Source organism: Psychrobacter sp. GTC18467 (assembly GCF_055397455.1).
Map to the genome: position 1 here is coordinate 1,552,275 of NZ_AP038920.1, position 57,671 is coordinate 1,609,945.

Sequence of the window (57,671 nt, forward strand, 5' to 3'; positions counted from 1 at the left end):
CGGTTCATCCAAGCCACCATCATCACGCGACCGGAGTCACGATCTTGGGCAATCGCCGGAATTAACCCATCTTTATTAAAGCTTACGCTATCAAGCCAAGAGTTGCTCATGGTTTATCATCTTTTCATTAAAAACAGCAGCAAAAAATAAGTAATCTAGAGGAATGCCATATTATAACTCAAATGGCTCAGGATTGAGCGCCTCTTTTATTGCAGCGCTTAGCGTGGTGGTGGTGTTTAAGCGATAATCGAAATTGACAAAATGCTTTCGCGCCTTTGCAACCAACGAGCCGTCAAACATTCGGGTCACTTTAATCGCAAAAGTTCCGCCGTTGTCGGTCAGCGTTTCAACGCCGATTTCAAACAGTAGTTCTTCACGAGCTCGAACGCGGCTTGATACCTCAAGGGTTAATTGGTCAATCATTAAGCCTTGAAAGTCAGAATTGACCTCTTTAATACCTTTTGAAAATAAAAATCGTGCCCGAGCCTCCGCAAGCTGCGCCGTCAGTGCCTCAAAGGTCAAAAATTGACTGGCATCAATCTCCGTATTGCGAACGCGCATGACCGTCTCAAAGACAAATACCCCATCATCGAAATTGAACGTTTGCTCTGCCATGCCCTCTCCTTTATCATTGAACCCTTGCTGGTGAATCAATAAATCCGCTTGTTATAGCCATTAAATGCATTATTTATGCCATTATTATGGTTGCGATAATCAAGTTTTATCGGCTAAAAAATACCGTTAGTCGTCATTATTCCCGATTATAGCTGAACTTATGATGATTTTTAGCAAAATATATAAAAATTAAATGGCGCTGCTGGCAAGAAAACTAAGCTTGGCAAAGCTTTTGTATTTCTGCTAGAATATTGCCTCCCACCTCAAGGTAAATCTATCAGTGATCCACCAAAGAGGTTCTTAACCAAGACCAAGAGGCAATCGTTCATGAAAGTGAAGATGAAAACCAAACGCGGTGCTGCCAAGCGTTTTAAAAAAACGGCAAACGGCTTTAAGCGTAAGCAAGCATTCAAAAGCCATATTTTGACCAAAAAATCAGCAAAACGTATCCGTCAATTGCGCGGATTGGTGTTGGTGAACAAATCTGACGAAGCTGCCGTTCGTCGTATGTGCCCTTACATCTAATTAATAGTCATTAATTACGATTTTATTGCCCTTTGACCTAAGCTAATATGCTGTCGGTCGCAATCATTTTTTGGAGTAAATTATGGCCCGTGTAAAACGTGGTGTTCAGGCAAACCGCCGTCACAAAAAAATCCTTAAACGTGCTAAAGGCTACTACGGCGCTCGCTCACGCGTCTTCCGCGTTGCCGTTCAAGCGGTAACTAAAGCTGGTCAATATGCTTACCGTGACCGCCGCAACAAAAAACGCACGTTCCGTCGTCTTTGGATTGCTCGTATCAACGCTGGTGCTCGCATCAATGGCATGAGCTATAGCCGCTTTATCAACGGTCTTAAAAAAGCAAATATTGCTATTGACCGCCGTGTTTTGGCTGACATTGCCATGCATGACGCGAAAGCATTTGAAGCGTTGGTTGAAAAATCAAAAGCGCAATTGGCGGCTTAATCGTCAAACTATAGTAAGCTTAGGCTTGATTTAAGCTTGCAAAGAAGACGTTATTATTGATGGCTATTATTTGCCCTAAATGATGACTTCTTTATGAAAAGGCTGCCGTTATTGGCAGCTTTTTTTATGATTTTTATTTAACAAAATTTGCCTTTATGGATTAAATTTGCGCTGATGTCCTTGAATTGTTTGCAAAATTAATTCAAATCTTTACAATAACCCCTATGATTTCTTTTCAAATGGCTGCCTTATGACCACCTCTGCTGCTCCAACCGATTTGCAAGCTGACTTGCGCATCCCTGAAACGTTAAGTGACCTTAACTCTGACCAACTAGCCGCGTTTAGCCAAGCGGCAACCGCGCTTATTCAAAGCGCCCCGTCAGCGGCAGAGTTGCAAGCGTTTCGCGTCCAGTTAACCGGTAAAAAAAGCTTACTTACCGGTTGGTCAAAGCAGCTTGGCGGTCTTGATGCGGACAATAAAAAAATCTTTGGCGGCATGCTTCATGACGTTCGAAGCCAAATTCAAGCCGCTTTTAGCAATCAGCAGCAAGCCCTTGACAGCAAAGCGCTCAATGATAAGCTTCAATCTGAGCGCATTGACATCACTCAGCCGGCGCGCGGGGCAGCAAAAGGTCATTTGCATCCGGTAACGATGGTCACTCAGCGCATGCAGCAGTACTTTATCCAAGCTGGCTTTAATGTGGCGACAGGCCCTGAGGTGGAAAGCGATTATTATAACTTTGAGGCGCTTAATATTCCTGAGTCGCATCCGGCACGGGCAATGCACGATACCTTTTATTTTGACGCCCATTATTTATTGCGGACGCACACCAGTCCGGTGCAAATCCGAACGATGGAGCAAAGTGCGCCGCCGATTCGCGTTATCTGTCCTGGCCGAGTTTACCGCTGCGACTCCGACCAAACCCACTCGCCGATGTTTCATCAATTAGAGGGCTTGATGGTGAGTGAGTCGAGCACCTTTTCTGAGCTTAAAGGCTTAATCAGTGAGTTTTTAGAGGCGTTTTTTGGAAAAGCGTTGACCGTTCGTTTTCGACCTTCATTTTTCCCCTTTACCGAGCCGTCCGCCGAAGTGGATATTTTGGATGATAAAGGTCGCTGGCTTGAGGTGATGGGCTGCGGCATGGTGCATTCGCAAGTGCTCAAAAACTGCGGCATTGACCCTGAAAAGTACACCGGTTTTGCCTTTGGTATGGGCATTGAGCGCTTTGCCATGCTGTATTACGGTATTGATGATTTGCGCTTGTTTTTCCAAAACGACACCCGCTTTTTAAAGCAATTTGGCTAGTCCGGTCGTTAAATCCTCTTTTGCAACTCAGATTTGCTTTTAATAATAATTCGAGATACTTATGAAAATCAGCGAACAATGGCTTCGGCAGTGGGTCAATCCCAACAATAACAGTGAGCAATTGGCCAATCAGCTGACCATGGCAGGGCTTGAGCTTGATGACCGCTATCCGGTAGCGCGCCAGTTTCGTGGCGTGGTGGTGGGCGAGGTGGTTGAGGTTACCCCGCATCCGGATGCCGATAAGCTTCGGGTCACGCAAGTTAATATTGGTGGTGATGAGTTGTTGCAAATCGTTTGCGGCGCGCCCAATGTCAGCGTTGGCATGAAAGCACCGGTGGCAACGGTTGGGGCGGTACTGCCAAGCGATGATGGCAAAGGCTTTACCATTAAAAAAAGCAAGCTTCGCGGCGTGGCATCAAATGGGATGCTTTGCGGCGCCTCCGAGATTGATTTGGTTGACAGCGTTGATGGCTTGCTTGAATTGCCAAGTGATGCGCCAATCGGCACGGATATCCGCGACTATTTGGGCTTAGATAACGAGATTTTTGACATTTCTATCACCCCAAATCGCGGCGATTGCTTTAGCGTTCGCGGTATTGCTCGCGAAATTGCGGTCATTAATCAATTGACCGTGAATCCGCCTGAAATTGATGATTCAAGCTTGGCGATTGATAATCAATTAACCGCGCCGAAAGTTACAGTTAACGCCGTTGAGGCTTGCCCGCGCTATTTGCTGCAAGCACTGAGCAATATTGATCGCAGCATCCAGTCGCCAAAATGGCTGGTGGATGCGCTCGTGCAATCAGGACTGCGCAGCCATAACTTTTTGGTCGATGTGACCAATTATGTGTTACTTGAATTGGGACAACCGCTGCACGCCTTTGATGCCGATGACATCCAAGGCGATATTCAAGTGCGACAGGCTTTGGCAGGGGAGAGCGTCACCTTATTAAATGACCAAGACATCACGTTAATTGGTGATGAGTTGGTCATTGCTGATGATAAGGGCGTGTTGGCATTAGCCGGAATTATGGGCGCCAAGCGCGGTAGTATCAATGACGATACCAAAAACATCGTCCTTGAAAGCGCGTTTTTTAGCCCGCTTGCCATTGCTGGTCGAGCTCGCCGCTTTGGGCTGCATACCGATGCCTCGCAGCGTTTTGAGCGCGGCGTTGATTTTGAGTTGCCAAAACTTGCACTTACCCGTGCTTGCAACCTGATTGCCGCTATTTCAGGCGCGACGGTTGGTCAAGTAAATATTACAGAAAGTTTAACTCAGTTGCCAACAAGGTTGCCGATTACCTTGCCCATTGCAAAAGTTGCCGACGTTTTAGGAATTGACATTGCTCGTGATGACCTCATCGATATCTTAACGCGGCTTGAATTTGAGGTTGCCGCGACCGATGATACGCTCATTTGTACGCCGCCAAGCTTTCGCTTTGATATCAGCATTAAAGAAGATTTAATCGAAGAAATTGCGCGCATTTTTGGCTACAACAATATTCCAAGCACCTTGCCAAAGCTGGAAGTCAGCTTGGATTATGACGACAGCGCTGACTTGACTCACGATATGAAGCTTGCTCTTGTTGATGTCGGTTACATGGAGGCAATCAGCTTTAGCTTTAGCGATGCCAAAATCGAAGCGCTGCTTGAGGATAAAGATTTAGGCGAAGTTTTGGCGCTTGCCAACCCGATTTCAAGCGACTTGGCGGTGATGCGTCGAACCTTGCTGTCAAGCCTATTGCCTTGCGTTCAATATAACTTAAATCGTCAGCAATCAAGGCTGCGCTTTTTTGAAACGGGGCTTAGCTTTGTTGGCAGCAGTGTTAGCGATTTGGTGCAAACGCCAAGTATTGCCATGGTCGCGACCGGTGACGTTTTTGAGGAACAAGCCTATCAAAATCGCCCCATGGACTTTTTTGATTTAAAGCACGACGTCGAGCAATTATTTGCCGCCAATATTAACCCAAGCCGAATCCGCTACGAGCGCAGCAGCTTAGCGTTTTTGCACCCCGGTCAAAGCGCTAAGCTTTATATTGATGACACCTTTATTGGCTGGCTTGGTCAATTGCACCCAAGCGTGGCAAAAGCCCTTGACCTGCCGACCACTTGGGTTGCTCAGTTAAATTTATTGCCGCTACAACAGCTGCAGCGCGAAAAACAAGCCATTGTTAGCCCAAGTAAGTTCCCACAGGTTCGCCGCGATATCGCCATTTTGGTTGATGACCAAATCAGCGTTCAAGACATCAGCCAAAGCATCTATAAAGCAGCAGGGGACACTTTGACAGATTTATGGTTGTTTGACGTTTATCAAGGCGCTAATGTTCCGGACAATCAGCGATCGCTAGCCTTTGCTTTGATTTTACAAGACCGCCAGCAAACCCTTGCTGATGATATCGTCAAAGCCATCACAGATAAGGTCGTTGCGGCGCTAACTACCGAATTTAACGCCAAGCTTCGCGACAGTTAAGCCATTAATTTTTACGTTAAAGGCAGCGATTAACCTTGTTAATCGTTGCTAACTGATTATTAATAAAGGGTTTTATAGGGAAAAGCCTTAATTATTTTCTCAAAACTCTTTATAATAGCAACCTTTAGTCGTTTCCTACCAATAACTTACCTAATGACCCAGCATAGGAGCGGTACTGTGAGTACGTTAACCAAATCTGACATGATTGAGCACTTGATGCAGCGCTTGAACTTGACTCGACAAGAAGGTCGCTGTCTTGTCGAGAACTTCTTTGACGAGTTGTCAGACAGCCTCATTGAAGGCAAAGAAGTGAAGCTTTCAGGATTTGGAAACTTTGAGTTAAAAGACAAAAATAGCCGTCCCGGTCGTAACCCAAAAACAGGTGAGCCGGTCAACGTTTCAGCGCGCCGCGTGGTGACCTTTAAAACTGGTCAAAAATTTCGCCAGCAAATCGATGCTCAATTGATTGATAAACAAGCTTAAATCATAAAAATAAAAAAGCAGTCAAGTCAAGGCTTAACTGCTTTTTTAAACCGTCAAATTTTAATGCATAAAAAAAGAGAGCAATTGCTCTCTTTTTTATTGATTATTGATTTCTCAATAATTACTGAGCAGCTGGCTCTTCAACAACTACAGTGTCAGCTTCAACAACGGCTGGATCAGTAGCATCAGCTGGCGCAGCAGCAGCAGTGTCAGTAGCTTCAGCAGTAGCTTCAGCTTCTGCTACCGCAGTTTCAGCTTCAGCAGTGGCCGCTTCAGCTTCAGCAGTTGGCTGACCTTCAGCGTTTGCATCAGTTAGCTCTTCTTGAGCGTCTTGAACATTTTCTTGAGCGTTAGCTAAGTCTTCAGCCGCGTTTTCTTTGTTGCTATCGCAAGCAGTTAGGCCCATTGAGGCAGTCATAATAGCAGCTAAAGCAATTAACTTAAGTTTCATGTGGTATTCTCCGGGGATTGAATTGAGCAGTAGCTACACAAAAAAGAGCTGAGTTCCTGAAATATTCAGATACTCAACTACTCTTAGTTACAGCTACTCAGCTTTCGTGCATTCTATATTGTTTTTTATGAAAAGAAAAGTGTTTGTACACTTTAGTAACAATAAAGTAGTAAATAATTGGGCTAAATTTTATTTTGTACCAAATTTTATACAGGACAGCTTGATAAACTTCGTATAATTCACTAATAGCTATTGATTTTAAAACAATTTTGATAAGTTTAAAGGACAAGTTGGGAGTAAAAGTGATTTGTTTGCGGTGCTATGGTTTGAGCACTTGCCGATAGCGATCAGCTGAGCTGAACAACGTGATAATTGGTTTTATTTTAATCAGCTAATATTACGAGGATATAAAAATAAAAAAAGGAGAAAATTATGAAATGGCAAGGTCGAGAGGGCAGCTCAAACGTTCGCACCAGTAGCGGCGGAAAACTTATGGGCGGCGGTATTGGCGGGATTATTATTGCTGGAATATTGTGGCTGGTGTTTGGGGTCAATCCCATCACCGCGCTGCAAACTGGCGAAAGTATTGCAGGCGGCAAGGCAACAAGCACAGAACCTGCCGGTGATGATACCCGCGATGAGCGCTTTGTCAAAGTGGTATTAAGAGATACGGAATTGGTTTGGGGTCAGGTCTTTCGTGATGCAGGGGAGACGTACCGTGAACCACAATTAATCTTATTTGATGGTCAAATCAGCTCGGCTTGTGGCTCGGCAACGTCCGCGACCGGTCCTTTTTATTGCCCAAGCGACCAGACGGTTTATTTAGATACCTCATTTTTTGTGGAAATGCGCCAAAATTTAGGCATTGTTGGCGACCAACAAGGTTCAGGAGATAGCGAAAACCAAGGTCGGGCAGGCGATTTTGCTGAAGCTTATGTGATTGCTCATGAGGTGGGGCATCACGTTCAGACGCTGCTTGGCATCACTCAACAAGTGAATGAAGCCACAAGACAAGTTGGCCGCGCTGAGGCAAATCGGCTTTCTGTTTATCAAGAATTACAAGCCGATTGTTTTGCAGGGGTTTGGGCAAATCGTAATGAGCAGCGGATTGGCTTTTTAGAAGCCGGTGATGTTGAAGAGGCGATCAATGCGGCAAGTCAAATTGGCGATGACCGCTTGGCACGCGCAAGTGGTCGCGCGGTGGTTCCGGACAATTTCACTCATGGTACCAGTCAGCAGCGGGTTGAGTGGTTCAAACGTGGCTTAAAATCAGGAGATATTCAATCTTGTGATACCTTTAGCGGGGCATAACTTGTCAAAAATAAGTGTTTCAAATAAAAAAGCCTGATTATGAATCAGGCTTTTTTATAATTCAATAAAGAAATAACTTATCGAGTGCTGTCTAGGATATAGCCTGCAGCCCCACCAACAGCAGCGCCGCCAATAGCGCCGCGAGCGATGTCTTTGCTATCGCCGGTGCTCTTGATTAACGCTCCCGCCGCTGCGCCTGCCGCTGCGCCTTTTGCCGCATTGCTAAGACCTGAGTTATAACCATAACCATTGGTGGTGTTACAGCCGGTCATCACCAAAACTGAGCTGGTAATGGCAGTCAATGCTAAAGTTTTTGCAAATTTCATAATGTCACCTATTCGTATTAATCAACTTTAAATATTATTTAATGGTTAGCAACCCGTGCTACTATCAATAAATATCCTTAAAAATCTTAACCTTAAAAAGTCAGCTTAAAAACGGACAAATAAGTTTAACCTAATGAGTATCATAATCTAATTTAAGACCTAAAACGAGTCTTAAGTCGTAGTGATATCGCAAAGCTTTATCAACAAACTGTAATATATATTTCTTAATTGTATCATTAAGCAGTAATTTGCTTAGGAGTCTTGTATTCTAAAGCTAAGTCCGCTAACGCGTTTTTGGGCAATTGGGACAAAGATGCCCGATTAAAAAAGCGGCTTATAGAAAAAGCCGTGATATCACGGCTTTTTGCCCTTACGAAAAAATAGCGGACGAGTTATTGGCTTTGCGACTTTCGGGTCATTTGTTCAAAAAACTCGTCGTTGGTTTTGGCTTCTTTTAAGCGCTCAAGTAAAAACTCGGTCGCTTGAACCCCTTCCATAGGCTGTAAGAGCTTGCGTAAAATCCAAACTTTACGCAGTTTGTCTTCATCCAGCAGGCGCTCTTCGCGGCGCGTTCCTGATTTTTTGATGTTGATGGCAGGGAAAACGCGTTTTTCGGCCAAATCGCGCTCAAGGGTGATTTCTTGGTTACCCGTGCCTTTAAATTCTTCAAAAATCACGCTGTCCATTTTACTGCCGGTGTCAATCAGCGCGCTTGAAATGATGGTTAAGCTGCCGCCTTCCTCGACGTTTCGCGCCGCCCCAAAAAAGCGTTTTGGGCGCTCTAACGCATTGGCATCTAAACCACCCGTCAGCACTTTTCCAGAAGATGGGCTGACGGTGTTATAGGCTCTCGCAAGCCTTGTGATTGAGTCGAGCAAAATGACCACGTCTTGTTTGTGCTCAACCAAACGCTTGGCTTTTTCGATGACCATTTCAGCCACTTGAACGTGACGCTGCGGCGGCTCATCAAAGGTTGAAGCGACCACTTCACCGCGAACGGTGCGCTCCATTTCGGTAACTTCCTCAGGGCGCTCGTCAATTAACAGGACGATAAGGTAGCATTCAGGATTGTTTTTGGTGATGGACTGGGCGATGGATTGTAAAAGCATCGTTTTACCGGCTTTTGGCGGGGCGACGATAATTGAGCGTTGACCTTTACCGATGGGCGCAATCAAATCAATGATGCGACCGGTCAAATCTTCGGTGGTGCCGTTACCGATTTCAAGCTTTAATTGCTCGGTTGGAAACAGCGGCGTTAAGTTTTCAAAAATTAATTTGTGGCGTGAGCGGTCGGGGGTGTCAAAGTTAATCTCGCCGACCTTTAATAACGCAAAATAGCGCTCAGAGTCCTTTGGCGGTCGAATCGTTCCGGCAATGCTGTCGCCGGTTTTTAAGCTAAATCTGCGAATTTGGCTTGGGCTGACATAAATGTCGTCAGGACCTGCCAAATAGGAGCCCTCTGAGGAGCGCAAAAAGCCAAAGCCGTCGGGGAGCACCTCAAGGACGCCATCGCCATAAATGGCTTCGCCGTTTCGGGCGTGGGTTTTTAAAATGGCAAAGATGATGTCTTGCTTTCGGCTTCTTGCCATGTTGTCAAGACCCATGTCTTTGGCAATGCCTAACAGCTCGGAGATGCTTTTTTTCTTAAGTTCTGTAAGATTCATAAATAAGTCATTAGCAATTGATTGGTTAAAAGCTGCCATAAACCCTACCGCCTAAGACAATAGGATTACTGTCTGAGCAACGTCGTTGATGGGTCATCATGGAATGGGCAGCGGTAGATTATCAATAGCGATATCAAGATGCGCTCAACACAATTATCACTAAAAAAGCGCTAACAAGAGGCACTACATGAGCCGCTTGGTCTCAACAATCAATCATTGGTAAAAGCGAGTAGTTGTGCTTGGTCTTGATAAACACAAAAAAGGAGAGCAGCGATAACGCGCAAGCATACGAAATGTTTCTTATGTCGACAGACTATACGGTTTTCACCTAAGACTTGTCAATGAATTTTGCTAAAAAAGTGCTGAATTTGGGTGATTGCCTAAAAAATAAGCAATTGCCATTATCAATGGACAATGGCAATCAACAAAACCAACCTTAAAATAAGCTTAGCTTTAAAACTAATGATTAAAGGTGCTTGTCAAGAACGCGGGCAAGCTCACCTTTTGGTTGCAGTCCCATGACCGCATCCACTTTTTCGCCATTTTTAAAGACAAATAGCGTTGGGATATTACGGATTCCAAAGCGGCTGGCGGCTTGTGGATTTTGGTCAACGTCAACTTTGACGATTTTGACGCGACCTTGGTACTCGTCGGCAAGCTCCTCTAAAACTGGGGCAATCGCGCGGCAAGGACCACACCACGTTGCCCAGAAATCGACCAAAACGGGGATTTCTGATTGCAACACGTCTTGGTCAAAATTGGCATCGGTGGTATTAACGATAGAAGCTGACATAATTTTCTCTCTATGAGTCATTGTTAAACTATTTTTGTTAACTTATTTTTATCGACCTAAAAGCAATCGAAATAAAATAGAGAATCAAAACAAAGTTGATTAGACAGTTATAATATCACGATTGCAGATACTTGGTGGCTTAGGACAAGTTTAATTACTTAAAAACTTAGATTAGTAGAATAAATTGCAACAATCATCCTGCAAATCTGGCTTGCTTAATTGATGATTTTAATCAAAGTTCTTGAATAAAGTCTTTTTGAAAATAAGTTTTTGCAAAAGGGTTACGATTAAAACGCCCTAGACTTTATAATGGGCGCAAATTTGAATGATAAGTGATGATGATGCCGATTTCTGATGAGGTGGTGGTGCAGTTAAACCTGCAAGAAAGCCAATTTTCGCAAGATTTTTTTAAAGATTTTGCCCAAAGTATCACCGTTTATGAAGATGACGACATTTGGGTGGTCGATAAGCCTGCCGGATTGTTAAGCGTTGACGGCAAATCGCTAAAGGTCAGTTTGTTATCAAGACTTTACCGCGCCAATCCCGAGGTGAAACTGATTCACCGCTTGGATATGGACACCTCGGGACTCATGATTTTTGCCAAAAATGCTGCGGCGCAAAGCCAAATCAGCAAGCAATTCATCGAGCGCTTACCGCAAAAAATTTATCAAGCTCGGGTGATGGGACACTGGCTTGGGGTTGGTGAAACTGGTCGCATTGAGGTTCCGGTTCGCTACGAGCCGGAAACCAAACCGCGCCATATCGTTGATTTAACTTGGAAAAAAAATGCGCTGACTTTATTTAAAATCTTGGCTCATGAAACGGTCGATGGCATTGAAGTCACCCGAGTTCAACTCAAACCCGTCACCGGTCGCAGCCATCAGCTTCGCGTTCATATGCTTCACGCGGGGCATGTGATGATTGGCGATCCGATTTACGCGGAAGGTACGGCACTTAACATTGCCCCAAGGCTTAATTTACACGCGCAATCTTTGCGATTAAAACATCCTGTTTTTGGCGCTTGGATGGATTGGGAAAGCGCCGTGCCTTTTTAATCTATGCCTTTTTAATACAGCGCCGTTTTAATTTTACTGGTTTTTAGCCGTTGTTATTGTTAATAAAGTCGCTCACTTGATGACTTAAAATATCCCAAAGCTTAAGCTGAGCGGCTTTGCTGCCCCAAGCGTTATGCGGGCTAAAGATGACGCGCGGATGGTCTTTTAAAGTTAATAACGGGTCGTCATTCGTGATGGGTTCTTGTTCAAAAACGTCGGTGGCATAGCCGATGATTTGCTCATTGTTAATCGCGTCGGTGATGGCTTGGCTGTCAACGATACCGCCGCGAGCCACGTTAACGATAAGCGGCTTATTTGTCACTTTGGCAAGGGTTGATTCATTAATTAACTGGCGCGTGGCATCAGTCAAGGGGCAATGCAGGCTAATCACATCAGCGCGAGCAAGCACTTCCTCAAAGGCGGTATAATCGGCATTTCGCGGGGCGCGGTTTTGATGCTCCGCCCAAAGCACTTCCATGCCAAAGGCGCGGGCAATGTCGGTTACGCGCTTGCCAATCGTGCCAACGCCAATAATGCCAAGGGTTTTATCTTCCAAATCAATGAGCGGAATATCGAGCAAGCAAAAGTTACCGTTGTCTTGCCAGCTGCCATCAACGACTTTTTCGTGGTAATAATTGGTCGCGCGCATCGCCGCAAGCATCAGCATAAAGGTGTGTTCAGGAACGCTTTTCACCGCGTAACCGGCAACGTTATAAAGCTCAACGCCATGAGCTTTACAAGCATCACCATCCACATTATCAAGACCGGTGGCGGTCAGCTGAATCAGCTTTAATTGCGGCAGTTGACTAATGACATCCGCGCCGATTTTGACTTTATTAGCAATGACAATGTCCGCGTTTTGGCAGCGCTCAATGATGGTGGCGTCGTCTTGAGGGGTCTCATTAAAGGTGACGTAATCGCTGACGCCTTTTGGGGCAGGCAGGTCAATGCCTTCTGAAAACGTACCTTTATCTAAAAATACCGCGCGCATAATCGCTCCTTGATGTAAAAGCTTAAGCCTAGCATTGATTGCGCGCCGCCCTCAAGGCAGCAAGGGTTAATATTATCGTCAAATTTTGACTTTTTGATTTATTAACCGTGTTTTCACTAATTTTTATAAGAAAATCAAAGCGCCAGCGATTAAAATTGCTTGAAAATTGACAATATTGCACGCATCTAGCGGCTAACACGATATAATATTGTGGTTTTTTTAAGCCCAATTGGTCGCGCGACTGATTTGACTTAAGCTTAACCGCTATTTTTTCCATTGAGAGCCAAAGACACGCCTTATGACAACTTCTGCTTCTGCACTGCATAATAAAACATTCGCTGTGGGTCAACGCCATTTATCGGACACTGAAACTGAGCTTGGGCTTGGGGTAGTGATTGATGTGGACGACCGCTGCGTTCATATTTTATTTCCGCAAAGTGAGGAGACGCGCGTTTATGCCAAAAATTCAGCGCCGTTATCGCGGGTGGTGTTTAAAGCCGGTGACAGCATTTGCGACCAAGATGGCAACACCTTTGTGGTCAATGGCGTCGATGAGGTCATGGGCGTGGTCAAATATAGCGTTGACGGTCATGACAAAGCCATTATGGAAACGAGGCTTGCAGCAAACATTACCCTTGCCAAGCCTTTAGAGCGCTTGCTTGCCGGTCGCATTGACCGCGGCGATTGGTACGATTTGCGCCAAGATATGTTGCGGATGCAAGGGGCGTTATCCAGCCATCCTTTAAAAGGCTTGATGGGCGCTCGCGTTGATATTATTGAGCACCAGCTTTATATCGCCCATGAGGTCGGTAAACGCATTGCGCCGCGAGTGCTGCTTGCTGATGAGGTGGGTCTTGGCAAAACCATTGAAGCAGGGCTGATTATCCATCAGCAGTTATTGTCCGGAAAAGCTGAGCGCGTATTAATTTTAGTTCCGGACAGCTTGCAATATCAATGGATGATTGAACTTCGCCGCCGCTTTAATTTAAATTTTGCCCTGTTTGATTTGGTTCGCACCGCCGCAATCAAAGAGCACAATCCTGAGCAAAACGTCTTTTTAACCGAGCAATGTATCATTGCTGGCATGGATTTGCTGCTTGACCACCCTGACCTTTATGACCAAGCCATGGAAGCTGGCTTTGACTTGTTGGTCGTTGATGAAGCGCACCATTTGCATTGGGATGCGGCGCAAGGCGGCAATGAAAAATACGACTTGGTTGCTGATTTTGCCGAAGAAACAGCAGGAGTCATGCTATTAACCGCAACGCCTGAGCAGCTTGGCGTTGAAAGCCACTTTGCAAGGCTGCGACTCCTTGACCCAAACCGCTTTGATGATTTGGACGAGTTTATCGCAAGCCAAGAAGCGTTTGCCGATACGGCGGCGGTCGCTCGCGTGTTGATTGACGAAAAGCCTTTAAGCGATAACCAAATTAAAGCGATAACCAGTCTGTTAGGCGTTGATAGTGATGAGCTTGTTAATATTAATAACGATGAAAAATTGCGAGCTTATGCGTTAAATGAATTGCTTGACCGTCATGGCACTGGTCGCGTGTTGTTTCGAAATACGCGCGAAAGCGTCACCGGATTTTATGGCAGACAAAGTCAGCCGCACCCGCTGCCATTGCCTGAATCTTGGGTCGGCAGCTACCAAACTTGTGGTAAGCTTCGCGAGCAGCTTTGGGGCGAAGAAAATAAACCCGACGGCAGCTGGCTTGAAGATGACCCGCGTGTGCCGTGGCTGATTGATATTTTAAAATCAAAACTTAAGCATGAAAAAGTGCTACTGATTGCCCGAAGTGGCGCTACCGTTGAAAGTTTAGAAGCGGTTTTGCGACTTCATGCGGGAATTAAAACCGCAATTTTCACGGAGCAAATGAGCTTACTTGAGCGCGACCAAGCGGCGGCGTTTTTTGCCGATAGTGAAGGCGCTCAGATTTTACTTTGCTCGGAGATTGGCTCAGAAGGTCGCAATTTTCAATTTGCCAATCAGCTGATTTTGTGGGATTTACCGGCAAATCCGGATACCCTTGAGCAGCGCATCGGTCGCCTTGACCGAATTGGGCAAACCAAACAAATCACCTTGCACGTGCCGTTTGTGACAGGAACGGCGCAGGAGCGCTTGTACCTTTGGTATGACCGTGCGCTGAATATTTTTAACCAAATATCGCCAACCGCGCAAAGCGTTCAAGAGCAGTTTATTGCCGAATTAAAGCCGCTGCTTGAAGGTGAGGATAACACCGATAATCGTGCCGCCCTTGATGAGTTGATTGCTGATGCCAAAGCCACGCGCTTGGAATTGGAAGCAGCATTGCAAGAAGGTCGCGACCGTCTGCTTGAATATAACTCGTGCCGACCTCGCGTTGCCGGTCGAATCAAAGAGGCGATGCTTGATTTTGATAAAAACAATTTGCTTGCGCCCTTTGTTGACCGCTTTTTAGCGTCGGCAAACATTGATTATAGTATTCAGCGCGACGGCACTTGGGTAATAACGCCGGTCGATAGCAGCGAGGCGAATGAGTTTATTGAAGCTTTGCCCCTTGGCGGCGAGGATGGCATGACCTTGACCTTTGAGCGCGCTCAAGCGTTAAAGCGTGAGGAAGTTGAATTTATCACCTACGAGCACCCGCTCATGCAAGCGATTTATGAGCTTGCCTCGAGCAGCACCTTTGGCAATACCGCCGTTGCCATGCTGAAAAGTAGCGCCATGCCGCAAGGAATGATTATGCTTGAAATCAACTTTCGCGTTGAAGCCATTGCGCCAAAGCTGTTAAATTTGCCTGCCATGCTGCCGATGCAAAATATCCGCATCTTTTTAAGCGAGCAAGGTGGTGATTTGTCGCAAAAAGTCAGCGCCGAGATGATTATGCCGCACGTTGAGCGCTTGGATAAAAATCGTGCCCGCCAAGTCATTAAAGTTCGCGGCGATGTCATTGAAACGCGCTATCATGAAGCCGAAGCGCTTGCCAAAGCTCAGATTAAAGATATTGGCGAGCAAGCCGCCGCCCGCTTTAGCCAACAGTGGGGTCGCGAAATCAAACGCTTAAAGCATTTGCAATCGATTAACCCCAACGTTCGCGACAGTGAAATTGAGCGCTTGGAGCAATTGCAATCGCAAGGCGAGAAAGCACTTGCCAATTTGTCCTTGGTTCCTGATTCCATTCGCGTGTTGGTGGCAGTGAAACCTTAGTTTTTAAGTGCTTTTGTTAAAGCGGCTTTTTACGAAAAATCTAAGGTTTACCCAAAAACAAGCGCTTCAAAGTTTAAAGGCTTTGGACTTTGTAGCGCTTGCTTGACAATTTTTGATAACGTTTAATAACGCTCAATAACAAGGAGACTGACGGTGATGTCAGAGGATTGCCAACTGATTGATGAACTGCTTGCCACGGTGGCGCTCACCGAGATTCGCCCCGATGTGTTTGAAGGTCAAAGTCATGACTACGTTGGCGCGCGGATTTTTGGCGGTCAGGTGCTCGCGCAAGCGTTGATGGCAGCGGCAAAAACGCTCAATGAGGACAAGCCGTGTCACTCCTTACATGGTTATTTTTTGCGCGGCGGCGATATTGACAAACCGGTGATTTATGAAGTTCGTAGGCTTCGTGATGGCAGAAGCTTGTCGGCGCGGGAAGTCACCGCATTTCAATGCCAATCGGTCGATGGCGATACGCCCAATTTGCAGGTGATATTTTCGATGATGGCGTCGTTCTCCCCGATGGAGGAGGGTCTTGAATATCAAGAAGATATGCCCGTTTATCCGCCGCCGGAGGACTTACTTGCCGAGCAGGATTTAAAAGAGCAATACGTTGGCAAAGTCCCTGAGGCGCTAAAAGCGCGGTTTATGCGCAAGCGCCACGTTGAAATCAAACCGGTTAAGCCGCGCGACCCCATCCACCCTGAACCCATGAAACCCAAACAAGCCAACTGGCTGCGGATCAAACAGCTTGGCGAGCAGCCGCAAGCCATTCAGCAAGCGCTATTGGCGTTTTCCTCCGACTTTTATTTGGTCGGAACGGGGCTGATGTCGCACGGTGTCAGCTTTATGACCAGTGGCTTGCAAGCGGCTAGCATTGACCACTCGATGCACTTTCACCGCGCCTTTGATTTAAACGACTGGCTGCTTTATGACATGTGGAGCGATACCACCTCAAATGCTAAAGGCTTAAACCATGGTCAGTTTTGGCAAAATGGTAAGCTGGTGGCGACCGTTCAGCAAGAAGGGCTGATGCGGCTGCGCTCGCCAAAGTGCTAAGGTTGAATTGATAAAATTTTAGTTAAGCTTGTTCTAATCAAAGAACACCCAACACCTTTTCCATCGCTCGCGGTAACCCTAAGGTGGCTTTTGCGGTTTTATCGTCAAGCCATTGAAAGTCAATATCCGCTTGGCGTAGTTTTTTACTTAATATCTGAATGTTTTCATCACTTAAGCGCGCTTGATACGGCGTTAAATACCAATGAAAATGGGTCAGACTGTGCTTGATGGGCGCGTCGTCAAACAAATCTTGACCGCAAGGTGTTAACTCAGCGTTGCTATTTAAAATCAACTCATGAATAATTTGCTCAGCGGTATTCATTTCGCTGTCAAAAAGCGCGTCATCTTGCTCAGCGGTAATGATAACCTCAATTTTAGATTTTTTATCCAACTGAACTTTTTTATCAAATAAAAGCGGCAAACTCCAAAGTCCGCCCCAAATGCCATTGTCAGGGCGTTTTAGCCAAAGTATTTCGCCGTTATTATTACTGATAACTAAGGCTTTGCTAAATTTACTGGGTTTGGGTGCTTTTTTTGCTTTAACCGGAAAGTCAGTTTCGCGACCTTGAGCGTGAGCGATACAGTCGTTTTGTAGCGGGCAGGATTGGCAATTTGGATTTCGGCGCGTGCAAAGCGTCGCCCCTAAATCCATCATCGCTTGGGCAAAGCGTCCGGCGTCATCGCTTGGGGTCAGCCTTGTGGCAAGTGCCCAAAGTATTTTGTCGGTTGCCGATTTGGTAATGTCGCCATCGATTGCCGACCAGCGCGTGAGTACCCGCTTGACGTTGCCATCGCAAATCACGCCGTATTTATGCAGCCCCATTGCCATGATTGCACCTGCCGTCGAGCGTCCAACGCCTGAAATGGCTTCCCAATCTTGCAGCGATTGCGGAAAATCGCCGGTGGCTTCAATCACCGCCACGAGCTGCTTTGCACCTTTATGCAAATTGCGAGCGCGAGCATAGTAGCCAAGCCCCGCCCAGTGTTCCGCCACCAAATCCCAATCTGCCGCTGCCAAATCATGAACGCTTGGAAAGCTTGCCATAAACCGCGCAAAGTAGGGCAACACCGTGGTGACCTGCGTTTGCTGAAGCATGACCTCAGACAACCAAACGATATACGGGTTTGGCGAGTCGGTTTTGTGCTGCTGCCACGGCAAATCGTGGCGACCGTGAGTGGCGAACCAATCGAGCAAGCGCGGGGCGAAGCTGTCGAGGTGGTCGGCGGGTTGGGAAAAGTCTGGGTGAGCAGCATCAGTCATTATTTGGCAACCATTGGCTAAAAGCTTTTATATAAGGGCGATGGCGCAAATCTAAAGCCTAGCGGTAAACGCTGTCTAAGGTTTGACCGTCTTTATTTTTCCACTCGACCCAACCGTTATTTGACGAGCATATAATAAATTAATTAGCTAACAATTAGCTTGAAACCTACTTCCGATTCTTCTTGGTTTTTAATCGGCGCAAGCGTTTTTCTTCCTCCTTTGCTTTCTTTTTTTCTTCAGCCGCAAGTCGCAATTGCGCCACCTCGATTTCTTCCACCTCGCGCATGGCAGGGGTTTCAAGGGTGATGTTGCCGATTTGCCCTGCGCGAAGCTCATTGACTAAGATTTCTGACATTCGGTAAGTATCGACAACGCCGCCTTTTTTGAGCAGTCCACGCGAGCGACCCGCCAATTCAAAAAATTCCCAATCGGTTTTCGGCAATTCCTCAAGTTTATATCGCGCTTTTAATAGTTCAGGGTAGGCGCTAAGCAAATACTCGGCGGTGTAGCTTGCCACGTCGCTAAAATCAAACGCCGTGTCTTTGACGCCGCCCGTTGCTGCCAATCGGTAGCCGGAATGGGCGTTTTCGACCTTTGGCCAAAGCATTCCGGGGGTGTCATAAAGCATGATGCCAGCGTCAAGTTTGATGAGCTGCTGCGATTTGGTCACCGCAGGCTCGTTGCCGGTTTTGGCGACGGTGCGACCGGCTAAGGTGTTAATCAAGGTTGATTTGCCAACGTTGGGAATTCCCATAATCATGGCTTTGATTTGCCGACCGGCAGCCGCTTTTCCGGCAACCATCGTTTGGCAAAGGCTGATAATTTTGTGAATGTCGTCGCTTTTATTGTTGTCAAACGCCAGCGTTTTTACCCCAGATTCTGATTCAAAAAAGTCCATCCAAGCTTGGGTTAAAACGGGGTCGGCAAGGTCGGCTTTGTTTAAAATTTTAATCACCGGCTTGTCACCACGAAGTTTGCCAATCATCGGATTGTCGCTGCTGTACGGGATTCGCGCGTCGAGCACCTCAATGATGACGTCCATTTGCGGCATCATCTCTTTAATCTCGTTGCGCGCCTTGTTCATGTGCCCAGGAAACCATTGAATCATCGTGGTGGTGGTCATAATCTTGCCTTTTTAAAATAAAAAATTAATCGGTTTTATGGTTGATGGCAGGCGGAATGGGCGCAAGGTAACCGATAAGTAAAATCAAACTTCCTGCCCCCAAAAATGACATGACGCGCCAAATGGCTTCAATTTGCGACAAATCAATCAGCACCAGTTTTATCACCACGGCAGCCAAAAGCCCAATGCCTAAAAACCAAAGCGAGCGCGCTAAATAGCGACTTGCGGTAATGGTGGCAACTAGGGCAATCAGCGTCCAAAGCATGGTCAGCCCCGTTTGCACTTGCGAGCTTTCCCAAGCGCCGCCGTCCCAAAGCGGCGTGCCAATAAATGCATGTAAGGAGCGAACCAAAATGCTCGACAGCGCCCAAAAACTGGTCAAGGCAAGCGCAATCAGTAGCGGCTGCGGTAAATCCGGCGCATCGCCTGTAGGCTGGCTTGCGCGCCACGTTAATATGCCCAAAATCAGCGCCAAAATTGTCGTTATATCATAAAAGTTGAGTAGCGGAATATACGGCAAGCCCCAAATCACACCATCATAAGACCAGCTGGTTATTATTATCCAAATTAGAATAATTGGCGCAAAAAACTTCGCGCAAAGCAGCCAAGCGCTTGACCAATCAAACCAAACCGGCTTTTGAAAAACATGGCTTGCCTTGCCAATTTGATTGGACGATTGCCAAAGTCCAAAGGTTAATAGCAAGGTGGTGACAAGCATTGCCATCACGCCGTCAGAGGGGGCAAGAAGATAATGCGCCAAACTTGCTGCCACCAAAATCCCTGTGCCAAGCCAACTTGCGCCATCATAACGGCGTAACTCGTTTGATTCAAACCAAAATTTAAGCCAAGCTTGAGCAAGCAGAGCCCAACCGAAAACCAAAATTCCCCAAATCAACCACGTCGCGCCCTGCCAAGGGTGATGAAACTCATAATGCTGTGGGAGTTGAACAATCAGCGCCAAATAAAACAGCACCAATAAACCATGCGTCAATCGGCTGACCTCGCGCCAACCTTGATAGCGGTTGATTACCCAAAATCCGGCAATGCTGATTAAAAGTGCTAATGCCGCAGTCATTGACCCTGATAACTTAAGCGCCGCCGACCAATCGTCAATATCGACAGCCAACACGTAAATCAGCCAAGCGGTGGCAAGCAGAGTTAAAAAGCTAATAAAACTTGGGCTTTTCCAAAGTAAAGTTACCGCAAAGCTTTGCGAGTTAATTCCCGATAGCCAAACGGTGCTGCGATAAAAATTAGGGTCTAAGGGATTTTGGCTTTCGCGATTATTTTCTAATTCTAAATGATTAAATAAAGGCACTGGCGAATTTGCCGAACGCAAAATAAATGCTGTCGCCAAAAAGCTCAGCGCGGAAATACTTAACGACAATAGCGGTGGCGACATCGCTGAATTTTCCCAAAGCCATAATATACTAAGCCCTTGCAGCACCAAACCAAACAGCACCGCCCAAGCGCGAAGGCTTTGCCTGCCAAACCAAACAAGCGCTAAGCCTTGAACCGACCAGCCAAACGCCACCCATTTGGCATCAAAAGCAATCGGAATCATCAATGCTAAAAAGCCGCCACCAAGCGCAAGCATGCCCTCGCTGATTGGCTCAAAGCGACCGCTTTTTTTCACAAAAAATAGCCCAAGCCCCAAATAAACCAGCGCAAATAATCCGCTGGCTATCGTGAGCGCGTGATTGAGGTCGTAAAGCAGCGCCGATAAGATACCAAACGCTAAAATGGGTACGGAAAACAGTAATCCCACGTCAATGGGGAATAAATATCGCGGTAGAGTTTTTATGGATGTTTCGACTTGGTTTTCTAAAGTGCCGTTTTCTTGGCTTTTATTTAAAAGGCTTTGCTTTGAAAGCTTATGTTTTGCAAATTCTGCCACATTATATTGGGTTAATTGTTGAGCAAAACGGATAACGACAAATAAATAGAGCGCCACGTGAAGCACGGTTAGCAGCACCAATGCGCTGCGCTGAGCTTGCAACACGGAAAGTGGCGTTTCCGAACCCAAATAATACGCCAAGCCAAAAGTTAGCGTGACGCCAAGTAAATTGAGCACTTTCCAAGGTCTAAAATGGGCGATGATGGCAATGGCGGTATTGAGCAGCAAATAATAACCAAACAGCGCCGTTAGATTTTGCGAATTGTCACTGGTCAAAATCGGCGCTAAAAAGCCGCCACCAAGCGCAAGCAGGGCAAGCGGGAAGGCATTTTGCCGAAGCGCCAGCCCAACGGTCAGCGCGGACAAAACGCCAAGCAGCACAAAGCTTGGCAAGCCGGCAAGCACGTCATAATAGCGATAGGCAAAAAAGGTGCTTAAGTACGCTGTGGCAATTCCTGCGCCTTGCAGCGATATGCCATAAGCAAAGCGCTTTTTGGCAAGCTTTAAGCCAAGTCCTGCTAACGCTAATCCTGCAACGCCAATGGCAATAAGCTTGGTCGTGATAGACAGCTCAATATAGTCGCTAAGCAGTTTTAAAAGCAGCACCACGCCAACGAGCAGCACCAAAACGCCGACGCGAACCACCAAATTGCCACCAAAAAACCACTGCTTTATTGAGTTAGCAAACGAAGTAACCACTTCAAATGAGCGCTCATCGGGATTGATGGGGTCGCTGTTGGCATTATTCGCATTGTTATCAGATTTGGCAGTCGGTTTTTGCGGATAATCGGTTGCCGTTTTTGTAGTTTGAGCGGTTGCATGTTGTAGGGATAGAGGGCGCTCTTGGTCAAAATAGCCACTGGGCACCGGCGGCGGCGCAGTTGGGGTTTTTGGTAAAGATGCAGCAGGTTTCGGCACTTGGTCATTTGGCGTTGGCGTTTGTAAGGGTTTGGAGTCCAAAGACGGCGATAACAAACGCTGATAATCGTCGATTTGGTATTGCAGCTCATCAACTTTTTTGGCAAGCCTTTGGATTTTGTTATTTAAGTGCTGATACAGTACCACCACGACCACAAGCAAGGTCACAAAGGTCAAAACCCCAAACGAGCCTGCAAACAAATAAAGCATCCTAAACCTCAATCCTAACCAACCTGCATAAATCATGACCTGATTTTATGGCAAGCACAAGCCAAAAAATGTGCTTGATAAATGAGTACGCCAATCTTAAAAACAGCAATTAAACAATGCCAAAAGAAAAATGCCTAAGCTTAAACTCAGCTTAGGCATCTATTATGCTTTATGAAGACTTATTTCAAATTGGCTTTCATAAAGTCAATCATTTTATCCCAGCTTTGCTTAGCCGCGGTTTCGTTGTAGCCCAAATCAACATTGTTTTCGACAGCGCGTTTGTCGGCATCAGGGTTGGTAAAGCCGTGCTTGGCGTTGTCATAGACATCGACGGTATAGTCAACGCCTGCCGCGCCTAACTCTTTTTTAAGGTCGTCAATGGCGTCCATCGATACCATGGAGTCATCGCGACCGTGAGCGACCAAGACTTTGGCTTTAAAACTGCTGTCGGCAGGTTTTTTTGGCGCAGGGTTACCGTGGAAGGTGGCAACGGCTTTTAAAGGCAAACCTTCACGCGCCAAATCAAGCACCACTTTGCCGCCAAAGCAGTAGCCAATCGCGCCGATATTATTTTTATCAACCGCCGTTTGGTCACAAAAATCTTTTAAAATCAGGCGACAGCGGTCGGTTAGTAAATCTTTGTCCTCAAGCACCTGCTCCATCCAAAAGTTTGCCATTGCCGCATCACAAGTCAATTTGCCTTCGCCGTAAACGTCCATGGCGACCGCTGCAAATCCGGCTTTTGCCAAGCGCTCAGTCACGTTTTTAGGGTGCTCAACGATGCCCCACCATTCCGGCGCCACCAAAATTCCGGCAACAGGATTGTCCTGTGAAGCGCTTTCTGGTATCGCCATGTAGCTGATAAGTTGGACGCCGTTTTCAGTGGTGCTAATCAGCTCAAAGGTTTTAATAGACATAGGATTTCCTTGTTTTATTTTTGATTTAATTCAAAGTTTTAATGCCGAAAATTGCAACTTAAAAGTTTATTAGGGCCAAATTTTTCGGAATTAACCTGACCACCTTAGCCCCAAACCGCCCGAAAAACAGCTATAATACTGTAACGCTGATTATCAGCCCGCTAATTTTCCTGCCGCCGCGACGTTCCTTTATGAAATTTAATTTATTGCAATCGCTTCAAGCAAGCTTTGATTCCGTTAATACTGTGCCCACTGCTAAAAAGCCAAAATCTACGCCGATTGTTAATAACGATGCCGATTTGCGACCCAATTTTTGGCAACAGTTTTCGCTATTTGAGCTGACCAATAGCGAATGGGAAGCGCTTTGTGATGGTTGCGGCTGCTGCTGTTTGATTAAATATATGGACGATGACGACGAGACGGTCGAATATACCGATGTCGCTTGCAAGCTGATGGACTGCGCGACGGGGCACTGCCAAAACTATGAGCACAGGCAAGATTACGTTCCCGATTGCATCCAATTGACCAAAAACAATATTGCCAAGATGACTTGGTTGCCAAATCACTGCGCTTACAAACGCGTTTTTGAGGGCAAGTCGCTTCCGGATTGGCACTTACTTATCACCAAAGACGCCGCCAAAACCGAAAAATTAATGCAAGCGGCAAATATTGGCGTGGCTGGTCGCTGTGTAAGTGAAGCCGGCATGAGCGATGAAGAGATGGAGTTGCGGGTGGTGACTTGGGTGGATGCTTGATTTTTGTTTGATAATTGGCTTTAATTGAGTCAATTATCAATTAAGGATTGAAAATGGCTAAAACTATAACAAGCAAAAGCCATCAACGAAAAAGCGTGGCTAAAAGTGCGATTAAAGGCAGTTTGCTAGTAGTCGCGGTGCTGATATTAAGCAGCTGCGCCAATACAACGCCTTTAACTAAAATCAGTTCAAAACAAGCGTCCAAGCAAGCGGTTCAGCCAACGCCTGCCGACGCAAAAGCTTTACCTGCTCAACCGAAAATGAAACCCGAGGTAAAGCCTATTTTGGTCGTTGATTGGCAAAAAATAGCAGCAGCAGCCGATAAAAAATACCAAGATGAGCCATTAGAAGATTATTATTTAAATATCTTAAGTGAAGAAGAAAGAAACGCCGCCCCATGGTTTTATGCTCAAGAATTTAACGTCTCAATTGAAGAGGCTCAGCGCCGATTATTACTGCAAGGGATCAGCTCACCACTGATTCAAGCGATTGCCGAGCAGTTGGGAGAAAATATCGCGGCGATTTATTATGATAATCATAATCCAAATGAGTATTCCATAAAATTCACGACGTTAACTTCAGTTAACGCTGTCCCGCCCAAATTTGTGTATCATTTTAAACAAAAAAAGTTTCAAGAGTTTGCTTTCCCTATCTATATTCAAGCCAGTAGCGATAAATCACAAGCACAAATTTTGGCATTACAAGAAAAAGCGTGGCCTGAAATATTAAAACGCTATCCAAATTCGCAAACTATTGGCTTTAGTCCAATGACCAATACCATTAATGTGAGTATTTATAGTAAAACCATGGATGAATCTGACCGCCAGCGAATAGAAGCTGAATTGACCAAGCTTGTGGGTCATCCGGTAGTTGTTGAGATTTGGCGCAATCCATTAACGATTCATTAAAGCAGCTCAATTTTGGTTGGCTTTGGCGGTTTTTGAGTCAGTTAACTTTGGCTGCGGCAACCCTTCGCGAATTTTTTGCGAAAACTCATCACTGTGAATATTTTTATTGTTTAAATCGCGGCTAAAATTTCGAACTTTGGGGTTGATATGCGCGCGCTCGTACCACTCATCCATTGACCACGATTGATTTTGAACGTTTTTGGCATCAAGATTAGTATTCGGTTGTGAGTCAAGAAGCCCCAATTTATACAAATAATTAGGCAGCCAACCCGACACCCAAATCCGGTAATCCCAAGGCAAACGGTCACCGCTGATAATCCGCGCCATATAAAAAATGATGTTGGTGCAATTGCTCGTTAAGGTATTGTACCAGTCAGGATTGGCATTCAGCTCGTCACTGGCGCTCAAATACGCCTCAAACAGCGTCTTGACTTGGCTTTGGTTTAAATGACTGATAGGAAATAAATAGACCTGCTCGCCGCGAGCGTTGGTTCGGGTATAAATGATGTCGCGCTCCTCAGATGCGATGAGGCTGAGTTCATAACGCTTAAAAAAGCCGCCAAGCGCCGAAAACGACTCGCCGTTTTCTTTGCGGATTTCAAAGGACATGGCAATTGGGCGCTCGCCGTCAATATGAAAGCTGACCAAAGTATGCGCAATTAACGGTCCCATCCAGTAAGAATTAATCACATCAACGCCGGTTAATTTATCCAAATCAATCGTCCGCGATTCCCAGCGCTCGGTGGCGTCCTCACTATTTACCCAATCAAAATTACGAACGTTGTAAAGCGTCACCAAGTTAGGATTATTAGCGTCGCGCGAGTAACTTAAAATTTTGGCAACTTCCGGCTTCCAATCGCGGTCTTGCAAAGGCTGAATGCTGACAAACCAGCCCAAACCAATGAGCCAAATCACCGCAAAATTGGCGATTAATTTTTTAACATTAAACTTGGTTTTAAATTTGGCATTAAGCGCTGTTGGTTTTACGATTGCCGCTATGATGAATAAGGTGAGGGCGATAATTAATGCCGCGCTTAAACTTGCCAAGACCGTGGCAAACAGTGTCAGCTCACCTGCCATGACGAACACCCCAAATTGATACCAAAGGGCTAAAAGCAGCCAAATGGCAGAAAAGGCAATCGCAAGCATCATCAATAGCCAAATCAGCTTTGAGCGCCAAGGCAATTGCTTAAAATCAAGACGAGGCTTTAATTTTGAGGTTATCAGGCGTTTGATTATCGATTTAAAGCTCATGAAGGATAGCAAACCTTGGTATTGTCGGTGAGGAGTAAAACCATACCAAAGTTTGTTGCAAGCAAGCAATAGCAATTGACTTTATGGGTACAATTTGCAAATATTTGCTCAAGGTGACAGTAAAAAGTTCTTGTAAAATTTGGTTTTAATTTTGACAGTTACCCCCATCATAACGCTTATCATGATAAACGAGGTTAAATCAAACCATTATGTCCGATGAGGCTCCAAGTCCGAGTAGTTGGTCGATGCGCGGCTTAAAACGCTGGCTGACGACCGCCCCTGAAACCCGAGATGAACTGATTCGGCTCGTTCACGACTCGCGGCAGTTTTTAGAGCCCGATACGGTGGATATGTTAGAAGGCGTTTTGGATTTGCCCGCCACCCAAGTCCGCGAAATTATGACCCCAAGACCGCAAGTGATCGGGCTTCACGAAAGCGCAAGCTTACCTGAGGTCATGGACATCATCCTTGAGGCGGCGCACTCGCGCTATCCGGTGTTTGACAGCCAAGATGATGATGCGGTAATTGGCATTTTACTTGCCAAAGACTTAATCCCAATTTTGGTGATGATGGTTCGCAATCAAGAGGACAAAATCGACAGTAAGCGCCTTCGGGATTTGGTGCGTCAGCCGCTTTATATCAGTGAATCGGCGCGCTCCGATACGCTGCTTCGCTCCTTACAAAGCACCCAAGTTCACATGGCGGTCGTCGTTGATGACTTTGGCAACTTTGCCGGCGTGGTCACCATGGAAGATTTACTTGAAGAAATCGTTGGTGACATTGTCGATGAGCATGACGACTTTGATGAGGACAGCGACATTAATAACATCGTCCCGCATCCGGACAAAAGCGAGACATGGTGCGTTCAAGCGGCAACGGTGATTGAGGACTGCAACGACGAGCTTGGCAGTCATTTTGATGATGCTGAAGTGGATACTATGGGCGGTTTGGTGATGCAAGCGCTCGGTTATGTCAGCGATTTAGAAGGCGAGAGCGTCACCATTGATGATTGGAAAATTACCATTACCGATGTTGAAGGTCGCTTTATCCGCTTGCTTGAATTGACCAAACTCCCTAAAAATGAACTGGTCACCAATCCGCTACCTTAAAATCTGCTTTTATAAAATTCAAAGTATCATAAAAAAGCGCGGTTTTTGCCGTGTTTTTTTATGGCGAATAAAAATTCAGTTAAGCGCTCACTTAAGCTTAATTAAAGCGTGCAAATAAGACGCCAAAGTTTTCCTTTTAAGCGGTCATACTGGTATCATGGGCGGCAATTATTTTGGTAACCTTTTATTTTTTTATTACTGTTTATTGACATCATTGGGAATAAAGTATGCGGCTGACCACGGCGGATTTGCAAAAGCGGCTTAAGGCAAATCAAGCGCAATCTTTGCCACTTTTAGGCGCGATGCTTATTGCTTGGCTTGCAGGGGCGATGTTTTTATTAGCGCTCGCGCCTTATAAAATTTGGCCGCTTGCGATTGTGTCGCCGGCGATTTTGTACGCGTTATTAACACCTGCCATGAGCGGCAAGCGCGCCTTTTTTATTGGTGAAGCTTATGGCATGGGGCTTTGGTGCGTGGGCGCGTTTTGGCTTTATACGTCCATTCATGATTATGGCGATACCCCCGCTTGGCTTGCGCTGATTATGATTGCCCTGATGGGAATCATCATGGGGCTGTTTCATGGGGTTTTGGCGCTGATTTTTAACAATGTTGTTGGTCGTCAGCCGTTGTCCTTTGCCGCGCTTTGGGTGGCTCAAGAATGGCTTAAAACATGGCTATTTACCGGATTTCCTTGGCTGTTTGTCGGTTATGCGTTCACTGAGCAGTATTGGCTCTCAAGCCTTGCGCCGGTTTTTGGGGTGTTTGCCATTAGCTTTATTGCGGTATTATTTGCTGCAAGTTTGGTGGAAGCTGCGCGCCGCCGCATTGGGTTTTTGCTGGCATCATTTATTTTTGTTGGCGCAGGCGTGGTGCTTTGGCTGGTCAATCCGCAGTGGACAAAGCCAAAAAACACGCCAAATTTGACCGTATCACTCATTCAAGGCAACATTCCACAAGATTTAAAATGGCTGACCGAATACCAAATTGAAACGCTTAAAATCTACGCCACGTTAACCCGAACAGAATGGGGTCGCGATATCATTCTTTGGCCCGAATCCTCAATTCCGATGTTTCAAGATGAAGCCATTGGCTTTATTAATGAGGTCGTTAAAGTCGCCAAAGAGACCGGAACGACTTGGATTACAGGAATTCCTTATAAAGATACCGCCGCATTTAATCCCAAAACGGATAAATATCCGCCGTTTTATAACAGCGTCATTGCCCTTGGCACAGATGCTGATGGGCTTTATAAAAAGCAGCGCTTGGTGCCGTTTGGCGAATATATTCCGTTTGAGGGGGCGCTGGATATTTTGCCAGATTTGGCAGGAAATCAAGAGATTATGAGCTACAGCCGCGGTACCGACCATCAAGACCCGCTTCACGTTCGCGGTCATAATTTGGGCGCGGCAGTTTGCTACGAGGTAGCTTATCCCGACACCACGCGCAAAAACGCCATGGATACCGACTTTTTATTGACCATTTCAAATGATGCTTGGTTTGGCACGTCTGCAGGACCGTTGCAGCATTTACAAATGGTTCAAATGCGTGCTCTTGAAAACGGTCGCTGGTTTATGCGCGCAACCAACACCGGCGTCACCGCCATCATTGACGATAAAGGTCGCATCGTAAAACGCGCGCCGCAATTTAAGCGCACTGTCCTTCGCGGCGAGATTGAAGCGCGATCGGGGCAAACGCCATTTACCCGCTTTGGCAGCTATCCAATTTTAGGATTTATTGGTTTGCTTTTGGTGTTAAGCTACTTAGGTCGCCGCGCTAATCTGGGTCAGGAAGGGTATTAACGCCTTGATAGCTTGTAAAATAAGTGCGTACGATAAGGCAAAGAAACTTTTTAAAAAATAATCCCATTTAAAAGTTAAGGCTTTTAACAATTTGATAAAATTTGCGATATAATAGCCTAAAATTTTAAATATTTTTTGTGCAAGGTGGATAAGATATGTCAGATGATATCAGCAGCAACAACCCCATGAAAGAGTTTGCGTTTGCTCTAGGCGGCGTAGGCTTATTTTTAGGAATCGTTTTGCTCATCGGTATTTCCGGATTTTTGCGACCGGCAGGCGAGCACATCAAAGCTGAGGCGCCTGCAGCAGAAGTTGTAGCCGACACCGCAGCAGCACCTGCCGAAGCCGCTGCGCCGGCGGCAGCTAAAACAGAAGCGCCGGCTGCTGAGCCTGCGGCTAAAGAAGAGGGCGCCGCAGCGCCAGCAACCGCAGCAGATGCCACCGCGACGCCTACGCCAACTGAGGCAAGTGGCGATGTGGTTAGTGCCGAAGCAGGAACGGCAACTGCTGAAGGCACAGTCAGTCAAGCAGCTGTTGAAGCCTCAGAGCCGGCTGCCGAAAAAGCCAATGCAGAATCTGGAAAACCGGATTCTGTAGCAAAATAAGCCCTAGCTTCATTTAGCAAAAGCATGTTATCAGCAATCTTAATCATTAAGGTTGCTGATATTTTGCGACTAAAAATTATCAAATCGCAATAATTATTTGGCTTGGCTTTGGTGCTGATTGGTAAAACCTCTTATTGACGCTTGCAAAACTTTATCCTCAATCCTGCTAAGGGGCACTTTGGCAGGATTTTTTATGACCATGAATTCTAAAGCTAACGGTGCTTTGGCGGTTACCGTATGGTGATGAGGCTAAATAGTACGGTCAAAAATTGCGCTTATAATTTAGCAGCTTTTACTGCAAAAGCTGATAGTATGGTCTTAAAATAGAATTTTGCAGTGATTTTAAAATAAAAAGAGGCGTTATGACCGCAATCAATTGCACTTCCCAAGAAAAAGCAATCATCAAATCACGATTGGTAACCCTTCGCGAAAACCTTGCTAAGCAAAACATCAAAGCCATCATCGTGCCGACCGCTGACCCGCATTTGTCCGAATATCTGCCCGAATACTGGCAGGGTCGGCAGTGGTTGTCAGGATTTACCGGCTCGGTTGGGACGCTTGTGGTGACCCAAGATTTTGCAGGGCTTTGGGCGGACAGCCGCTACTGGGTTCAAGCCGCCGACCAACTTAACGGAACGGGGATTGAGCTGCAAAAACTTGCTGCTGGCAACCCCAATCACATCACTTGGCTTCGTGATAACTTAATCTTAGGGGATAGCGTTGCCATCGATGGCGATGTGTTGGCGTTAAGCGAAAAAGAAAAACTTGAAAGCGCCTTTGTTAAAAAAGGCATTATTTTAGACATCAGCCGCGATATGTTAGCGGATATTTGGGAAAATCGCGCAAAACTGCCAAACGCAGTAATTTTTGCTCATGATGACAAGTTTTTAGATACCACCGCCGCCGATAAACTTGCCAAAGTCCGAAGTGAAATGGCAAAAGTCGGCGCAAGCCATCACTTATTATCAAGCCTTGATGACATTGCTTGGCTGACCAATCTTCGTGGCGCCGATGTGGAATACAATCCCGTATTTTTAGCGCATCTACTTATCAGTGACAGTGAGGCGACGTTGTTTGTTGATAAAAGCAAAGTCAGTGATGCTATTAAAACTGACTTGGCAAAAAGCGGCATTAACATTGCCGATTATCAAAACGTGAAATCAGCGTTAGCAAAGTTGCAAGCAAGTGATGTTTTGTTATTAGACCCTAGTAAAGTGGCTGCCGGAACAGTGAGTGAAGTTGCAAGCGAGGTTAAAATCATTGAGCAAATGGCACCAAGCACGCTATTAAAATCAATTAAATCACCGGCTGATATCGAAAATATCCGCGAAGCCATGCGCCAAGATGGGGCAGCGCTTTGTGAGTTTTTCGCTGATTTTGAAAAAAGGCTTGATGCTGGCGAAGCTTTATCCGAGCTTGACGTTGACCAAATGCTGATTGATGCTCGCAGCCGTCAGCCCAATTACATTTCGCCAAGCTTTGCCACCATTGCTGGATTTAATGAAAACGGCGCGCTGCCGCATTATCGAGCGACCCCTGAAAAGTACAGTCAGCTTGACCCCAAAGTTGGCGGCTTACTGCTGATTGACTCGGGCGCTCAGTACCAAAACGGCACAACCGACATCACCCGCGTGGTTGGCGTTGGGGAAGTCAATGACGCGCAAAAACGTGATTTTACTTTGGTGCTAAAAGCCCATATTGCACTTGCTCGCGCGCATTTTCCCGATGGTATTGCCTCACCGCTGATTGATGCAATTTGCCGAGCGCCGCTTTGGCAAGAGCAGTTGGACTTTGGTCACGGCACCGGTCACGGCGTTGGCTATTTTTTAAACGTTCATGAAGGCCCGCAAGTCATTGCCTTTGGCGCCACCACGCCAAAAGAGCGGGCAATGAAGACAGGGATGATTACCAGTAATGAGCCGGGGCTGTACCGTGAGGGTAAATGGGGCATCCGGATTGAAAACTTGGTGGTCAATATGCCCGTTGCCAATCCAAGCGAGACCGATTTTGGCAAGTTTTTATATTTTGAAACGGTGACCTATTGCCCGATTGATACGCGGTTGGTGGAAAAATCACTACTTACGCCAATCGAAATCGACTGGTTAAATGACTATCATCACTTGGTTTTTAAGCAGTTAAAGTCACGCGTTGAGGGCACGGCGCTTGCTTGGCTAACCGCGAGAACTCAAGCCATTTAACTTACTTTTAACACTCTTTTAACCCTAATAAAAAAGCGCCTTAAGTTTGGCGCTTTTTATTGGGTTTTTAATAGTGGGGTTTTCTAATAATAGCGCAAAATAAGCTTATTTCTTATCTTGCTTATTTTTACCCTCAAGTTCGGCAAGTTGTCGGCGGACTTCTTCTTTAAGCCAAGTTTTTAAGTCTTCTGAAAGCTGCATCATTTTATCGGTTAAAAAGTCGTCAAGATGATTGCTTAATGCTTGGGTGATGTCATCGGCAGTTTTGGCATCAATGGTTAAGCTTTTAGGAAGGTCTTTTTGTGTTTCATTTGATGGTGCTTTTTTGTCTGATTTGCTGCTTTCTTCTGATGCTGACGGCGCGACTTCTGGTTTTTCGTTAGCTTCGTTTTTGGTGTTCTCAATCTCAGTGGCTAAATTTTCTGCAGCTGTATTGTGCGTATTTTTAGCTTCCATAGTTTCAGCTTCTAAAGCTTGGTCGTGCTCGGCTTCAGTCGCATTTGCTTGGTTATCGCTGCTGCTTTGGGAAGCTAAGTTTTGCTCTAGCGGTTCTTCTTTCTCGTTATTTATCCCATTTTCTTGCAAATTGGCGGCTTTATTTTGCGCTCGGATGTCTTTAAATAACGCATCAACGTCATTGGCGAGGCTTTGCGGCTCGGGCTTTTCTTCGGTCGCGATACTGGTTTCTTGAGTTGTTGCGCTTTCATCAGCAGGCAGGTTTTGCGGTTCTTGCTGAGTTTGATTTTTTGTCTCTTCAATAGCGGCTTGTTCAGCTCGGGCTTTTTCTTCCTCGCGGCGCTGCTTGTCTTTAGCGGCTTTTTCCTCGGCTAAGCGCTCAGCTTGTTCGCGTTTTTGGCGGCGCGCTTCGCGCTCTTGTTTTTCTTGTTCGCTGCGGCTGCGGCGCTGCTGTTCTTCTAATGCTTTACGCTCGGCTTCGGCTTTGAGCTTGGCGCCGTGCTCGCGGGTAAGCTCATCTAAATGCGCGTCCAAATCCTCAATGCTAAATTGGTAGGTATCAAGGCGGGTTTCGGGCTGCAACAGGGTGCTGATGTCGGCAAGCTCTTGGGTGATGGCACGGCGAATGACTTCAGGAGCGTGAGTCCAGCGCTGATAAAATTGGTGCGAAAACGTGTAACTTGACATAGTTTTTTTCCATTGGGCTAAAAATTACCCCTTATCATACGCAAGCTTGATAAGGGGCGGCAAGCTGATTCACACTGATTTTTAAGTGCAGCTTGGATTAAGCGTTTTATTAACTTTTATCCTGAGCAGTTGGGTAGCGGGCAAAAACTAATGAGCCGTTGGTGCCACCAAAACCAAAGCTGTTGGATACGGCGTAATTTAGGTCGGCAACTTTACGCGAGGCGTTGGCAACGTAATCAAGGTTGCAGCCGTCCTCCAAATTTTCTAAATTGATGGTTGGCGGAATATGTTGGTCTTGCAAGGCTTTAATGGTAAAAATGGCTTCGATGCCACCTGCCGCGCCAAGCAGGTGACCGGTCATAGATTTGGTTGAGCTGACCAAAATGCTATCTTTAACCGGCGCAAATACCGTTTCGATGGCAATGGATTCAGCAACGTCGCCGGCGGGCGTGCTTGTGCCATGGGCATTAACATAACCGACAACGTCAGGGCTGATTCCGGCGTCATTTAAGGCATTGGTCATGGCGCGAGCGGCACCGCGACCGTCTTCAGGGGGCGCGGTGATGTGGCTGGCGTCATCGCTCATACCAAAGCCGACCAGCTCTGCCAAAATAGTAGCACCGCGAGCTTTGGCATGGGCAAGGCTTTCAAGTACCAAAACGCCGGCGCCATCGCCTAACACAAAGCCGTCGCGGTCTTTGTCAAAGGGTCTTGAGGCGCGAGTTGGCTCGTCGTTTCGCGTCGATAGCGCGTGCATGGCACCAAATCCTGCCATACCAAGCGGGCTTGAGCCTTTTTCACTGCCGCCCGCCAGCATCACATCGGCATCGCCATAAGCAATCAAGCGTGCAGCAAGACCAATCGCGTGAGTTGCGGTGGTGCAAGCGGTTGCGGTGGCAAGGTTAGGACCTTTTAGATCGTGCTTAATGGCAACCAATCCTGCTGCCATATTGACAATAGACCCTGGGATGATAAACGGCGATACTTTTTTCGCGCCTTTATTACTCAAGGTGTCGCAGCTGTTCTCAATGGTTTGGATGCCGCCAATTCCTGAGCCTAAAATAATGCCAAAGCGCTCAGGATTAACGCCTTGAACCGGCGCGTCAGTAGCGCTTACCTCGTCGATAAATCCGGCATCTTTTAATGCCATTGCGGCAGCTGCGATACCATAATGCATAAATTCATCATAGCGGCGGGCGTCTTTGGCATTCATAAATGCTTTCACGTCAAAGTCTTTAACCGTTCCGGCAATGCGCGCGCGAAAATCTGAAGCATCAAAATGCTCAATGTGGCGGATGCCGCTTTCGCCATTTAAAAGCCGCTCCCAAGTGCTTGCCACATCAAGCCCAAGCGGGGTAATTGCGCCCATTCCGGTGACTACCACCCGCATCTCATCGGGGCGCTCAAAATGTGGCGGCTTTTGGCGAGAAAACGGCGACGTTGCCGGCGCATCTTTGGTAGAAAAATCGGGGGTTGGGCTGATCTGGCTCATGCAAAGTGTCCTATTTGGTTGCAACTTTATCAAAAGATTGACGCTTGCTGTAGTTATAGCGTTATCTTGGTCTTTTGGCAACCATTATAAAACACATAAGTGAACGGCTGTAAACTTAAATCAAAAGATAGTTTGTTTTTTTGGTAACTGTGCCTAAAAATAATAAGACCATTAAGCAAAACAAACCTGACCTAACACCACCTTTTTAACAGCACCAGTGACTGCCGGTAAATTGCTGGTCTCGCCCATCAGCGTTTGCTTTGCCAGCCAAGCAAAGGCGACCGCTTCCACCCAAGTTGGCGTAAGTCCAAGCGCGTCGGTGGTGAATACCTTGCAATTTGGCAAATTGGCTTGCAAGCGGCTTAACAAATAGTCGTTTAGCGCGCCGCCGCCACAAACATAAACGGCAGCTTGATGATTAGGATAGTTTTTTATAAAGGGCAAAATCTGAGCGCTGCTGCTTTTTGCGGTTAATTCCACAAGAGTGGCTTGAACATCGGCAGGCGCGAGCAGATCAGGATTGTTTTTGGTAAAACGGCTGATTTCATCTTCAAGCCAAGCTAAATTAAACTCCTCGCGACCGGTACTTTTGGGAAAAGGTTTGGCAAAAAATGAGTGCGCTAACAGTTGCTCAAGTAGTGGCTCAATAATTTGACCGGATTTTGCCCAAGCCCCATCTTTATCATAAGATTTGCTCAAATGCTGTTGAACCCAAGCATCCATTAACATATTTGCAGGTCCCGTATCAAAGCCAACAACATCGCCATTCGGCGGCAACACGGTAATATTGGCAATGCCGCCCAAATTGAGCAAAATTCGCAGTTCGTCTAATTTGGCAAATAGCGCCTGATGAACTGCCGGAACGAGCGGCGCGCCTTGACCACCAACCGCCAAATCACGGCGGCGAAAGTCACTGACCACGCTGATTCCGGTGCGCTCTGCAATGATGCTTGAATCAATCAGCTGCAAGCTAAAGCCAAAATTTGGACGATGGCGAACCGTTTGCCCATGACAACCAATCGCTAAAATATCCTCTGCACTAATTTTTGCTTTTTTAAGCAGCTTATTAACAACTTCACTGGCAAATTCACTATATTGCGAACTTGCTAAGCCGAACCAATCAAGCTCGCTGGCGTTTTTTGGCTCATTGTCTTGTGGGGTAAGCTGATTTGTACCATCAGGCAAACTTAATGCCAGTAAAATTTCGCGAAGCCGTGGCGGAAAATCTTGGCTGATGGTGGCGATTAGTTTTAGCGGTTTGTCGCTACGGTTATTTTTGTCATTGTTGTCATCAAAATTGTCATCAAATTGGCAAATCACCGCATCCATGCCATCAAGGCTCGTCCCCGACATCATGCCGATATAAAAGCCATTATCGAAGCTGTCAAATAATGACGCTGCTGAATCGGTTTCATCCGATAAAAAATCAGCAAGCTCACCGTTGACAGTTTCGGCAAATTCATTGGTTAGTTGGTTTGGATTTGACCCCAAGCTTGGGTTACTCATGGCAATTTACCTTAAAAAACGCTACTATATCTGCCAAATTTTAGCATTCTTTTATCACCGCAATCCCTTATTTTCACAATCCCAACGACCGTCAAAGAGAGTACCATGACCGAATTGACCTTAGAAGACCAACTGGCAATCATTGAGCGCGGAACGCAAGAAATTTTATCCACCGAGGACTTGGTCGCCAAGCTGAAGCAAAACCGACCGCTGCGAATCAAAGCCGGATTTGACCCGACCGCGCCTGACTTGCATTTAGGTCACACCGTTTTGATTAATAAGCTCAAGCATTTTCAAGATTTAGGTCATGAGATTTATTTTTTAATTGGCGACTATACCGCCAAAATCGGCGACCCGTCCGGTAAAAACGCCACTCGACCGCCATTGACCGACGAGCAAATCAAGCTCAATGCCAAAACTTACGCCGAGCAGGTGTTTAAAATTTTGGACAAAGACAAAACCCGAGTGGTGTTCAACTCCGAGTGGTTTAGCAAAATGAGCGCCGCCGACATGATTCAGCTTGCCAGTCAGCAAACCGTCTCGCGGATGCTTGAGCGCGACGACTTTGCCAAGCGCTACGCCTCGCAAACGCCGATTTCGATTCACGAGTTTTTATACCCGCTCGTTCAAGGTTACGACTCCATCGCGCTTAAAGCTGACGTTGAGCTTGGCGGCACGGATCAGACGTTTAACCTGCTTATGGGTCGCACTTTGCAAGGTCGCTACGGTCAAGAGCCGCAAGTTTGTATTACCGTGCCGATTTTGGAAGGCTTGGACGGCGTCAACAAAATGTCCAAATCCCTTGGCAACTATGTCGCCATCGATGATGCCCCAGGAGCGATGTACCAAAAAATCCTATCCATGCCGGACACGCTGATTCGCCGTTATTTTGAATTTTTAAGCTTTAAGCCGATGAAGGATGTTGAAGCGTTAATGCTTGAGATGGAAAACGGTCGTAACCCGCAAGAGATTAAGCGCATTTTAGCCGAAGAGTTAATTGAGCGTTTTCATGGTGCAGAGGCTGCCGCAAGCGCTCACAAATCGGCGGGCAACGTGTTAGCCGACGGCGAGCTTCCCGTTGACTTGCCCGAAGTCACTCTTGATTTGGATGGTCAAGATGCCTTATTTATTGCTCAAGTCCTCAACCAAGCAGGACTTGCCAAAAATAGCTCGTCGGCAAAAGATATGCTCAAACGCGGCGCGGTTAAAGTTGATGGCGAGGTGGTCGATGCCGGATTTAGCTTAACGTCTGGTCAATCAGTCGTCATTCAAGCGGGTAAAAAGGCGTTTGCCAAAGTGATGGTTGCTTAAAGGGGATTACTTGAAAAATAAGGTTGAAATCACAAAATTTTTGACCTTATTTATCATTTAAGCCGTTATCTAAATTATTCAAAATAAGCTAAAGTTATGTTGGAAATAAAAACCGTTCCCCAAGGCATCTACCGTCATTATAAAGGCAACCTTTATCAAGTGCTGCATACCGCTTGCCACTCCGAAACCGAAGAGGCGCTCGTCATTTATCGTTGTCTTTATGGCGAGTTTGACGTTTGGGCGCGACCGCTGTCGATGTTTACAGAAACGGTAATGGTTGATGGTAAAGAAGTGCCACGATTTGAAATGATTAAAGCTTTGGCGGATTAGAATTTAAACGCTCAAGATAGGCTTTACGGCAAGGACTATCGTCTGTCCAAGAAACATGCACAAACATTAAGTTACTTATACTTTTACCTATTGCGGTGTAATCGTTAATTTCGTGATTAATAATAAGGTGGTATTGATTATAACAATACTCAAATTCTCTATAGTCTTCAAAATGTACTTCTTTCCAAATTTGCTGGTTGTTAATATTTTGAATTAATCGGTTAACCACCTCTTGTGTTGGGTTTCTATATACTTTTACAGCAGATCGCACCACTAAACTTGATCTTTCAGTGTTACGTTCTACAGGAGGAAGCCCTTTAGTTACGTCATCTAATAATAATGTGACTTCCTCCATTAAGGGTCTGTCTTCTCTTGTCGGTATTGTGCCGCCAAATCCTAAATCACCTTCTGTATAAAAAGTCCACCAAATTAGTAAAAACAATGATACGACTATTATAATAAAGACAGTCCTTATAATAGAAACGATATTTTCCAAAGCCAATTTACTGCCAAAGCTTCGCATAACTTGCATCACTAATATCCGCAATATCAAGCTCATTGAGCATTGACCGCAGCTCCGACCAGCGGTCGGCGTCCGGTGCAATCGGCGTTACCAAGCGCTTGAGCGTATCTTTAATAATGTCGTCCATGAGCGCAGACGGCGAATCTTCGGTAAAGCCGTAATAAATCTCGCAAGCCTTTTTAATATCACCAACACAAAGCTGAGCCATCTCATCGGTGACTTGAACAAATTTATCAATGGCGGCTGATTTTTGTTCATAAATGCTGTGCGTCGTCATCAGCTCAAGCGCTGAAAAATTAGGGTAGGGCGACACATTTTGGTCGATAAAGGTAAAATCAAGCCCCAAATACTTAGCTTCTACGCCCTCAAAATTGTAAAAACACAGCCAAGCGCCATCAAAGTCGCCACTGTCATCGCCATGCTCTAAATGATGCAAATGCTGAAAGTCCGTTTCCACAAACTCAACGTTTTTTTCGTCAAGCTCAAAGCCATTTTTTTTGGCGTAGCGCTTAAGGATTTCAAAGCCAATTTTATTGGTAATCGGATTTGCCGCAGGGGTAGTGATGCGAATAGGCTGATTTTGCTCAAGTTTTTTCATGCTGCTTGTTTTCATCAGCACGCCGCCATCGGTCACAAAAAAGCAGCCAAGCGCTTTTAAATCCTCAAAATAATGCTCAAATAAATGAATCGGCTCGTTCACGTGCAAATCAATTGCGCCCGATTGCAGCTCGCTAAAGCCATCGTAATGCTCGTCAGGTTCAATCATGTGAATATCAAGACCGGCGTTTTTATACGCTCCGGTGTGGATTCCGGCGATAAACGGCAGATGGTCTGGGTTTAAAAACCATTCTAAAGTGAGTGTCAGCTTGGTAGTCATTGTTATCCTTAAAGTTTATTATTCGTTGTTATAAAGTCGAGTTGTTATAAAGCAGCATTGTTATAAAATCAGCTTGCAAACCATAGCACAATTAAATTTGTGACAAGTTAGTGATAACGTTAATAAAGCTCGCTAAAAAAGCTAAGTCCACCGCCGCCAAAGGAGATACCCATGCCGCCGTCATCATTGCCAACGCTTCTGAGTCTTGACGATAATCTCTATCCGCAGTCGTGGCAAAATCAAGTAATGATGACACCTACCGAGCTATTAATGGCAATGATTTGCGGTCAAATTGACACTGACGCGGACGATTTTGCAAAACGGCTACTTACCAACAAAACCTATCAAGATTGGATAACTTTCACCGTTTTTGGCAGCTATATTCAGCGCAGTTTTGCCGCCTTTTATCAGCAAACCGAGGACAGCTTTAACCAAGATTTACCCGCGATTTTTTATCGCGAGCTTAAGCGCCACGCTCAATATCTACCGCTCAATCAAACCCTGTTTTTTGCAGGAAATTTGCCAAAAACCACGCGGCAAAATAAGCTGTTATTTACTACTCTTAACCCTGCTACCGCCATTTTAGACGCGCAAAACCTTAGCCAAGCTACCACTCCTATCATTATTAATCAAATCAAAGTCACCGGAAAAACCGTTGCCGCCTTTGCCGTCCGCCATAACAAACGAACGCGCGAGCGCCTAAAAAGTCAGGTATTAATTTTAGACTTTCAGCAGCTAAGGCTTATAAAAGAGGAGATTATCAAGGCAAATTTGACTTATTGTTTAAATACGTATGACATAAAATAAAGGCAAATAAAAACGCCAACCAAGTTCTGATTGACGTTTTATTATTAAGCCAAATTAAGCAAAAATTAATGGGTATCGTGGGTTTTTGTACCAAAAATTTTATCACCGGCATCACCAAGCCCCGGAATAATATAACCATGCTCATCCAAGTGGCTATCAAGCGCGGCAGTATAAATGGTCACATCCGGATGCGCCTCATTCACCAAGCGAACGCCTTCAGGAGCAGCAACCAAAACGAGCGCCTTGATGTTGTTGCAGCCATGTTTTTTTAGCATATCAATGGTCGCCACCATCGAGCCGCCCGTTGCCAGCATCGGGTCAATAATCAGCGCCGGACGCTTGTCCATATGACTGACGAATTTTTCAAAAAATGGCACAGGCTCAAGCGTTTTTTCATCACGCTGCAATCCCACCACCGAGATTTTCGCCGTCGGAATCAAATCTAAAACCCCGTCAAGCATCCCAAGCCCTGCTCGCAAAATCGGCACGACCGTCACCGTTTTACCGATGATTTGCTCACCGGTAATCTCACCGCACCAGCCTTGCATCGGAAACGTTTCCACCCCAAAGTCGCGGCTTGCCTCATACGCCATCAAGCGCGCAAGCTCTTTGGTCAGCGTCCGAAACTTATAAGTGCTACAATCTTTTTCCCGCATTAAGCTCAGCTTATGGCGCACTAAAGGATGGTCAATTACCGTAATATTTAAGTCACTCATGAGCACTCTCTTGGTTTTTGGTCGTGTGTTATGATAGCAAAAAACAGCTTTTTTGCGGGAGAAAATCATGACCAAGTGCCCACTAGAACAAAATGATATGAATAACGAGCAAAGCCAAAAAAATAATCAAGCAAGCGACTTAATAATCACTGAGAAAAATCCAAATTTGCCCATCGAAACGCATCCGTTTACGCCCGTACTACCGCCCAATGCCACCGTCATGATGATGGGAACGTTTCCGCCAACTTCCGATAAATGGGCAATGCGTTTTCATTATCCCAACTTTTATAATGACATGTGGCGCATTTATGGTCGCGTGTTTTTTGATGATGCCGACCATTTTCGCATTGGCAACGAAAAGCATTTCGACCCCGAGCGCATCCGCGCCTTTTTAATGGATCGCGGGATTGCTCTTTGCCCAAGCGTCCGGCAGGCAATCCGCGAAACCGGAAACGCCTCTGACAAACACCTAACCGTCGTCACCCCTGTTGATTTGCCGACTATCCTACCGCAAGTGCCAAACGTCACCACCTTATTTACCACCGGCGGCAAAGCCACCGAAACCCTAATCGGTCTACTTGACGAGCCACTCCCCAAATCAAAATACCCAAAAACCAACCAAAGCATCCCATTTTATTATCACCATTCAACCATTGAGCGCCAAATGACCTTATATCGACTGCCTTCTACCTCGCGAGCTTACCCGTTAGCCCTTGATAACAAGGTCGCCGCTTATAAAGCTTTTTTTGAAAAAATGGGAAAACTATAAAGACAGTGAAAGGGATGTGATGGTAGAATAATAGTGAAATCAATACTTTATAAATTAATTCAAATAATTTGCAAATAACGCTTGACCTACTTTCAAACTTCTCTATAATACGCCCCCACAAGGACGGAAGTTGGCAGCGAAAGCCGCTGATCGTTTTAAAGGGTTTTAAATTACCAAGCGTGATTTGAAATAACTTTAAAAAGGATTAAAAAACTTCTTGACTTCGAGATTTAAGCGTCTATAATACGCACCTCACAAGGCAATGGCAGCGAAAGCCGAATTGGCGGAAGTAAGGTTGAGTAATTATCAATTGGATAGAAACTCAGCGCTCATTACCAAAGTGAAACAAATTAAAATAAAAGCTTGACAGAGCATCACGGTGTGATATGATAGATGGCTTGAGCGATACTGGACGACAGATTGCTAACTATTTAACAGCGAACTAAAGAACAACTTGTGTGGATTTTTGCTAAGACAGAATGCTAATACTATTATCATTTAGTTTCAGCAAAGAACTCAAGTTAATTCATACGAATGCGAAAGTAATTTGCTAGTAATTAAATGAGCCAAGATTCGAAGTCATCTTCCTTTAAAGGTTAAAGACTTCATTTAAGATTAAACTGAAGAGTTTGATCATGGCTCAGATTGAACGCTGGCGGCAGGCTTAACACATGCAAGTCGAGCGGTAACAGGAAGAAGCTTGCTTCTTTGCTGACGAGCGGCGGACGGGTGAGTAAAGCTTAGGAATCTACCTAGTAGTGGGGGATAACTTGCCGAAAGGTAAGCTAATACCGCATACGACCTACGGGAGAAAGCAGGGGATCGTAAGACCTTGCGCTATTAGATGAGCCTAAGTCGGATTAGCTAGTTGGTGGGGTAAAGGCCTACCAAGGCGACGATCTGTAGCTGGTCTGAGAGGATGATCAGCCACACCGGGACTGAGACACGGCCCGGACTCCTACGGGAGGCAGCAGTGGGGAATATTGGACAATGGGGGGAACCCTGATCCAGCCATGCCGCGTGTGTGAAGAAGGCCTTTTGGTTGTAAAGCACTTTAAGCAGTGAAGAAGACTCCATGGTTAATACCCATGGACGATGACATTAGCTGCAGAATAAGCACCGGCTAACTCTGTGCCAGCAGCCGCGGTAATACAGAGGGTGCGAGCGTTAATCGGAATTACTGGGCGTAAAGCGAGCGTAGGTGGCTTGATAAGTCAGATGTGAAAGCCCCGGGCTTAACCTGGGAACGGCATCTGAAACTGTCAGGCTAGAGTAGGTGAGAGGAAGGTAGAATTCCAGGTGTAGCGGTGAAATGCGTAGAGATCTGGAGGAATACCGATGGCGAAGGCAGCCTTCTGGCATCATACTGACACTGAGGTTCGAAAGCGTGGGTAGCAAACAGGATTAGATACCCTGGTAGTCCACGCCGTAAACGATGTCTACTAGTCGTTGGGGAACTTGATTCCTTAGTGACGCAGCTAACGCAATAAGTAGACCGCCTGGGGAGTACGGCCGCAAGGTTAAAACTCAAATGAATTGACGGGGGCCCGCACAAGCGGTGGAGCATGTGGTTTAATTCGATGCAACGCGAAGAACCTTACCTGGTCTTGACATACACAGAATCTTGTAGAGATACGAGAGTGCCTTCGGGAATTGTGATACAGGTGCTGCATGGCTGTCGTCAGCTCGTGTCGTGAGATGTTGGGTTAAGTCCCGCAACGAGCGCAACCCTTTTCCTTAGTTACCAGCACTTCGGGTGGGAACTCTAAGGATACTGCCAGTGACAAACTGGAGGAAGGCGGGGACGACGTCAAGTCATCATGGCCCTTACGACCAGGGCTACACACGTGCTACAATGGTAGGTACAGAGGGCAGCAAGCGTGCGAGCGCAAGCGAATCTCAAAAAGCCTATCGTAGTCCAGATTGGAGTCTGCAACTCGACTCCATGAAGTAGGAATCGCTAGTAATCGCGGATCAGAATGCCGCGGTGAATACGTTCCCGGGCCTTGTACACACCGCCCGTCACACCATGGGAGTTGATTGCACCAGAAGTGGGTAGCCTAACGTTTGAGGGCGCTCACCACGGTGTGGTCGATGACTGGGGTGAAGTCGTAACAAGGTAGCCGTAGGGGAACCTGCGGCTGGATCACCTCCTTAATGAAGCATTTGATTGGTAAGAATCCACAACAAGTTGTTCTTTGGTTTAAGCGTTTTAGCTTAAGAGGCTAAGCCTAATTATATGAGAATATAAGAAGGTATTGAGCTTTTAGCCATTTCCCTTTAAGGAAATGTCTCTTGCGCTCGGAGCAAAGCAGTGCTTTGCTTTTATCCTCGCTCAGGGTCTGTAGCTCAGTTGGTTAGAGCACCGTGTTGATAACGCGGGGGTCATAAGTTCAAGTCTTATCAGACCCACCAAACATCTGGGGCCATAGCTCAGTTGGTAGAGCGCCTGCCTTGCACGCAGGAGGTCAGGAGTTCGACTCTCCTTGGCTCCACCACAACGCGAGAGTAAGCTGTAAATAACATAAATAAAGAAAGTATAAACAGAAACAAGAGATTGGAATCGATTTCTTTTTTCTGTTTGATACAGAACCTAATACCTGACGAAGGATTAGGAACTATTTAACAACATAGATATGAGTCTGGGTTAGCAATACTATTTCACGTAGTGTTGTTAACCTGATAATCACCTTTTAATGACATCAGTTGTTATCCCAAGGGGTGATTATCAAAGTAAAGAGAACTGAATCAAGCGTAAACATAGGTGATATCGTTATCATTCAAGACAAACAGACCCTTTGGGGTTGTATGGTCAAGTAATGAAGCGCACATGGTGGATGCCTTGGCAGTCAGAGGCGATGAAAGACGTGACAGCCTGCGATAAGCTTCGGGGAGGCGGCAATATCCTGTGATCCGGAGATTTCTGAATGGGGAAACCCACTTAGCAAAAGCTAGGTATCATATACTTGTATATGAAGCGAACGAGGGGAAGTGAAACATCTCAGTACCCTTAGGAAAAGACATCAAATGAGATTCCCCAAGTAGCGGCGAGCGAACGGGGAGGAGCCGATTGACTCTAGAATAGAAGAACAGCGTGGGAAAGCTGACCGTAGAGGGTGATAGTCCCGTATTTTAAATTCTAGATGAGACATATTAAGTAGAGCGGGACACGAGAAATCCTGTTTGAAGATGGGGGGACCATCCTCCAAGGCTAAATACTCCTGACTGACCGATAGTGAACCAGTACCGTGAGGGAAAGGCGAAAAGAACCCCTGTGAGGGGAGTGAAATAGAACCTGAAACCGTGTGCGTACAAGCAGTGGGAGCACCCTTGAGGTGTGACCGCGTACCTTTTGTATAATGGGTCAGCGACTTATATTCTGTAGCAAGGTTAACCGCATAGGGGAGCCGTAGGGAAACCGAGTCTTAATAGGGCGAGTAGTTGCAGGGTATAGACCCGAAACCGAGTGATCTATCCATGAGCAGGTTGAAAGTGCCGTAACAGGCACCGGAGGACCGAACCCACTGTCGTTGAAAAGCCAGGGGATGACTTGTGGATAGGGGTGAAAGGCTAATCAAACTCGGTGATAGCTGGTTCTCCCCGAAAGCTATTTAGGTAGCGCCTCGGACGAACACCATTGGGGGTAGAGCACTGTTTCGGCTAGGGGGTCATACCGACTTACCAACCCGATGCAAACTCCGAATACCGATGAGTGATATCCGGGAGACACACGGCGGGTGCTAACGTCCGTCGTGGAGAGGGAAACAACCCAGACCGCCAGCTAAGGCCCCAAATTCCTAGTTAAGTGGGAAACGAGGTGGGAAGGCATAGACAGCTAGGAGGTTGGCTTAGAAGCAGCCATCCTTTAAAGAAAGCGTAATAGCTCACTAGTCGAGTCGGCCTGCGCGGAAGATGTAACGGGGCTCAAACTAGGAGCCGAAGCTGCGGATTTGAAAATTGTTTCAAGTGGTAGGGGAGCATTGTGTAAGCCTGTGAAGGTGTGTTGTAAAGCATGCTGGAGGTATCACAAGAGCGAATGCTGACGTGAGTAACGATAATGGGTGTGAAAAGCATCCACGCCGGAAGACCAAGGGTTCCAGTCCAACGTTAATCGGGGCTGGGTGAGTCGACCCCTAAGGCGAGGCCGAAAGGCGTAGTCGATGGGAAATCGGTTAATATTCCGATACTTGTTTATGATGCGATGGAGGGACGGAGAAGGTTATGCCAGCCTAGTGATGGTTATCTAGGTGGAAGGATGTAGGTAGAGTGATTAGGCAAATCCGGTCACTTATATACCGAGATCTGATAGCAAGCTGTACTTGTACAGCGAAGTGGCAAATACCATGCTTCCAGGAAAAGCTTCTAAGCGATAGTCATAAACGAATCGTACCCGAAACCGACACAGGTGGTCAGGTAGAGAATACCAAGGCGCTTGAGAGAACTCTGCTGAAGGAACTAGGCAAAATGGTACCGTAACTTCGGGAGAAGGTACGCTGCTGATGGTGATAGAACTTGCTTCTTGAGCTGTTGGCAGTCGCAGATACCAGGCTGCTGCAACTGTTTATTAAAAACACAGCACTCTGCAAACACGAAAGTGGACGTATAGGGTGTGATGCCTGCCCGGTGCTGGAAGGTTAATTGATGGGCTTAGCGCACGCGAAGGTCTTGATCGAAGCCCCAGTAAACGGCGGCCGTAACTATAACGGTCCTAAGGTAGCGAAATTCCTTGTCGGGTAAGTTCCGACCTGCACGAATGGCATAATGATGGCAGCGCTGTCTCCAGCAGAGACTCAGTGAAATCGAAATCGCAGTGAAGATGCTGTGTACCCGCGGCTAGACGGAAAGACCCCGTGAACCTTTACTACAGCTTTACATTGAACTTTGACCTGACTTGTGCAGGATAGGTGGGAGGCTTTGAAGCAGGAACGCTAGTTCTTGTGGAGCCAACCTTGAAATACCACCCTGGTCATGTTGGGGTTCTAACTTGAGTGTGACAGCACTAAGGACAATGTATGGTGGGTAGTTTGACTGGGGCGGTCTCCTCCTAAAGAGTAACGGAGGAGTACGAAGGTGCGCTCAGAACGGTCGGAAATCGTTCAAAGAGTATAAAGGCAAAAGCGCGCTTAACTGCGAGACCCACAAGTCGAGCAGGTACGAAAGTAGGTCTTAGTGATCCGGTGGTTCTGTATGGAAGGGCCATCGCTCAACGGATAAAAGGTACTCTGGGGATAACAGGCTGATACCGCCCAAGAGTTCATATCGACGGCGGTGTTTGGCACCTCGATGTCGGCTCATCTCATCCTAGGGCTGAAGCAGGTCCTAAGGGTATGGCTGTTCGCCATTTAAAGAGGTACGCGAGCTGGGTTTAGAACGTCGTGAGACAGTTCGGTCCCTATCTACCGTGGGCGTAGGAAATTTGAGAGGATCTGCTCCTAGTACGAGAGGACCAGAGTGGACGAACCGCTGGTGTTCGGGTTGTCATGCCAATGGCATTGCCCGGTAGCTACGTTCGGATGGGATAACCGCTGAAAGCATCTAAGCGGGAAGCCCACCTCAAGATGAGATTTCCCTAAAGAGCCGTTCAAGACTAGGACGTTGATAGGCAGGGTGTGGAAGCGCAGCGATGTGTGGAGCTAACCTGTACTAATTGCTCGTTTGGCTTGACCATACAACACCCAAGTGGTTTGTTGCTGTCTAGATCAAAGATAGTATGTCTGATTCGATATCACCAAAAGCTTGATTCAATCCAAGTTCTCAACCAACCTCATATCTATACCCCCTTTGCTGACGACAACAGCGCGATGGAACCACCTGATCCCTTCCCGAACTCAGAAGTGAAACGTCGCCGCGCCAATGGTAGTGTGGCACTTGCCATGTGAGAGTAGGTCATCGTCAGCGCCCTTTTCAAAAGCCCCCAGCTCATGCTGGGGGCTTTTTTTATGGGTGCAGTGTTTTATGGAAAAGGTTATTTAATTGAATTGTCTCTTCATGCCAATTGCACCTCAGCATTCGTAAAAGAGTAACTAATGCGCAGCTCACCTTGAGCTGCCTGCACGCCCATGGCAGCAATAGCTTGAATGTCGTCTTCTCTTAAGGTCGTTATAGGTTCGCTCATATCTTATTCCTCTATCATTAAGATTTATTGTAATTCGACTTCTTTAAACTGTTTGACAACTTCTACAGCGATTGGACAAATACGTTGCCACTCTTCTTGCCATTTAATTTGGTTATCACCTTTATGCTCTATTCGGGTTAAGGCGCCAAATAAAATTCCATTCCAGATAAATGCACCTACTTTATCTGGATCTGTCTTTGACTTTTCACAGACTTCATCATAATTGGATGTTATTGCTATTCCTCGTTGATAAGCTAAATTATTGACTGAATGCATCAAGAAATACACACCATTACGAGCTTCAGGTGGCGCTACGTAATATTTTCTAGTCATAATGTCGTATGCGATGTAACTGTGCTGCCATGTGTAAGGAACAGCCATGCCATCAGTAGCACTATATTTTTTTGGAGCAATATAAAAGCGTCCTCCCATTTTAAAAGGTAGATATACACTTTTATCATATTCAGGTAAACGCTCCATTTCCCCTTCTAAAAATCTATCTTCAACCATCGCGCGACAACGCTCCCACTTACCGTTAAACTCAATCTCCTTGCCTCGCTCTGTCAAGGGCAGATGCGCCGTTGGCATGGGGCGTGTTGTGGTGATCATCTCCTGACACTTAGCGATTCTGCGCGCTTCGCGCTCTTCTGGTGTACTGCCGTCACAGCTACTTAGTAGTAGTAACAGGGCATAGAGTATTAGAGCATATGAAGTTTTGGTTATTTTGTGCCTCAGCAGCATAGACTATCCTTATCTGCACCACTGTAAAGCTGCTGCGCTACTTGGTTAGAAGCTGCCTGCACACCCATAGCAGCAATAGCTTGAATGTCGTCTTCTCTTAGTGTCGTTATAGGTTCGCTCATACTCTTATTCCTTTATCATCGTTGTGGGTTGTGTTGCAACAATCTCTAATTGACTAGTAACCGCTTCTACTGCTATCGGACAAATCCGTTGCCATTCTTCTTGCCATTTAATTTGGTTATCACCTTTATGCTCTATTCGGGTTAAGGCGCCAAATAAAATTCCATTCCAGATAAATGCACCTGCTTTATCTGGATCTGTCTTTGACTTTTCACAAACTTCATCATAATTAGACGTTATCGCTATTCCACTTTGATAAGCTAAATTATTGACTGAATGCATTCCGAAATACACACCATTACGAGCCTCAGGTGGCGCTACGTAATATTTTCTAGTCATGATGTCATATTCGATGTAACTGTGCTTCCATGTGTACTCAATCGTGAACGCATCAACGCCAACTTTTAGATAATTACTTGGTCCCTTAATGACTTTATTTCCAAGCTTAATGTAGTGATACTTTTTAGTATTGTTCCATGCATCTATCTGTTCATTAGGAAGCCATTTATCTTCAACCATCGCGCGACAACGCTCCCACTTACCGTTAAAATCAATCTCCTTGCCTCGTTCTGTCAAGGGCAGATGATCCGTTGGCATAGGGCGTGTTGTGGTGATCATCTCCTGACACTTAGCGATTCTGCGCGCTTGACGCTCTTCTGGTGTACTGCCGTCACAGCTGCTAAGTAGTAGTAACAGGGCATAGAGTATTAGAGCATATGAAGTTTTGGTCATTTTGTGCCTCAGCAGCATAGACTATCCTTATCTGCACCACTGTAAAGCTGCTGCGCTACTTGGTTAGAAGCTGCCTGCACACCCATGGCAGCAATAGCTTGAATATCATGTTCTCTTAGTGTCGTTATACGTTCGCTCATATTCTTATTCCTCTATCATTAAGATTTATTGTAATTCGACTTCTTTAAACTGTTTGACAACTTCTACAGCGATTGGACAAATACGTTGCCACTCTTCTTGCCATTTAATTTGGTTATCACCTTTATGCTCTATTCGGGTTAAGGCGCCAAATAAAATTCCATTCCAGATAAATGCGCCTGCTTCATCTGGATCTGTCTTTGACTTTTCACAGACTTCATCATAATTGGATGTTATTGCTATTCCTCGTTGATAAGCTAAATTATTGACTGAATGCATCAAGAAATACACACCATTACGAGCTTCAGGTGGCGCTACGTAATATTTTCTAGTCATAATGTCGTATGCGATGTAACTGTGCTGCCATGTGTAAGGAACAGCCATGCCATCAGTAGCACTATATTTTTTTGGAGCAATATAAAAGCGTCCTCCCATTTTAAAAGGTAGATATACACTTTTATCATATTCAGGTAAACGCTCCATTTCCCCTTCTAAAAATCTATCTTCAACCATCGCGCGGCAACGCTCCCACTTACCGTTAAACTCAATCTCCTTGCCTCGTTCTGTCAAGGGCAGATGATCCGTTGGCATAGGGCGTGTTGTGGTGATCATCTCCTGACACTTAGCGATTCTGCGCGCTTCGATCTCTTCTGGTGTACCGATTTCAGCGCAGCTTGCAAGCCGGAATAAGAGGAACAGCAAAATTAGAAAGAACAGTAACCACAGAGTAAGTTTGATTTTAGCTTTGATAATCTGATTCCTTTAACGTTGTTACAGTTAGTTGGTGGCAGTTTATTCAATAATTTTAGACTAGACTCCCTCTTTATAAGGGTCTTGCTTTTGTTGTTGCATACAGCCTCCTTGCCGTAGAATGGTCATGACTCTGAAATATCGTTTTTTTCTTATTATTGATGGCTTCATTGGGTTGCCTTAGCTTTGATTCTTTTGATAGCTAATATTGATAAAGGTATTAAAATTAGAATAAGCACTGAAGATAGTAATTATTTTTTTAGTTAGAAAGGTGGGATATACATCCGGATGCATGAAATAATTAAATTTATATTAATAAATGTTTACACTAATGTCTACTTTTTATTTTAATCTACATTGACTGGTGATAAAACCATTTAGGAATCGAATAGAATTATCGTTATTTATCAACGGTATTCTGATTCAAGATATGGTGGAATATTGCATTTACGTTAACAAAGAGACTGGGTCAAATAACTAACTTAAATAGGTTATACTTGGATAGTTTATATGTGAAATTGTGAAGTTTTGGTGTATGCCTCAGCAGCATAGACTATCCTTATCTGCACCACTGTAAAGCTGCTGCGCTACTTGGTTAGAAGCTGCCTGCACACCCATAGCAGCAATAGCTTGAATGTCGTCTTCTCTTAGTGTCGTTATACGTTCGCTCATACTCTTATTCCTTTATCATCGTTGTGGGTTGTGTTGCAACAATCTCTAATTGACTAGTAACCGCTTCTACTGCTATCGGACAAATACGTTGCCATTCTTCTTGCCACTTAGTTTGATTATCCTTTATATACTCTATACGAGTTAGTGAACCAAATAGTATGCCGTTCCAGATAAATGCACCTACTTTATCTGGATCTGTCTTTGACTTTTCACAGACTTCATCATAATTAGACGTTATCGCTATTCCACTTTGATAAGCTAAATTATTGACTGAATGCATCAAGAAATACACACCATTACGAGCTTCAGGTGGCGCTACGTAATATTTTCTAGTCATGATGTCATATTCGATGTAACTGTGCTTCCATGTGTACTCAATCGTGAACGCATCAACGCCAACTTTTAGATAATTACTTGGTCCCTTAATGACTTGGTTTCCAAGCTTAATGTAGTGATACTGTTTACCATTGAGCCAATTATTTTCCCTTTGCTCATTAGGAAGCCATTTATCTTCAACCATCGCGCGACAACGCTCCCACTTACCGTTAAAGTCAATCTCCTTGCCTCGTTCTGTCAAGGGCAGATGCGCCGTTGGCATGGGGCGTGTTGTGGTGATCATCTCCTGACACTTAGCGATTCTGCGCGCTTCGATCTCTTCTGGTGTACCGATTTCAGCGCAGCTTGCAAGCCGGAATAAGAGGAACAGCAAAATTAGAAAGAACAGTAACCACAGAGTAAGTTTGATTTTAGCTTTGATAATCTGATTCCTTTAACGTTGTTACAGTTAGTTGGTGGCGCTTGGCTTCGTTCTGCTGAATGGTGTGATGCATGGTTAGCCTTATTAGAGAGTAAAAATAGACTGTGTAAGGAAGTCTAAAATCAGACGAATAAGTTATTTCGCCTAGGCTTTTGTTAGCTATTATACTTTTGTTTTTTAATTAAAGAAATTGAGATAAAACATAATTTTTTTAAGCCTATCCTGCCCCAAAGCTGAGTAGTTAGAGCGGTTAAACGGTGAGCGGCTTGTAAAGAAGCGCCGTTTTATTAAAGAACTGCTACTTACGTTGTTATGATTTATTGCTAAACTAACCGCTGAAAACAATAATAATTTGAGGGTGGTCATGGCGGTTGATTTTTCTAATACGTTAATTGTGGCAATTTCGGCAACAGCGCTGTTTGATTTGTCCGAATCAGAAAATCATTTGCTTGATTTGTTAAAGAGCACCCCTGAAACGGCAATTAAAGAATTTCGCGATTATATGGCGCTGCGTGAAAACGATAAACTTGAAATTGGCGCAGGATTTCCTTTGATTCAAGCATTACTTAATTTAAATAAGTACTGCGAAACGTGCCCAAACGCCTATTCTGGAGTGATTGCGCCACTGGTTGAGGTGGTCATTGTGTCAAAAAGTAGTCCTGATACCGGAATTCAAGTGTTAAATGCCATTCGTGATTATGGCTTGAGTATTTCGCGCTCGGCTTTTATTTCTGGAAGTCCGGTCGCGCCTTATCTTGATGATTTCAAAGTGGATTTATTTTTAACCACCAATCGTGAGGACGCTCAGCAAGTTGCCGATGCCGGAACTTGCGCTTGTGCGATTTTAGATGCCACGCCGGTGAATACTTATCAGCTGGATACGCAGCAATTGCGGATTGCTTTTGATGGTGATGCGGTGCTGTTTGATGATTCAGGCGAGCTATTATATAAGCAAAAAGGACTGCAAGCGTTTCATGAGCGTGAGGCAAAATTGCGGGATTTGCCAATTGAAAAGGGTCCTTATGCTGAGCTGTTAATCAAATTGTCCAATTTACAAGAGCGGCTTCCGGCAAGCCCGACAGAGCGCCCCATCAGCATTGCGTTGGTGACGGCACGAAATGCGCCGGCAGATTTGCGAGCGATTAAAACATTGCGCGATTGGGGCGTTGATGTCGATATGGCATTTTTTTTAGGCGGTCTTGATAAAACAGCGGTGCTCAAAACGTTTGCGCCGCATATCTTTTTTGATGACTCAACCAGTCATATTAATGCGGCAAAAAGTTTTGTACCAACGGCGCTTGTGCCTTATCGCTCAAGCTCGAAGCTTTATTCGACACCAAAGGCGACGGCAAATGTCGCTAAAGAACTGCGTTTTATACCTTGCAAAGATAAATTGCGGCAAGTAAGTAAGCGGCATTAATTTTTTAATCTCATCTAGAAGGCAATCATGGACTGGCAACGATTTTGGACGCTTATTTTTAGCCGATTGCGGCAAGTGGTGGGGCTTTATGCGTTTGTCTTACTGCCGATGTGGGGGATGTTTTTTATTAACAAAACGTTGCTGTTTGGACTTTGGAACATTTTTGGGATTGTGCCGCGAACCGTTGATTTACGAAGCTTGGTTGGGGTGTTTGCCTCATGGACGATGCACGCCGATTTGGTCCATCTAATGGGAAATAGCTTTTTATTATTGCAAATTTTATTTTTATTTGGGCTGTTTGAGCGCGATGCTTATTTAACGATTGTTAAATTGATGGTGGCTTCAGGGACAATGACTTGGCTATTAGGGTCGCCGTTATCGATTCATATTGGCGCTTCAGGGCTTTGTTTTGCGATGATTGGTTTTATGATTGGCGGGGCGGTATTTGCTCGGCGCTGGGGCTATTTGGCAGCTTGTTTAATCATGGGGACAGGGTATTGGCTGGTCATCAAGGACGGTTTAATGCCGCAATCAGGGATTTCTTTTGCTGCCCATTTTGGTGGACTTTTGGCAGGGCTGATCCTCGGCGCAATGTCAAAACAGTTGCCGCCACCAAAAAAACCGCTATTAACCTCGTCAAGATAACGGTCTTTTTATAAGTGCTCATAACAAAAAAGCCCTTAATTGCTAAGGGCTTTTATTTTAAACCGCTTGACTATTAATGGTCAGAAGCGCCTGAGATGCCAATTCCGGTTTGTGAGCGCACAAACTGAGCATCAAAGGCTTTGCGTTCGGCTTGGGCGCGAGCGGTTTTGTCCGTGACCGAGAAAAACCAGCAGCAAAGGAACGATAAAGGCATGGCAAAAAGGGCAGGACCATTAAAGGGGTTTGGCGCGCTATCAGAAATAGCAAGGGTATCGACCCAAACCGCTTTTGAAAGCACAATTAAGATGACCGCGCCGACAAGACCGACCACGCCGCCAATTACCGCGCCGCGAGTGGTCAAACCTTTCCAAAACATCGACAACACAAGAACGGGGAAGTTGGCACAAGCTGCAACGGAGAAGGCTAGACCGACCATGAAAGCCACGTTTTGTTTTTCAAACAATACACCTAAAATGATGGCAAAAATCGCTAGCGCAATCGTGGCAATTCGCGACATTTTAAGCTCAGATTGCGGCGTGGTTTGACCTTTTTTAAAGACGTTGGCATAAAGGTCGTGTGAAATGGCAGAAACGCCGGAGAGCGTAAGCCCTGCAACCACTGCCAAAATGGTGGCAAAAGCAACGGCTGAAATAAAGCCCATAAATAAGTCGCCTCCGACCGCTTCACTTAAGTGAACCGCCGCCATGTTGTTGCCGCCAATCAGCTCCAAGTTGCCGCTCATGGCTGACTTTGCCAAATCGAGGAACTGCGGGTTGTTTGAGACAAACAAGATGGCGCCAAAGCCAATGATAAAGGTGAGCAGGTAAAAATAACCGATAAATCCTGTGGCAACGACGACCGATTTGCGAGCTTCTTTGGCGTCTTTTACCGTGAAAAAGCGCATTAAGATGTGCGGAAGTCCTGCCGTGCCAAACATTAAGGCAAGTCCTAATGACAAGGCATCAATTGGGTTTTCGGTAAGTTTGCCCGGTCCCATGATTTTGGTGGCCTCGCTCAGGCTGATTTTATGAGCTTGGCTATAAATGCCAATGGATTCGCTAAACATGTTGCTAAAGCTAAAGCCAACCGCTTTCATCACCATAAATGCCATAAAAGTCGCGCCGCTTAGCAGCAATACCGCTTTGATAATCTGAACCCAAGTGGTGGCAAGCATGCCGCCAAACAACACATAAGCCGTCATCAACAAGCCAACGACGATAACAGCAATATTGTAATCCAAGCCAAACAATAGCTTAATCAGCTGACCTGCGCCAACCATTTGCGCAATCAAATAAAATGCCACGACAACCAAGGAACTAAAAGCTGCCAGTGTTCGAACGGGCTTTTCTTCTAAGCGAAAGGACACCACGTCTGATAAATTAAAGCGACCAAGGTTACGCAAGCGCTCAGCAATCAAAAACAAGACAATCGGCCAGCCGACCATAAATCCAAGTGAATACAGCAGCCCATCAAAGCCGGAGCTGAAAACTAATGCTGAAATTCCCAAAAATGACGCTGCCGACATGTAGTCGCCGGCAATGGCAAGACCGTTTTGAAAGCCGCTGATGCCGCCGCCTGCGGTATAAAAATCTTCAGTGGACTGGGTTTGCTTAGCCGCCCATTTGGTAATTAAAAGCGTGAAGCCCACAAAAACCATAAACATGATAATCGCGTGCCAATTGGTGGCTTGTTGTTCAGCAACCCCCAAATCAGGAGCCGCTACCGCAAGCCCTGAAGCGCCAACCCCGATGATAGTGAGAAATAATGCGTTAAGAGACATCCTTTTCATCTTAGTGCCTTCCTTTTTCATGTGCGATGGCCTCAACTTCCTTGAGGGTTTCTTCATTGAGCGGGTCAAGCTTACTGTTAGCGATATAGGAATATACCGCACATAAAATAAACGATAACACAATGATGCCAAGCCCCAGTGGAATTCCCCAAGTGGTGACGCCGCCGCTCACCGAGCTTGCCAAAAACGCTTTGTTATAGCCTACCAGCAGCATAAAACCGACATAAACTACCAGCATAATCGCGGTGAGCGTCCAACTTAGCTTACGTTTTCTGCTGACCATCTCTTGAAACTTCGGATTATTGAGAATTCGCTGAACCTGTGAATCATCCATAATCGACTCCTTATTGTTGTATCCAGCCTTGGATTGCCTTGCAAATGGAATATCAGTTTGTGGATTAAAACGGCGTACCCTCCAAAACTACGGCGTTTAATTCGTTGCAAGTTGGCAAAAGAGAAGAGCGCATCATAAATAAAAAAAGATGACAGCATAAAGAGAAGGTTGATAAGGCTAACACTCCACTGTTTTTTGGTCTCTTGTCTTCCTGACAAATTGCGATACTTATATAATAAGGCTAACTTTAATTGACTATTTTGCTAAAAATTCGGCAAAGCCCTATAGATTTCTATTGAATATATACAATTTATATCGATATAACAATGATTAATTCTAGATAAGCTTAACTAACGGCTCAGTTATAAAGATAAAACTTGTAAAAAATTATTTTTTTAGCAAAAAATGGTAGTTTTAAGGGCAGAATTTGAAAAAATTATTATTTTTAGCGCTTAAGAAAATCGTTATAGGGGCGTTTTGCTACATAAAAATTTATTAGCGGACAAATATTCTTCTTGATGGCAGCATTGTTTTGTTAAAACCTTTTCTCAAACGGCGCAAAACGAGAAGTCATTGCTATTTTTAGCAAAGGAAAGTTCTAAAATGCTTAAAATAAATGTGATAGCGGGGCAATACAGGAAGATAAGCTAAGTGGCGATTGACTAAACGCTCAGAAACGCTTAGAAATGCCATTGATAAGCATAAAAAAACGCGCGGAATTATCGGCGCGTTTTTTAAGTCTAGTTTTTTATGTTGAAATGGCATCGGGATTACATATTAGGATAGTTCGGGCCGCCGCCACCCTCAGGAGTCACCCAAGTGATGTTTTGTGACGGGTCTTTAATGTCACAAGTTTTGCAGTGGACGCAGTTTTGCGCGTTAATCACAAACTTGGCGCCATCGTCTTCTTGAACCACTTCGTAAACGCCGGCAGGACAATATAACCGCGCAGGTTCGGCATAAAGTGGCAAGTTAATGGCGACAGGAACGGTTGGGTCGGTTAGTTTTAAATGCGTCGGCTGATTCTCAGCGTGGTTGGTGTTCGAAATAAACACGGAGGACAGTTTGTCAAAAGTCAATTTGCCATCGGGCTTTGGGTAATCAGGAGCAAACGCATGATCGGCGCGCTCAAGCTGATCAAAATCGCGCTGATTGTCGTGAATGGTCAAAAAGGACTGACCGCCCATAAGGTTTTGCTCAACGTAGTTATAAGCGCCGCCCATCCATTGCCCCATGCGGTGCATGGCGGGGGAGAAGTTTCGCGCCGCAAAGTTATCTTCAAACAACCACGAATCTTTAAATTTATCCGTATAAGCGGTGACTTCATCATGATGGCGATTGTCGCTGATTGCCTCAAAAATAGCTTCCGCAGCCAGCATCCCAGATTTCATTGCCGTATGTGTGCCTTTAATTTTGGCAGGGTTTAAAAATCCGGCATCATCACCGACCAAAACACCGCCAGCAAAGGTAAGCTTTGGCAAGGAATTGAGTCCGCCTTTAGTCAGGGCGCGGGCACCATAAGACAAGCGTTTGCCGCCTTCTAAAATATTGCGAATGAGCGGATGGAGCTTTAAGCGCTGCAACTCGTCAAACGGCGACATATAAGGATTTGAGTAGGACAAATCAATGACAATGCCAAAGCTGACTTGGTGATTTTCCGCAAAATAGAGCCACCAACCGCCAGAAGATCCGGTTTCATTCAGCGGCCAGCCTGAACCGTGCATCACCACGCCTTCTTCGTGTTTGGCGGGGTCGATTTCCCAAAGCTCTTTAAGCCCGATACCGTAATGCTGTGGGTCTGAGTCTTTATCAAGGCTAAAGCGGCTGATCAGGCGTTTGCCTAAATGACCGCGGCTGCCCTCAGCAAAAATGGTATATTTGGCAAGCAGCTCATAGCCTGCCTCAAAACTTGGTTTTGGCGAGCCGTCAGCCGCCACGCCCATATCACCGGTCAAAATACCTTTGACTGAGCCGTCATCATTATAAAGGATGTCAGCGGCGGCAAATCCTGGGAACATCATCACCTCAAGCTCTTCGGCTTGGGCTGCCAGCCAGCGCACCACATTGCCAAGCGAGACAATATAGTTGCCTTTATTATTCATGCTTTCAGGGACGACGGAGTGCATCAGCTCGGTGGCGCGCTTGGCAGATCTGAGCATATAAGCTCGGTCTTCGGTTGTCTGAACGGTCAGCGGTGCGCCTTTTTCTTGCCAGTCAGGAATCAGCTCATCAAGCGCTCGCGGCTCAATCACCGCTCCTGATAAAATATGAGCGCCAAATTCTGAGCCTTTTTCAACCACGCAAACGCTAAACTCATCATTTCCCGCGGCAATGGCAAGTTGCCGCAACCGG

General features: G+C 45.7%; 50 protein-coding genes, 2 tRNA genes and 3 rRNA genes (2 of these 55 cut by a window edge). 26 read left to right on the forward strand and 29 right to left on the reverse strand.

The genetic code is table 11. From position 1 onward, the window contains the following. Both hisI and ACZ5XY_RS06760 read right to left on the reverse strand, forming a co-directional pair. Positions 1-110 carry the 5' portion of a phosphoribosyl-AMP cyclohydrolase gene (gene hisI, locus ACZ5XY_RS06755; RefSeq protein ID WP_464740145.1) on the reverse strand. Its footprint begins 736 nt before the window's first position, so only the first 110 of its 846 coding nucleotides appear in the window; the start codon lies at positions 108-110; its stop codon lies off the left edge, out of view. 61 nt (positions 111-171) lie between these two features. Beyond that, the gene (locus ACZ5XY_RS06760) at positions 172-615 is read right to left on the reverse strand and encodes an acyl-CoA thioesterase family protein (protein WP_464740147.1); all 444 of its coding nucleotides are present in this window, start codon (positions 613-615) and stop codon (positions 172-174) included. Between the two features lie 327 nt (positions 616-942). On the opposite strand from ACZ5XY_RS06760, the gene rpmI reads away from it, so the two are divergent. From rpmI to ACZ5XY_RS06785, 5 genes are all read left to right on the forward strand, one after another. After that, positions 943-1,140, forward strand: coding sequence for a 50S ribosomal protein L35 (gene rpmI, locus ACZ5XY_RS06765; protein ID WP_464740149.1), 198 nt, complete (start codon positions 943-945; stop codon positions 1,138-1,140). Between the two features lie 82 nt (positions 1,141-1,222). Continuing rightward, positions 1,223-1,582 (forward strand): 50S ribosomal protein L20, encoded by a 360-nt coding sequence (gene rplT, locus ACZ5XY_RS06770; RefSeq protein WP_169393291.1) that lies wholly within the window; start codon positions 1,223-1,225, stop codon positions 1,580-1,582. Positions 1,583-1,832: 250 nt separating this feature from the next. Then, positions 1,833-2,888 (forward strand): phenylalanine--tRNA ligase subunit alpha, encoded by a 1,056-nt coding sequence (gene pheS / locus ACZ5XY_RS06775; RefSeq protein WP_464740151.1) that lies wholly within the window; start codon positions 1,833-1,835, stop codon positions 2,886-2,888. Positions 2,889-2,949: 61 nt separating this feature from the next. Continuing rightward, a complete protein-coding gene (gene pheT / locus ACZ5XY_RS06780) occupies positions 2,950-5,358 on the forward strand; it encodes a phenylalanine--tRNA ligase subunit beta (RefSeq protein WP_464740153.1) in 2,409 nt (802 codons plus the stop codon). Positions 5,359-5,535: 177 nt separating this feature from the next. Further along, positions 5,536-5,841, forward strand: coding sequence for an integration host factor subunit alpha (locus tag ACZ5XY_RS06785; RefSeq protein WP_464740155.1), 306 nt, complete (start codon positions 5,536-5,538; stop codon positions 5,839-5,841). Between the two features lie 121 nt (positions 5,842-5,962). On the opposite strand, the gene ACZ5XY_RS06790 is transcribed toward ACZ5XY_RS06785, so the two are convergent. Then, entirely contained in the window at positions 5,963-6,292 is a 330-nt protein-coding gene (locus tag ACZ5XY_RS06790) for a hypothetical protein (protein WP_464740157.1), read from the reverse strand. Between the two features lie 432 nt (positions 6,293-6,724). Here ACZ5XY_RS06790 and ypfJ point away from each other — a divergent pair, with 432 nt between their 5' ends. Then, positions 6,725-7,603 (forward strand): KPN_02809 family neutral zinc metallopeptidase, encoded by an 879-nt coding sequence (gene ypfJ, locus ACZ5XY_RS06795; RefSeq protein ID WP_464740159.1) that lies wholly within the window; start codon positions 6,725-6,727, stop codon positions 7,601-7,603. Positions 7,604-7,680: 77 nt separating this feature from the next. On the opposite strand, the gene ACZ5XY_RS06800 is transcribed toward ypfJ, so the two are convergent. The 3 genes from ACZ5XY_RS06800 to trxA all read right to left on the reverse strand — a co-directional run bounded on the left by ACZ5XY_RS06800 (position 7,681) and on the right by trxA (position 10,386). Further along, positions 7,681-7,929, reverse strand: a complete 249-nt coding sequence (locus ACZ5XY_RS06800; protein WP_201533746.1) for a hypothetical protein — start codon at positions 7,927-7,929, stop codon at positions 7,681-7,683. A 392-nt stretch (positions 7,930-8,321) separates the two neighbouring features. Next, positions 8,322-9,593: a transcription termination factor Rho gene (rho, locus tag ACZ5XY_RS06805; RefSeq protein WP_464743803.1), complete on the reverse strand. Its 1,272-nt coding sequence runs from the start codon at positions 9,591-9,593 to the stop codon at positions 8,322-8,324. Between the two features lie 466 nt (positions 9,594-10,059). Continuing rightward, positions 10,060-10,386, reverse strand: a complete 327-nt coding sequence (trxA, locus tag ACZ5XY_RS06810; RefSeq protein ID WP_464740161.1) for a thioredoxin — start codon at positions 10,384-10,386, stop codon at positions 10,060-10,062. 341 nt (positions 10,387-10,727) lie between these two features. On the opposite strand from trxA, the gene ACZ5XY_RS06815 reads away from it, so the two are divergent. Further along, positions 10,728-11,441, forward strand: a complete 714-nt coding sequence (locus ACZ5XY_RS06815; protein WP_464743805.1) for an RluA family pseudouridine synthase — start codon at positions 10,728-10,730, stop codon at positions 11,439-11,441. 43 nt (positions 11,442-11,484) lie between these two features. Here ACZ5XY_RS06815 and ACZ5XY_RS06820 read toward each other — a convergent pair whose 3' ends face one another. Then, positions 11,485-12,432, reverse strand: coding sequence for a D-2-hydroxyacid dehydrogenase (locus ACZ5XY_RS06820; protein ID WP_464740163.1), 948 nt, complete (start codon positions 12,430-12,432; stop codon positions 11,485-11,487). A 298-nt stretch (positions 12,433-12,730) separates the two neighbouring features. Between ACZ5XY_RS06820 and rapA the strand changes: the two genes are divergently transcribed. Beyond that, entirely contained in the window at positions 12,731-15,619 is a 2,889-nt protein-coding gene (gene rapA / locus ACZ5XY_RS06825) for an RNA polymerase-associated protein RapA (protein WP_464740165.1), read from the forward strand. A 156-nt stretch (positions 15,620-15,775) separates the two neighbouring features. Then, positions 15,776-16,678, forward strand: a complete 903-nt coding sequence (locus ACZ5XY_RS06830) for an acyl-CoA thioesterase (protein ID WP_464740167.1) — start codon at positions 15,776-15,778, stop codon at positions 16,676-16,678. A 37-nt stretch (positions 16,679-16,715) separates the two neighbouring features. Here ACZ5XY_RS06830 and mutY read toward each other — a convergent pair whose 3' ends face one another. The 4 genes from mutY to ACZ5XY_RS06850 form a co-directional block, all read right to left on the reverse strand. Beyond that, entirely contained in the window at positions 16,716-17,939 is a 1,224-nt protein-coding gene (gene mutY, locus ACZ5XY_RS06835) for an A/G-specific adenine glycosylase (RefSeq protein WP_464740169.1), read from the reverse strand. A gap of 166 nt (positions 17,940-18,105) precedes the next feature. Next, positions 18,106-19,062 (reverse strand): ribosome biogenesis GTPase YlqF, encoded by a 957-nt coding sequence (gene ylqF / locus ACZ5XY_RS06840; protein ID WP_464740171.1) that lies wholly within the window; start codon positions 19,060-19,062, stop codon positions 18,106-18,108. 25 nt (positions 19,063-19,087) lie between these two features. Beyond that, positions 19,088-22,087: a DUF2339 domain-containing protein gene (locus tag ACZ5XY_RS06845; protein WP_464740173.1), complete on the reverse strand. Its 3,000-nt coding sequence runs from the start codon at positions 22,085-22,087 to the stop codon at positions 19,088-19,090. A gap of 179 nt (positions 22,088-22,266) precedes the next feature. After that, positions 22,267-23,004 carry a dienelactone hydrolase family protein gene (locus ACZ5XY_RS06850; protein WP_464740175.1) on the reverse strand — a complete coding sequence of 246 codons (738 nt, stop codon included), beginning with the start codon at positions 23,002-23,004 and terminating at the stop codon, positions 22,267-22,269. A gap of 191 nt (positions 23,005-23,195) precedes the next feature. Here ACZ5XY_RS06850 and ACZ5XY_RS06855 point away from each other — a divergent pair, with 191 nt between their 5' ends. Together ACZ5XY_RS06855 and ACZ5XY_RS06860 are read left to right on the forward strand one after the other, a co-directional pair. Continuing rightward, positions 23,196-23,759, forward strand: coding sequence for a YcgN family cysteine cluster protein (locus ACZ5XY_RS06855; RefSeq protein WP_464740177.1), 564 nt, complete (start codon positions 23,196-23,198; stop codon positions 23,757-23,759). 53 nt (positions 23,760-23,812) lie between these two features. Next, complete coding sequence (locus tag ACZ5XY_RS06860; RefSeq protein ID WP_464740179.1) at positions 23,813-24,667, forward strand: hypothetical protein; 855 nt, start codon at positions 23,813-23,815, stop codon at positions 24,665-24,667. Between the two features lie 6 nt (positions 24,668-24,673). Here ACZ5XY_RS06860 and ACZ5XY_RS06865 read toward each other — a convergent pair whose 3' ends face one another. Next, positions 24,674-25,921 carry an Lnb N-terminal periplasmic domain-containing protein gene (locus tag ACZ5XY_RS06865; RefSeq protein ID WP_464740181.1) on the reverse strand — a complete coding sequence of 416 codons (1,248 nt, stop codon included), beginning with the start codon at positions 25,919-25,921 and terminating at the stop codon, positions 24,674-24,676. A gap of 209 nt (positions 25,922-26,130) precedes the next feature. On the opposite strand from ACZ5XY_RS06865, the gene ACZ5XY_RS06870 reads away from it, so the two are divergent. The 4 genes from ACZ5XY_RS06870 to ACZ5XY_RS06885 all read left to right on the forward strand — a co-directional run bounded on the left by ACZ5XY_RS06870 (position 26,131) and on the right by ACZ5XY_RS06885 (position 31,632). After that, on the forward strand, positions 26,131-27,030 hold the full coding sequence (locus ACZ5XY_RS06870; protein WP_464740183.1) for an HlyC/CorC family transporter: 900 nt from the start codon (positions 26,131-26,133) through the stop codon (positions 27,028-27,030). A 227-nt stretch (positions 27,031-27,257) separates the two neighbouring features. Continuing rightward, complete coding sequence (lnt, locus tag ACZ5XY_RS06875) at positions 27,258-28,829, forward strand: apolipoprotein N-acyltransferase (RefSeq protein ID WP_464740185.1); 1,572 nt, start codon at positions 27,258-27,260, stop codon at positions 28,827-28,829. A gap of 155 nt (positions 28,830-28,984) precedes the next feature. Then, positions 28,985-29,434: a hypothetical protein gene (locus ACZ5XY_RS06880; RefSeq protein WP_464740187.1), complete on the forward strand. Its 450-nt coding sequence runs from the start codon at positions 28,985-28,987 to the stop codon at positions 29,432-29,434. Between the two features lie 362 nt (positions 29,435-29,796). Next, on the forward strand, positions 29,797-31,632 hold the full coding sequence (locus ACZ5XY_RS06885) for a M24 family metallopeptidase (protein ID WP_464740189.1): 1,836 nt from the start codon (positions 29,797-29,799) through the stop codon (positions 31,630-31,632). Positions 31,633-31,737: 105 nt separating this feature from the next. Here ACZ5XY_RS06885 and ACZ5XY_RS06890 read toward each other — a convergent pair whose 3' ends face one another. The 3 genes from ACZ5XY_RS06890 to ACZ5XY_RS06900 all read right to left on the reverse strand — a co-directional run bounded on the left by ACZ5XY_RS06890 (position 31,738) and on the right by ACZ5XY_RS06900 (position 35,773). Next, the gene (locus tag ACZ5XY_RS06890) at positions 31,738-32,775 is read right to left on the reverse strand and encodes a hypothetical protein (RefSeq protein ID WP_464740191.1); all 1,038 of its coding nucleotides are present in this window, start codon (positions 32,773-32,775) and stop codon (positions 31,738-31,740) included. Positions 32,776-32,884: 109 nt separating this feature from the next. Next, positions 32,885-34,165, reverse strand: a complete 1,281-nt coding sequence (gene fabF, locus ACZ5XY_RS06895; RefSeq protein WP_464743807.1) for a beta-ketoacyl-ACP synthase II — start codon at positions 34,163-34,165, stop codon at positions 32,885-32,887. Positions 34,166-34,438: 273 nt separating this feature from the next. Continuing rightward, entirely contained in the window at positions 34,439-35,773 is a 1,335-nt protein-coding gene (locus ACZ5XY_RS06900; RefSeq protein WP_464740193.1) for an anhydro-N-acetylmuramic acid kinase, read from the reverse strand. A gap of 105 nt (positions 35,774-35,878) precedes the next feature. Here ACZ5XY_RS06900 and tyrS point away from each other — a divergent pair, with 105 nt between their 5' ends. Beyond that, positions 35,879-37,084: a tyrosine--tRNA ligase gene (tyrS, locus tag ACZ5XY_RS06905; protein ID WP_464740195.1), complete on the forward strand. Its 1,206-nt coding sequence runs from the start codon at positions 35,879-35,881 to the stop codon at positions 37,082-37,084. Positions 37,085-37,180: 96 nt separating this feature from the next. After that, positions 37,181-37,414, forward strand: coding sequence for a DUF1653 domain-containing protein (locus ACZ5XY_RS06910; RefSeq protein WP_464740197.1), 234 nt, complete (start codon positions 37,181-37,183; stop codon positions 37,412-37,414). On the opposite strand, the gene ACZ5XY_RS06915 is transcribed toward ACZ5XY_RS06910, so the two are convergent. Together ACZ5XY_RS06915 and ACZ5XY_RS06920 are read right to left on the reverse strand one after the other, a co-directional pair. Then, on the reverse strand, positions 37,395-37,946 hold the full coding sequence (locus tag ACZ5XY_RS06915; RefSeq protein ID WP_464740199.1) for a hypothetical protein: 552 nt from the start codon (positions 37,944-37,946) through the stop codon (positions 37,395-37,397). The two genes, ACZ5XY_RS06910 and ACZ5XY_RS06915, sit on opposite strands and share 20 nt — an antisense overlap. Continuing rightward, a complete protein-coding gene (locus tag ACZ5XY_RS06920) occupies positions 37,918-38,814 on the reverse strand; it encodes an ABC transporter substrate-binding protein (RefSeq protein WP_464740201.1) in 897 nt (298 codons plus the stop codon). Before ACZ5XY_RS06920 ends, ACZ5XY_RS06915 begins: the two co-directional genes overlap by 29 nt. Before the next feature lie 171 nt (positions 38,815-38,985). Here ACZ5XY_RS06920 and ACZ5XY_RS06925 point away from each other — a divergent pair, with 171 nt between their 5' ends. Next, positions 38,986-39,621 carry a hypothetical protein gene (locus ACZ5XY_RS06925; RefSeq protein ID WP_464740203.1) on the forward strand — a complete coding sequence of 212 codons (636 nt, stop codon included), beginning with the start codon at positions 38,986-38,988 and terminating at the stop codon, positions 39,619-39,621. A 65-nt stretch (positions 39,622-39,686) separates the two neighbouring features. On the opposite strand, the gene upp is transcribed toward ACZ5XY_RS06925, so the two are convergent. Further along, positions 39,687-40,337, reverse strand: a complete 651-nt coding sequence (gene upp / locus ACZ5XY_RS06930) for a uracil phosphoribosyltransferase (protein ID WP_464740205.1) — start codon at positions 40,335-40,337, stop codon at positions 39,687-39,689. Between the two features lie 220 nt (positions 40,338-40,557). Between upp and ACZ5XY_RS06935 the strand changes: the two genes are divergently transcribed. The 6 genes from ACZ5XY_RS06935 (at position 40,558) to rrf (ending at position 47,004) form a co-directional block, all read left to right on the forward strand. Then, positions 40,558-41,106, forward strand: a complete 549-nt coding sequence (locus tag ACZ5XY_RS06935) for a DNA glycosylase (RefSeq protein WP_464743809.1) — start codon at positions 40,558-40,560, stop codon at positions 41,104-41,106. A gap of 617 nt (positions 41,107-41,723) precedes the next feature. Next, positions 41,724-43,263 (forward strand): 16S ribosomal RNA (locus ACZ5XY_RS06940). 181 nt (positions 43,264-43,444) lie between these two features. After that, a tRNA-Ile gene (locus ACZ5XY_RS06945) sits at positions 43,445-43,521 on the forward strand. A 7-nt stretch (positions 43,522-43,528) separates the two neighbouring features. Continuing rightward, positions 43,529-43,604, forward strand: a tRNA-Ala gene (locus ACZ5XY_RS06950). Between the two features lie 312 nt (positions 43,605-43,916). Then, a 23S ribosomal RNA gene (locus ACZ5XY_RS06955) occupies positions 43,917-46,774 on the forward strand. 115 nt (positions 46,775-46,889) lie between these two features. After that, positions 46,890-47,004, forward strand: a 5S ribosomal RNA gene (gene rrf / locus ACZ5XY_RS06960). The 16S, 23S and 5S rRNA genes sit together here with 2 tRNA genes alongside, the layout of an rRNA operon. 88 nt (positions 47,005-47,092) lie before the next feature. Here rrf and ACZ5XY_RS06965 read toward each other — a convergent pair. From ACZ5XY_RS06965 to ACZ5XY_RS07000, 8 genes are all read right to left on the reverse strand, one after another. Then, positions 47,093-47,221, reverse strand: coding sequence for a hypothetical protein (locus ACZ5XY_RS06965; RefSeq protein WP_464740207.1), 129 nt, complete (start codon positions 47,219-47,221; stop codon positions 47,093-47,095). A 24-nt stretch (positions 47,222-47,245) separates the two neighbouring features. Next, positions 47,246-47,830: a hypothetical protein gene (locus ACZ5XY_RS06970; RefSeq protein ID WP_464740209.1), complete on the reverse strand. Its 585-nt coding sequence runs from the start codon at positions 47,828-47,830 to the stop codon at positions 47,246-47,248. A gap of 122 nt (positions 47,831-47,952) precedes the next feature. Next, positions 47,953-48,084 (reverse strand): hypothetical protein, encoded by a 132-nt coding sequence (locus tag ACZ5XY_RS06975; RefSeq protein ID WP_464740211.1) that lies wholly within the window; start codon positions 48,082-48,084, stop codon positions 47,953-47,955. Positions 48,085-48,088: 4 nt separating this feature from the next. Beyond that, complete coding sequence (locus tag ACZ5XY_RS06980) at positions 48,089-48,814, reverse strand: hypothetical protein (protein ID WP_464740213.1); 726 nt, start codon at positions 48,812-48,814, stop codon at positions 48,089-48,091. Positions 48,815-48,822: 8 nt separating this feature from the next. Beyond that, on the reverse strand, positions 48,823-48,954 hold the full coding sequence (locus ACZ5XY_RS06985) for a hypothetical protein (RefSeq protein ID WP_464740215.1): 132 nt from the start codon (positions 48,952-48,954) through the stop codon (positions 48,823-48,825). 25 nt (positions 48,955-48,979) lie between these two features. Next, complete coding sequence (locus tag ACZ5XY_RS06990; RefSeq protein WP_464740217.1) at positions 48,980-49,564, reverse strand: hypothetical protein; 585 nt, start codon at positions 49,562-49,564, stop codon at positions 48,980-48,982. 678 nt (positions 49,565-50,242) lie between these two features. Beyond that, on the reverse strand, positions 50,243-50,374 hold the full coding sequence (locus ACZ5XY_RS06995) for a hypothetical protein (RefSeq protein WP_464740219.1): 132 nt from the start codon (positions 50,372-50,374) through the stop codon (positions 50,243-50,245). Between the two features lie 4 nt (positions 50,375-50,378). Continuing rightward, positions 50,379-50,993 (reverse strand): hypothetical protein, encoded by a 615-nt coding sequence (locus ACZ5XY_RS07000; protein WP_464740221.1) that lies wholly within the window; start codon positions 50,991-50,993, stop codon positions 50,379-50,381. A 502-nt stretch (positions 50,994-51,495) separates the two neighbouring features. Between ACZ5XY_RS07000 and ACZ5XY_RS07005 the strand changes: the two genes are divergently transcribed. After that, a complete protein-coding gene (locus ACZ5XY_RS07005) occupies positions 51,496-52,551 on the forward strand; it encodes a 5'-nucleotidase (protein WP_464740223.1) in 1,056 nt (351 codons plus the stop codon). Positions 52,552-52,578: 27 nt separating this feature from the next. Beyond that, entirely contained in the window at positions 52,579-53,196 is a 618-nt protein-coding gene (locus ACZ5XY_RS07010; RefSeq protein ID WP_464740225.1) for a rhomboid family intramembrane serine protease, read from the forward strand. Positions 53,197-53,269: 73 nt separating this feature from the next. Here the strand turns inward: ACZ5XY_RS07010 and ACZ5XY_RS07015 are convergent, their stop codons facing one another. From ACZ5XY_RS07015 to ACZ5XY_RS07025, 3 genes are all read right to left on the reverse strand, one after another. After that, the gene (locus ACZ5XY_RS07015; protein ID WP_464740227.1) at positions 53,270-54,985 is read right to left on the reverse strand and encodes a cation acetate symporter; all 1,716 of its coding nucleotides are present in this window, start codon (positions 54,983-54,985) and stop codon (positions 53,270-53,272) included. A gap of 1 nt (position 54,986) precedes the next feature. Beyond that, positions 54,987-55,319 carry a DUF485 domain-containing protein gene (locus tag ACZ5XY_RS07020; protein ID WP_464740229.1) on the reverse strand — a complete coding sequence of 111 codons (333 nt, stop codon included), beginning with the start codon at positions 55,317-55,319 and terminating at the stop codon, positions 54,987-54,989. A gap of 770 nt (positions 55,320-56,089) precedes the next feature. Continuing rightward, positions 56,090-57,671 carry the 3' portion of an electron transfer flavoprotein-ubiquinone oxidoreductase gene (locus tag ACZ5XY_RS07025; protein ID WP_464743811.1) on the reverse strand. 56 nt of this gene lie beyond the right edge of the window, so only the last 1,582 of its 1,638 coding nucleotides appear in the window; its start codon lies beyond the right edge, outside the window — the gene reads right to left on this strand; it ends in the stop codon at positions 56,090-56,092.

Coding starts and splice junctions, on each gene's coding strand:
- ACZ5XY_RS06760 (WP_464740147.1), bottom strand. CDS start 615: ATGGCAGAGCAAACGTTCAATTTCGATGATGGGGTATTTGTCTTTGAG.
- rpmI (WP_464740149.1), top strand. CDS start 943: ATGAAAGTGAAGATGAAAACCAAACGCGGTGCTGCCAAGCGTTTTAAA.
- rplT (WP_169393291.1), top strand. CDS start 1,223: ATGGCCCGTGTAAAACGTGGTGTTCAGGCAAACCGCCGTCACAAAAAA.
- pheS (WP_464740151.1), top strand. CDS start 1,833: ATGACCACCTCTGCTGCTCCAACCGATTTGCAAGCTGACTTGCGCATC.
- pheT (WP_464740153.1), top strand. CDS start 2,950: ATGAAAATCAGCGAACAATGGCTTCGGCAGTGGGTCAATCCCAACAAT.
- ACZ5XY_RS06790 (WP_464740157.1), bottom strand. CDS start 6,292: ATGAAACTTAAGTTAATTGCTTTAGCTGCTATTATGACTGCCTCAATG.
- ypfJ (WP_464740159.1), top strand. CDS start 6,725: ATGAAATGGCAAGGTCGAGAGGGCAGCTCAAACGTTCGCACCAGTAGC.
- ACZ5XY_RS06800 (WP_201533746.1), bottom strand. CDS start 7,929: ATGAAATTTGCAAAAACTTTAGCATTGACTGCCATTACCAGCTCAGTT.
- rho (WP_464743803.1), bottom strand. CDS start 9,593: ATGAATCTTACAGAACTTAAGAAAAAAAGCATCTCCGAGCTGTTAGGC.
- trxA (WP_464740161.1), bottom strand. CDS start 10,386: ATGTCAGCTTCTATCGTTAATACCACCGATGCCAATTTTGACCAAGAC.
- ACZ5XY_RS06815 (WP_464743805.1), top strand. CDS start 10,728: ATGCCGATTTCTGATGAGGTGGTGGTGCAGTTAAACCTGCAAGAAAGC.
- ACZ5XY_RS06820 (WP_464740163.1), bottom strand. CDS start 12,432: ATGCGCGCGGTATTTTTAGATAAAGGTACGTTTTCAGAAGGCATTGAC.
- rapA (WP_464740165.1), top strand. CDS start 12,731: ATGACAACTTCTGCTTCTGCACTGCATAATAAAACATTCGCTGTGGGT.
- ACZ5XY_RS06830 (WP_464740167.1), top strand. CDS start 15,776: ATGTCAGAGGATTGCCAACTGATTGATGAACTGCTTGCCACGGTGGCG.
- mutY (WP_464740169.1), bottom strand. CDS start 17,939: ATGACTGATGCTGCTCACCCAGACTTTTCCCAACCCGCCGACCACCTC.
- ylqF (WP_464740171.1), bottom strand. CDS start 19,062: ATGACCACCACCACGATGATTCAATGGTTTCCTGGGCACATGAACAAG.
- ACZ5XY_RS06845 (WP_464740173.1), bottom strand. CDS start 22,087: ATGCTTTATTTGTTTGCAGGCTCGTTTGGGGTTTTGACCTTTGTGACC.
- ACZ5XY_RS06850 (WP_464740175.1), bottom strand. CDS start 23,004: ATGTCTATTAAAACCTTTGAGCTGATTAGCACCACTGAAAACGGCGTC.
- ACZ5XY_RS06855 (WP_464740177.1), top strand. CDS start 23,196: ATGAAATTTAATTTATTGCAATCGCTTCAAGCAAGCTTTGATTCCGTT.
- ACZ5XY_RS06860 (WP_464740179.1), top strand. CDS start 23,813: ATGGCTAAAACTATAACAAGCAAAAGCCATCAACGAAAAAGCGTGGCT.
- ACZ5XY_RS06865 (WP_464740181.1), bottom strand. CDS start 25,921: ATGAGCTTTAAATCGATAATCAAACGCCTGATAACCTCAAAATTAAAG.
- ACZ5XY_RS06870 (WP_464740183.1), top strand. CDS start 26,131: ATGTCCGATGAGGCTCCAAGTCCGAGTAGTTGGTCGATGCGCGGCTTA.
- lnt (WP_464740185.1), top strand. CDS start 27,258: ATGCGGCTGACCACGGCGGATTTGCAAAAGCGGCTTAAGGCAAATCAA.
- ACZ5XY_RS06880 (WP_464740187.1), top strand. CDS start 28,985: ATGTCAGATGATATCAGCAGCAACAACCCCATGAAAGAGTTTGCGTTT.
- ACZ5XY_RS06885 (WP_464740189.1), top strand. CDS start 29,797: ATGACCGCAATCAATTGCACTTCCCAAGAAAAAGCAATCATCAAATCA.
- ACZ5XY_RS06890 (WP_464740191.1), bottom strand. CDS start 32,775: ATGTCAAGTTACACGTTTTCGCACCAATTTTATCAGCGCTGGACTCAC.
- fabF (WP_464743807.1), bottom strand. CDS start 34,165: ATGCGGGTGGTAGTCACCGGAATGGGCGCAATTACCCCGCTTGGGCTT.
- ACZ5XY_RS06900 (WP_464740193.1), bottom strand. CDS start 35,773: ATGAGTAACCCAAGCTTGGGGTCAAATCCAAACCAACTAACCAATGAA.
- tyrS (WP_464740195.1), top strand. CDS start 35,879: ATGACCGAATTGACCTTAGAAGACCAACTGGCAATCATTGAGCGCGGA.
- ACZ5XY_RS06910 (WP_464740197.1), top strand. CDS start 37,181: ATGTTGGAAATAAAAACCGTTCCCCAAGGCATCTACCGTCATTATAAA.
- ACZ5XY_RS06915 (WP_464740199.1), bottom strand. CDS start 37,946: ATGCAAGTTATGCGAAGCTTTGGCAGTAAATTGGCTTTGGAAAATATC.
- ACZ5XY_RS06920 (WP_464740201.1), bottom strand. CDS start 38,814: ATGACTACCAAGCTGACACTCACTTTAGAATGGTTTTTAAACCCAGAC.
- ACZ5XY_RS06925 (WP_464740203.1), top strand. CDS start 38,986: ATGCCGCCGTCATCATTGCCAACGCTTCTGAGTCTTGACGATAATCTC.
- upp (WP_464740205.1), bottom strand. CDS start 40,337: ATGAGTGACTTAAATATTACGGTAATTGACCATCCTTTAGTGCGCCAT.
- ACZ5XY_RS06935 (WP_464743809.1), top strand. CDS start 40,558: ATGATGATGGGAACGTTTCCGCCAACTTCCGATAAATGGGCAATGCGT.
- ACZ5XY_RS06965 (WP_464740207.1), bottom strand. CDS start 47,221: ATGAGCGAACCTATAACGACCTTAAGAGAAGACGACATTCAAGCTATT.
- ACZ5XY_RS06970 (WP_464740209.1), bottom strand. CDS start 47,830: ATGATCACCACAACACGCCCCATGCCAACGGCGCATCTGCCCTTGACA.
- ACZ5XY_RS06975 (WP_464740211.1), bottom strand. CDS start 48,084: ATGAGCGAACCTATAACGACACTAAGAGAAGACGACATTCAAGCTATT.
- ACZ5XY_RS06980 (WP_464740213.1), bottom strand. CDS start 48,814: ATGACCAAAACTTCATATGCTCTAATACTCTATGCCCTGTTACTACTA.
- ACZ5XY_RS06985 (WP_464740215.1), bottom strand. CDS start 48,954: ATGAGCGAACGTATAACGACACTAAGAGAACATGATATTCAAGCTATT.
- ACZ5XY_RS06990 (WP_464740217.1), bottom strand. CDS start 49,564: ATGATCACCACAACACGCCCTATGCCAACGGATCATCTGCCCTTGACA.
- ACZ5XY_RS06995 (WP_464740219.1), bottom strand. CDS start 50,374: ATGAGCGAACGTATAACGACACTAAGAGAAGACGACATTCAAGCTATT.
- ACZ5XY_RS07000 (WP_464740221.1), bottom strand. CDS start 50,993: ATGATCACCACAACACGCCCCATGCCAACGGCGCATCTGCCCTTGACA.
- ACZ5XY_RS07005 (WP_464740223.1), top strand. CDS start 51,496: ATGGCGGTTGATTTTTCTAATACGTTAATTGTGGCAATTTCGGCAACA.
- ACZ5XY_RS07010 (WP_464740225.1), top strand. CDS start 52,579: ATGGACTGGCAACGATTTTGGACGCTTATTTTTAGCCGATTGCGGCAA.
- ACZ5XY_RS07015 (WP_464740227.1), bottom strand. CDS start 54,985: ATGAAAAGGATGTCTCTTAACGCATTATTTCTCACTATCATCGGGGTT.
- ACZ5XY_RS07020 (WP_464740229.1), bottom strand. CDS start 55,319: ATGGATGATTCACAGGTTCAGCGAATTCTCAATAATCCGAAGTTTCAA.